The sequence below is a fragment of the Parabacteroides sp. AF14-59 genome (assembly GCF_003479515.1).
GTDB lineage: Bacteria > Bacteroidota > Bacteroidia > Bacteroidales > Tannerellaceae > Parabacteroides > Parabacteroides faecis.
This window is the reverse complement of sequence record NZ_QUHH01000009.1, coordinates 163424-221094: the sequence shown is the minus strand read 5'-3', so window position 1 is coordinate 221094 and position 57671 is coordinate 163424. Positions and strand designations below refer to the sequence as shown.

Annotated in this window: 36 protein-coding genes (2 of these 36 running past the window's edge); 24 read left to right on the top strand and 12 right to left on the bottom strand. The window is 42.1% G+C overall.

The annotated features are described in order from the left end of the window. On the top strand, positions 1–874 hold the final stretch of the coding sequence (locus DWW23_RS12310) for a GH92 family glycosyl hydrolase (protein WP_122353571.1). The gene continues 1277 nt to the left of window position 1, outside the view; 874 of the gene's 2151 nt are visible here — the last part of the coding sequence; the start codon falls outside the window, past its left edge; the stop codon is at positions 872–874. 82 nt (positions 875–956) lie between these two features. Here DWW23_RS12310 and DWW23_RS12305 read toward each other — a convergent pair whose 3' ends face one another. From DWW23_RS12305 to DWW23_RS12295, 3 genes are all read right to left on the bottom strand, one after another. Continuing rightward, a complete protein-coding gene (locus DWW23_RS12305; RefSeq protein ID WP_122353570.1) occupies positions 957–1646 on the bottom strand; it encodes an ATP-binding cassette domain-containing protein in 690 nt (229 codons plus the stop codon). Then, the gene (locus DWW23_RS12300; RefSeq protein ID WP_122353597.1) at positions 1612–2580 is read right to left on the bottom strand and encodes a hypothetical protein; all 969 of its coding nucleotides are present in this window, start codon (positions 2578–2580) and stop codon (positions 1612–1614) included. The genes DWW23_RS12305 and DWW23_RS12300 overlap by 35 nt, the downstream gene beginning before the upstream one ends. A 306-nt stretch (positions 2581–2886) precedes the next feature. Further along, a complete protein-coding gene (locus DWW23_RS12295; protein WP_233564324.1) occupies positions 2887–4014 on the bottom strand; it encodes a winged helix-turn-helix domain-containing protein in 1128 nt (375 codons plus the stop codon). 105 nt (positions 4015–4119) lie between these two features. On the opposite strand from DWW23_RS12295, the gene DWW23_RS12290 reads away from it, so the two are divergent. From DWW23_RS12290 to DWW23_RS12265, 6 genes are all read left to right on the top strand, one after another. After that, entirely contained in the window at positions 4120–4353 is a 234-nt protein-coding gene (locus DWW23_RS12290) for an NVEALA domain-containing protein (protein WP_122353569.1), read from the top strand. A 270-nt stretch (positions 4354–4623) separates the two neighbouring features. After that, positions 4624–4908, top strand: coding sequence for an NVEALA domain-containing protein (locus tag DWW23_RS12285; protein WP_122353568.1), 285 nt, complete (start codon positions 4624–4626; stop codon positions 4906–4908). Further along, the gene (locus DWW23_RS12280) at positions 4881–5921 is read left to right on the top strand and encodes a BF3164 family lipoprotein (protein ID WP_158583179.1); all 1041 of its coding nucleotides are present in this window, start codon (positions 4881–4883) and stop codon (positions 5919–5921) included. The genes DWW23_RS12285 and DWW23_RS12280 overlap by 28 nt, the downstream gene beginning before the upstream one ends. Positions 5922–6119: 198 nt before the next feature. Beyond that, positions 6120–7145, top strand: a complete 1026-nt coding sequence (ruvB, locus tag DWW23_RS12275; RefSeq protein ID WP_122353595.1) for a Holliday junction branch migration DNA helicase RuvB — start codon at positions 6120–6122, stop codon at positions 7143–7145. Positions 7146–7148: 3 nt separating this feature from the next. Next, positions 7149–8897: an ATP-binding protein gene (locus tag DWW23_RS12270; protein WP_122353566.1), complete on the top strand. Its 1749-nt coding sequence runs from the start codon at positions 7149–7151 to the stop codon at positions 8895–8897. A gap of 207 nt (positions 8898–9104) precedes the next feature. Then, a complete protein-coding gene (locus DWW23_RS12265) occupies positions 9105–10610 on the top strand; it encodes a lipopolysaccharide biosynthesis protein (protein ID WP_122353565.1) in 1506 nt (501 codons plus the stop codon). Positions 10611–10620: 10 nt separating this feature from the next. On the opposite strand, the gene DWW23_RS12260 is transcribed toward DWW23_RS12265, so the two are convergent. Further along, the gene (locus tag DWW23_RS12260; protein ID WP_187576537.1) at positions 10621–12690 is read right to left on the bottom strand and encodes a sensor histidine kinase KdpD; all 2070 of its coding nucleotides are present in this window, start codon (positions 12688–12690) and stop codon (positions 10621–10623) included. A 203-nt stretch (positions 12691–12893) separates the two neighbouring features. Between DWW23_RS12260 and DWW23_RS12255 the strand changes: the two genes are divergently transcribed. The 8 genes from DWW23_RS12255 (at position 12894) to DWW23_RS12220 (ending at position 25916) form a co-directional block, all read left to right on the top strand. After that, a complete protein-coding gene (locus tag DWW23_RS12255) occupies positions 12894–14252 on the top strand; it encodes a TIGR00341 family protein (RefSeq protein WP_122353564.1) in 1359 nt (452 codons plus the stop codon). A gap of 17 nt (positions 14253–14269) precedes the next feature. After that, complete coding sequence (locus tag DWW23_RS12250) at positions 14270–16402, top strand: S46 family peptidase (RefSeq protein WP_370449260.1); 2133 nt, start codon at positions 14270–14272, stop codon at positions 16400–16402. A gap of 161 nt (positions 16403–16563) precedes the next feature. Continuing rightward, positions 16564–17748, top strand: a complete 1185-nt coding sequence (locus DWW23_RS12245; RefSeq protein WP_122353562.1) for an acyltransferase — start codon at positions 16564–16566, stop codon at positions 17746–17748. Positions 17749–17883: 135 nt separating this feature from the next. Beyond that, positions 17884–20982 carry a SusC/RagA family TonB-linked outer membrane protein gene (locus tag DWW23_RS12240; protein WP_233564323.1) on the top strand — a complete coding sequence of 1033 codons (3099 nt, stop codon included), beginning with the start codon at positions 17884–17886 and terminating at the stop codon, positions 20980–20982. 15 nt (positions 20983–20997) lie between these two features. Continuing rightward, on the top strand, positions 20998–22509 hold the full coding sequence (locus tag DWW23_RS12235; RefSeq protein WP_122353561.1) for a SusD/RagB family nutrient-binding outer membrane lipoprotein: 1512 nt from the start codon (positions 20998–21000) through the stop codon (positions 22507–22509). Between the two features lie 42 nt (positions 22510–22551). Continuing rightward, positions 22552–24126 (top strand): glycoside hydrolase family 5 protein, encoded by a 1575-nt coding sequence (locus tag DWW23_RS12230; RefSeq protein ID WP_233564322.1) that lies wholly within the window; start codon positions 22552–22554, stop codon positions 24124–24126. Between the two features lie 111 nt (positions 24127–24237). Further along, positions 24238–25104, top strand: coding sequence for a LytTR family DNA-binding domain-containing protein (locus DWW23_RS12225; protein ID WP_158583178.1), 867 nt, complete (start codon positions 24238–24240; stop codon positions 25102–25104). 125 nt (positions 25105–25229) lie between these two features. Then, on the top strand, positions 25230–25916 hold the full coding sequence (locus tag DWW23_RS12220; protein ID WP_122353558.1) for a BACON domain-containing protein: 687 nt from the start codon (positions 25230–25232) through the stop codon (positions 25914–25916). Positions 25917–26054: 138 nt separating this feature from the next. On the opposite strand, the gene galA is transcribed toward DWW23_RS12220, so the two are convergent. The 7 genes from galA to DWW23_RS12185 form a co-directional block, all read right to left on the bottom strand. Continuing rightward, positions 26055–28889 (bottom strand): beta-galactosidase GalA, encoded by a 2835-nt coding sequence (gene galA / locus DWW23_RS12215; protein WP_122353557.1) that lies wholly within the window; start codon positions 28887–28889, stop codon positions 26055–26057. Positions 28890–29117: 228 nt separating this feature from the next. Then, positions 29118–31781, bottom strand: coding sequence for a beta-galactosidase (locus DWW23_RS12210; RefSeq protein WP_122353556.1), 2664 nt, complete (start codon positions 31779–31781; stop codon positions 29118–29120). Between the two features lie 108 nt (positions 31782–31889). Then, entirely contained in the window at positions 31890–32351 is a 462-nt protein-coding gene (locus DWW23_RS12205) for a hypothetical protein (protein ID WP_122353555.1), read from the bottom strand. Between the two features lie 34 nt (positions 32352–32385). Further along, on the bottom strand, positions 32386–34125 hold the full coding sequence (locus tag DWW23_RS12200) for a RagB/SusD family nutrient uptake outer membrane protein (protein WP_122353554.1): 1740 nt from the start codon (positions 34123–34125) through the stop codon (positions 32386–32388). 29 nt (positions 34126–34154) lie between these two features. Then, on the bottom strand, positions 34155–37532 hold the full coding sequence (locus tag DWW23_RS12195) for a TonB-dependent receptor (protein ID WP_122353553.1): 3378 nt from the start codon (positions 37530–37532) through the stop codon (positions 34155–34157). A 169-nt stretch (positions 37533–37701) separates the two neighbouring features. After that, positions 37702–38667 (bottom strand): FecR family protein, encoded by a 966-nt coding sequence (locus tag DWW23_RS12190; RefSeq protein ID WP_122353552.1) that lies wholly within the window; start codon positions 38665–38667, stop codon positions 37702–37704. A gap of 93 nt (positions 38668–38760) precedes the next feature. After that, a complete protein-coding gene (locus DWW23_RS12185; protein WP_122353551.1) occupies positions 38761–39324 on the bottom strand; it encodes an RNA polymerase sigma-70 factor in 564 nt (187 codons plus the stop codon). A gap of 316 nt (positions 39325–39640) precedes the next feature. On the opposite strand from DWW23_RS12185, the gene DWW23_RS12180 reads away from it, so the two are divergent. The 6 genes from DWW23_RS12180 (at position 39641) to DWW23_RS12155 (ending at position 49883) form a co-directional block, all read left to right on the top strand. Then, entirely contained in the window at positions 39641–41005 is a 1365-nt protein-coding gene (locus DWW23_RS12180) for a S41 family peptidase (RefSeq protein WP_122353550.1), read from the top strand. Between the two features lie 260 nt (positions 41006–41265). Next, positions 41266–41799, top strand: a complete 534-nt coding sequence (locus tag DWW23_RS12175; RefSeq protein ID WP_122353549.1) for an RNA polymerase sigma factor — start codon at positions 41266–41268, stop codon at positions 41797–41799. Positions 41800–41877: 78 nt separating this feature from the next. After that, positions 41878–43056, top strand: coding sequence for a FecR family protein (locus DWW23_RS12170; RefSeq protein ID WP_122353548.1), 1179 nt, complete (start codon positions 41878–41880; stop codon positions 43054–43056). Positions 43057–43204: 148 nt separating this feature from the next. Next, a complete protein-coding gene (locus DWW23_RS12165) occupies positions 43205–46597 on the top strand; it encodes a TonB-dependent receptor (protein WP_122353547.1) in 3393 nt (1130 codons plus the stop codon). Positions 46598–46617: 20 nt separating this feature from the next. Further along, a complete protein-coding gene (locus DWW23_RS12160) occupies positions 46618–48504 on the top strand; it encodes a RagB/SusD family nutrient uptake outer membrane protein (RefSeq protein WP_122353546.1) in 1887 nt (628 codons plus the stop codon). A 35-nt stretch (positions 48505–48539) separates the two neighbouring features. Beyond that, positions 48540–49883 carry a BT_3987 domain-containing protein gene (locus DWW23_RS12155; RefSeq protein ID WP_122353592.1) on the top strand — a complete coding sequence of 448 codons (1344 nt, stop codon included), beginning with the start codon at positions 48540–48542 and terminating at the stop codon, positions 49881–49883. A gap of 98 nt (positions 49884–49981) precedes the next feature. Here the strand turns inward: DWW23_RS12155 and DWW23_RS12150 are convergent, their stop codons facing one another. Further along, entirely contained in the window at positions 49982–50869 is an 888-nt protein-coding gene (locus DWW23_RS12150; protein WP_122353545.1) for an AraC family transcriptional regulator, read from the bottom strand. Positions 50870–50998: 129 nt separating this feature from the next. Here DWW23_RS12150 and DWW23_RS12145 point away from each other — a divergent pair, with 129 nt between their 5' ends. The 3 genes from DWW23_RS12145 to DWW23_RS12135 all read left to right on the top strand — a co-directional run. Beyond that, the gene (locus DWW23_RS12145) at positions 50999–52372 is read left to right on the top strand and encodes a sugar porter family MFS transporter (RefSeq protein ID WP_122353544.1); all 1374 of its coding nucleotides are present in this window, start codon (positions 50999–51001) and stop codon (positions 52370–52372) included. 10 nt (positions 52373–52382) lie between these two features. Then, positions 52383–55670: a DUF5107 domain-containing protein gene (locus tag DWW23_RS12140; RefSeq protein ID WP_122353543.1), complete on the top strand. Its 3288-nt coding sequence runs from the start codon at positions 52383–52385 to the stop codon at positions 55668–55670. Between the two features lie 162 nt (positions 55671–55832). Then, positions 55833–57671, top strand: the 5' portion of a protein-coding gene (locus DWW23_RS12135) for a glycoside hydrolase family 2 protein (RefSeq protein WP_122353542.1). The gene runs 945 nt beyond the window's last position; 1839 of the gene's 2784 nt are visible here — the first part of the coding sequence; its start codon is at positions 55833–55835; the stop codon falls past the right edge of the window.

Below are 57671 nucleotides of genomic sequence, written 5' to 3'. Positions count from 1 at the left end.
GGATGAATACATCGAACAGGGATGGATTGCAGAAAAGGATACGACGAATGTTCCGACCTGGGATGAATATAAAGCAGCGGTAACAAAGACTGTCGAGTATGCATACGATGATTATGCGACTGCTTTGTTGGCTAAGGAGTTGGGAGATGAAAGTACTTATAAAACGTTGATGGAACGCTCCGGTAATTATAAGAACCTGTTCGATCCGGGTACAGGTTTCTGGCGCGGAAAGATTGCCGATGGCAGCTGGATCAAGGATTTCGATCCTTATTATCCTTATTATGCTTATATGTATCGTGAAGCCAATGCCTGGCAGTCACTGTTTTTTGCTCCCCACGATCCGAAAGGTATGATTGCCCTTTATCCCAGTGAAAAAGCTGTCGAACAGAAACTGGATTCACTGTTTACAGAACCGTGGAGAAATTATGAAGCTCACAATTTAACCGGTTTCATCGGAAATTATTGCCACGGCAACCAACCCGGACACAGCATTCCTTATACTTATTATTTCATCGATAAACAGGAAAAGGCACAGTGTATGCTGGATAGTATCATGAATCATTATTATGATATGGGTAAGGACAAACTGGCTTATTCCGGAATGGATGATGCTGGTGAGATGTCTTCCTGGTATGTATTCAATGCCATTGGCTTATATACCTATTCTCCGGCTGACCCGGAATATATCGTGACCGTACCTTTGTTCGACCAGGTAAAATTCACCTTAGGCGATAATACTCAGTTCACGATCGTAAAGAAAGGCAACGGGCGGAAGATTACGGATATTTCTTATGACGGTCAGAAAATCGATGGCTGGTTTATCCCGCATGCCCTGTTGAAACAGGGGAAACAATTGACAGTCACTACTGAATAATAAAAGATCAAGTGTTTTCTATTGCGATCGGCCCGGGTTTACTTAAATCCGGGCTGATTTGTATCAGTACGTGAATAAAGGATCAGATAAGCTTCTTTATTTGATCGGAAGCCTGGTCCTCTATAGTTGAATAGAGGAGTTTTTGGAGCATTCCGAACTGTTCTCTGGAGTAACTGTGGCCAATTATCCCGTGATCGATATGATGGATCTGATCGCAACTGGATGTCAATGTCTCGAAAACATGTGAAGTAACCAATACCGTTTTACCTCCTTCCCGGAGTTGTTGCAGGATAAGGGTGAGGATATGGGCACTTTCCAGATCCAGGCCGTTGAACGGTTCATCCAGGACTACGATCGGTTTATCTGGCTTAAGAACGCCCAGCAAGGCTAGTTTCTTTCTCATCCCGGTCGAATAGTTTTCCGTAATATCGTCTAACGGAAGATGAAAAAGTTGTTGCCAGCTATCTGTTTCAAAACCGTTCTTTCCTGCCGGGAAAAGATTCAGGTATTCCCGTCCTGTCATATAAGGGTAAAAGTAATTCTCGGCTTCCAGGTAGGCAATATCCCGTCTTTTCAGAGTTCTTTCATTGTAGCAGATCGAACCTTCGGAAGGGCGGATGAAAGCATACAGCGTATTCAGCAAGGTTGTCTTCCCGGCGCCGTTCAGACCGACCAGGCCGTGTATTTTCCCCGATTCCATCGATAGGTCGATCCCTTTCAGTATGGGAGATCCTTTTTTATATTCTACTTGCAGATTCCGGATTGTAAGCATATAAATAAGTTGTTAGATTCCGGCAGGCGGCCAGATAGTATTTGATCAGAAAAAACAGAACTACCGGCGAAAAAACCGGAAGGAAAATGCTTATTACAGCTGTTGTAATGGGAACTTGCCCTCCCGTAATCTTTGTATTCGGCAGATAATGGGCATATTTGTTTACAATGAATAACGCTATATTCAGGGATACTCCTACCAGAAAGGTAAGGATAAGCCACCAATGCTGCGGATATAAAAGCATGTATATCGCACAAACCGGAATTATCGCGTATATGGATAATTTCAGATAGAGGAGTAGTTTCCTGTGCAGAAACTTGTTGGCAGGTCGTTCCTGCGCGCAAAGTATCTGTACCGGCTCTGAGAATCTGAAAATATCGGACAATACGACCGTGAAGAACCAGAGTGATGCCAGAGAGGCAAAAGGCAGTAACAGGCCGATCCAGGCACTCAGATAGAGAATCAGTAATAAGCCGCCGTATTGCCGGATCCCGGCCCGTAATTCGAAGGCTTCTGCCGGTATCCATCCAGGAGCTTCCATTCCCTTTTTTGTCCGGTGAAAAGGCTGTTTTATGAAACTGATTCCTATGCATCCGGCTATGATTGCCAGCGATATATACCAGAATGAATTTACCAGCAGGATAATAAGGATCGGTAAGGATAATAAGAAATAATCCATGCTGAATACTTTCCAGCCATTCTCTTCCGTAAGAAAGATGAATCTATAGTCTTTCCTTCGCAGCTGGAGTAAAGACAGAAGTGCCAGCAGGATGGCTGCTATGATCAGGCTCCCTTTTAAATCCTTCGTAAATTGATACAGTGCAATTCCGGGTATAAGCAAGAGTCCTACCATCACGACCAGATAGATAACCGGAATTTCACGAATAAACTTTCCCGACTGCCGGAGACGGAAACGTAGGAATGCGCTGTTCATAAATGTTCAATTAACGTTCCCGGCAAATGTAGGGAATTTTATTCATTGATTGTTGTATTCCCCGGGCATTATCCCTATCTTTCGCTCACCAAAAGATCCCTTTTATTATCAATACTCATTCCTGTCTTTTCTATTAAATATACGGTAAATTTTAGCGGCCGATAATTATCAGCCGTATGGTTCATAATTATCAGCCGAACGGTTGACAATTGTCGGCCAATCGGTTGATGGTTATCAACCGCTGATTTCCCGCCGGGGAAATTTGAATTAGTACGGGTAGTAACGGCAAATGCATCAGGTGGAAAATTATGATTGGCAGGGAGCAGGCAGTCCGTTTCCCTTAAAGATAAGTTTGTAGCTATCCTTAAATTCGTATTGGATATGTAGCTCCTGGTTTTTTAATGTGTTATTTAAACGTGATATAGCTTGATGGATTGTATTCTCTTCTACCTTACAATCTTTCCAGACCAGGTTGCATAAGTCATTTATTGAGCAAGTGTTTTCCGGAGCATTGCAAAAAGCAGCTAACAATTGTTGCTGCTGGAGGGTTAATTTTACGATTTTTTCTCGGTATCGTAACGTTTTTGTATCTTTCTCAAAAACAAGATTGGGTGAGATTATGTGAATGTCTGAATCTTTTTTGTACGCTTCTAGTTGTTTGAATATTGCTAATTCATTTTTCTTTTGAGTTAATTCTTCTTGTAGCGTCTTTTCTCTTTTGACGTAGCCCTCGACAAGAACCGGCATTTTTTTTCTGAGATTGTACCAGGCGCATCCTATGGATAATGTGAATAGGAACCAGCCCAATAATGCAATCCAGTATAAAATCGGTATGCGTCTGATTAATGTCACTCGGGGTATTTTTATATAAGCTCTCAAACTTATACCTATGGAGCTAACCAAATAGGGTTCTGTAAATAATGGAATAAAAGAGGCTGTATTGTAATGAGTACAGGTATTGTTCTTTTTATTGATTGTATCGGTCAGACAAATGGCTGTAGCTATGTGTATATTTTCCTCGCTTAGTTTTTGTTGAAAGAGAGTATCCAGTCGGTAGACGTTAATGGGATTTTTGACGGCCAAAACGGATTGGAGGAAATCAGTCATTTTTTCGTCTAATGACAAGTCCTGTTGTCTGGGTGTTTTTATTTCTATCGTTTCCGACTTGAAGATGCAGCTATCTGAATATGTTTTAGCCGATGGCATAGTTACGGCAGTCACTTTTTCAGTTAGTATTTGCGATCTGTTTTGAAAGTCTTCTTTGACTGTTTCTTTAAACAACATAACGGACTTTTCCTGGATATGTCCTTCTTCAATTTGATGGAACGAAGAGATATGCAAAAGGATAAGAATTAGCAAAGCAATAGGAATCGCATAAATAATGCTAGATATTGTAATTGCGGTGAAAAGGTGTTTTTTGTTAGTGTTCTTCATAAATGTCATTGTTTGTCAGTGCCTTTATTTTAAATGTCAGCGAATGTCAGCATGTATTCAAAAATGATTTATTTCATTTGCAAAGTAAACGAAACAAAGTGATATATGAAAAAGAATACTTGGAAAATGTTGCTGATAGCAATTGCTGGAATCGTAATGGTTATATTAGGTTTATCTGGAGTAACTTCGAGTCAGGGAGAACAGATATCCGATTTGATGTTAGAGAATATAGAGGCATTGGCTGGTGGAGAAGATAGTACTACTGTTTTTTGTTATGGTGAGGGTAGCCTGCCTTGCCCGGATGGAACGAAGGTGGAGTTTGTAGAGTATTTGAGATGATCACTAAATACAAAATGACTCTAACTATTTAAAAGCAAATTGTATTTGTGCAATGATGATAAAAAAAGAATATTAATTCGGTTGGAAAAAAAGGAGTTTACCCACCGGCCGGTCAAGCAAGTAAAGGTAAACTCCGGAGCTCCCTCCTAAAAAAGAAAGAGAGGTGTGTATGAAAATTTAGTGTAATCAGGCTTTAAACAAAATATTTGCTGAAATGTTTTCGGTAAAGGTAAGAATTAAATTATTTGTTAACTTAGATTTTAAGGAAAGATGAGAACAAAATTGATTATAGGATTTATTGCTGTAGCTGTAATTGCTTTGGCTGGTTGGAATATCAACAAAAGTCAGAATGAAGTTTTCGTTTCGGAGTTGGCTTTGGCTAATGTTGAGGCATTGGCCGGTGGGGAAATAGTAATAGAATGTGATAATTCAAGTATGGCTATCAGATGTCAAAAAACATGTTTATCTTGCGGGACTGTTTGGACTGCAATAGGAGGATATGGGCTTTCTGGTAAAATGAAAGGAGAATGCAAATGCGGAGCACTTTACTATTAATAAAAGTTACCACCATTATTATGGTGGTTTCTTTCTTATCATGTCAGAATAAGAGAGAAATATATGAGGCACCTGATTTTCCAATTGAAAAAAGGTTGACATCTCATATTATTACTGATAGTGCATTAATTGCTTATTCGTATGGGATGTGTGTAGATGATCAAAATATCTATATACTTTCTTTAGTGGATAATAATTGGATACAGGCTTATGACAAACAGACAGGGATGTTGGCTGGAAGCGGCGTAAGGCAAGGACAAGGACCAGGTGAGGTGGTAATGGGAATTTCTTTTTATTTTGATAGGGAAAGTCATTTATTTAATGTCTATGACCAAAGTCAGATGCGAATGAATACGTATCGTTTTGACAGGGAGAAGCAATCTTTTTTATTTGTAGACAGTAAATCTTTTAGTGACTATAAAGGTGTTGTTCGTCGGGCGTGGCCTTTGGAGAAAGAAGCATATCTCATTGATGGACAATTAGGTAAGGATACTGTAGGGTTGAAGCGATTTCAGCTTTTTTCAAAAGGGGATATTTTGTCAGAATATAACCGTTTCCCTGTTTCAGAAACTGAAAAGAATCCGGTTTTTATAACGGCTTCAGCTTCACTTTCACCAGATAAGAGAAAAATGGCTGTTGGAACTTTATTTGGTGGTATATTGGAGTTTTTTCAATTATCCGATGATATAAATATTTCTTCCACACGTTATTTCTATCCTCTTGAGGTTAATTTTAGTGGTGGTTCATTGCTCCCTACAGATCAAACTGTATATGGATTTTCAGCTTTGTGTGCAACAGATGATTTATTATATAGTGTGTTAATCGCCGATAAGGATCCGAATCAGTTTAATAAGATTTGTTCTTTTGATTGGAAAGGAAATGAAATTGCTAAATATCAGACAGATTGTCTTGTTTTTAATCTTTGTGCATCTGATACCGACACCAATAGATTATATGCAATAGCCATTTCTCAGGAGAAAGGTTTTTATTTAGTTCGTTTTGATTTGGAATAACTAATTTGAAAATCGGAAATAGCTGTCGTAATAACCTTATGCTCTATTCTTGTTTGGTCAGGAAAAATGTTTCTCTATGTTACCAAGTCTTTGAAGTTGATAGCTCTTTCTGAAGATAGACTGTTGTGCGTTATGAACAGGAGCCGGACAGTGTAAAGCAAATATATTTATTATCTTTGCAAGGCAATGAGCAAAGATATGGAAGACGATTTTGATATAAGAGATACACGTGTGCCGGAAAGTGAACGGGAGTACGAAAATGCACTCCGGCCACTTTCTTTTCACGATTTCAGCGGACAGGCCAAGGTGGTCGAGAACCTGAAGATTTTTGTGATGGCGGCCCGTATGCGCAAAGAAGCATTGGATCATGTGTTGCTGCATGGCCCTCCCGGACTTGGTAAAACTACGTTGTCGAATATTATAGCCAATGAGCTGGGAGTCGGTTTTAAAGTGACTTCCGGTCCGGTGTTGGATAAACCCGGCGATTTGGCAGGTGTGCTGACCTCACTGGAAAAGGATGATGTCCTTTTTATAGATGAGATTCACCGTCTGAGTCCGATCGTGGAAGAATATCTGTATTCGGCTATGGAGGATTACCGGATCGATATTATGATTGATAAAGGGCCGAGCGCCCGTTCTATCCAGATAGACCTGGCTCCTTTTACGCTGGTCGGTGCAACCACCCGTAGCGGTTTGCTGACCAGTCCGTTGCGTGCCCGTTTCGGGATCAATATGCACCTGGAATATTATGAGATGGAGACATTGACGAAGATCATACTTCGTAGTGCAGATATCCTGAATGTGAAATGTGAACTGAGCGCAGCGCGTGAGATCGCTTCACGCAGTCGTGGTACTCCCCGTATTGCCAATGCGTTGTTACGCCGTGTACGTGACTTTGCACAGGTGAAAGGTTCCGGCGAAATAGACAAGGCTATATCCTGTTATGCGTTGGAGGCATTAAATATCGACCGTTATGGCCTGGATCAGATCGATAATAAGTTACTGACAACAATTATAGATAAATTCAACGGAGGTCCGGTCGGCCTGACCACTATCGCTACGGCTTTAGGCGAAGATCCCGGAACACTGGAAGAAGTATATGAACCTTTCCTGATCAAAGAAGGATTTATCAAACGTACACCGCGGGGCCGTGAAGTAACGGAACTGGCTTATACCCACCTGGGACGTAAAAGGGGCGAAGAACAAGGGTTTTTATTTGACTGAGTCATGTTTACAATAGAGCAACTGAAACAATTAAAAGAGTCTGAAGATCACGTTGAGTTTAAAAAGGGTGAAGGGGGAAATATTGCTTATAATGGCGGTAGTAGAACAATACCTTCAGAACGGCGGCGTTGTATTTTAGGCTATGTCACGGCTTTATGTAATGAAGGAGGCGGGTCCTTAGTGATAGGAATGCATGATAAATACCCGCATAAGGTAATCGGGACTAAACAGTGCGAGGGTGAACTGGGAGATTTGGAAGCAAAAATTTATCGTGATACATCTATTCGTACGACAGTGTACGAACGTCATGAGGAAGGTAAGCGAGTTTTGGTCATAGATGTCCCTGCGAGACCGGCCGGGAGAGTTTTTAAGTTTGAAGATGTCACGTTAATGCGTGTCGGAGAAGAACTTAAACCGATGTCGGATGAGGTCCTTTTAAAAATTTTGCAAGAACAGGAACCGGATTTCTCTCAACAAATATGTGAAAAACTTACTTTCTCAGATTTGGATTTGAAGGCTTTGGAGGTAATGAAGGAGAAATATGCGTTGAAACAGAAGAATTCTCGATTTCGTACACTTTCTGATCGGCAAATTTTGGTTGATTTGGAGCTATTGAGAGATGGAAAGTTAACAAATGCAGCTCTTATCTTATTGGGGAAGGAAGAGGCTATTAAAAACTATTTACCTCAATGCGCCATTATGTTGGAGTATCGTAATACAGAGTCACAAATTCATTTTGATAATCGTTATTCTTTTCGTAAAGCTTTTTTCCTTTTGATCGATGAACTATGGCAAATAATCGATTTGAGAAATGGAAGTGTACCAATTCAGGAAGGTGCCTACATTTTTAATATTCCTTTTTTCAATGAAGAAGTTATTCGTGAATCTGTAAATAATGCGATAGCTCATCGTGATTATAGGAGAAATGGAGAAATTATAATAAAACAATATCCTAAACGGTTGGATATTGTTAATCCGGGGAGCTTTCCACTAGGGGTAACCATTGATAATTTATTGACAGTGCCGAGTACACCTAGAAATCGTTTATTAGCAGAAGTATTACAAAAAACAGGGATTGTCGAACGATCGGGACAAGGTATCGATAAAATATTTTATAATACACTTGCTGAAGGGAAAACGATTCCTGATTATTCAAAAACAGATTATTTCAATGTTTATTTAAGTATTTCATCTGTTGTTGAAGATCAAGCTTTTGCTTTATTTATTGAATCTGTTCAATCTACTTTGTCTGATGATAAGAAACTCTCGGTTTTTGAAATTGTAACACTTGAACAAATAAGGCGTGGAGTCGATAAAAAAAGACTGGATACTCAGTCCGTACAATCGTTACTCCAGCGAAAACTTATAGAGAAGAAAGGACGTACAAGTGGTATTTACTATCTTTTATCCAAAGAATATTACGTGTTTACTGACCAGCAGGCTGAATATGTAAAGCTTACAGATTGGGATGAGGATCAGGCGTTTAACGTTGTCAGATCTTATTTGGAAAAATATGGAAAGATAAAGATGGGAGATATAGTTTGTTTGTTTGAAGGGAGACTAACAAGAAAACAGACCCGTAAAATAGTGGATAAATTGTTGGAACGTAGATTGTTAAAAGCCGAGGGTAAAGCTAAGGGAGCTTATTACATACTTAGTCCGGCATATGAGGAGAATGTTAAGATTCTGCAGAAAGCGATGAATATCGGGTTAAATGAAATGATAAAGAAAACTCCGTCTTCAAAAAGATAATAATTTGAAAGGGCCAGAAAAGGGCCAGAAAAGGGCCAGAAAAATGGATTCTCAGCTTTTTTCTTGTATAAAGTGGTTTAATAAATGGCTTGATTTTAAGTAGTTGGCTTATTTTTATGTATTGAATATTGAAAGGGCCAGAAATTTTTTCGAATGAGGAAGAATTATTCGATAGATTAGGGCTTGTTTTATAAATAAATATGGATTATGGCTGGAGGAATGAAGCGGCTCGCAGGAGAGACTGCGATTTATGGTGTTAGTAGTATTGTAGGGAAATTCCTGAATTGGATGCTCGTGCCGATGTATACGCGTGTGCTGGCAACGGAAAGTGATTATGGAATCGTAACCAATTTGTATGCTTGGACAGCATTGCTGATGGTTATTCTTACTTATGGAATGGAAACGGGATTTTTCCGTTTTATGAATAAGAAAGAAATTACGCTTCCAATGCGGGTTTACGCTACTACATTATTCAGTATCGCTTTTACTTCTGTGCTGTTTGTTGTTTTGATATTCAGTGCGTTGACTCCGATCAGTAATTCTTTGGGGTATGGTGCGAATCCGGAATTTGTCGGAATGATGTCGGGGATTGTGGCAGTCGATGCTTTTTGTTGCATACCGTTTGCTTTTCTCCGGTATCAGGGAAAAGCGGTTCGCTTTGCTTCTATCAAATTGTTTAATATTTTTCTGAATATTGTTTTAGTACTTTTCTTCCTGATAGCTTGTCCATGGCTTTATACTCATGCCCCTGTATTGGTTGATTGGTTTTATATTCCGGATTATCAGGTGGGATATATTTTTGTTGCGAATGTAATAACGTCTCTTGTCACACTTGTGCTGTTGTTTCCCGATATGATCCCGGGTTTACGGGAAAAAGCGAGTTTCGTTTTACTCAAACGGATGCTTGCTTATTCTTTTCCGATCCTGATTTTGGGAATTGCTGGTATTTTTAATCAGACAGCGGATAAAATATTATTTCCTTTCTTATTCGAAGATAAGGAGATGGCCAATACCCAATTGGGAATATATGGTGCCTGTTTTAAAATAGCAGTTGTATTGGTTATGTTTACACAGGCGTTTCGGTATGCTTACGAGCCATTTATTTTTGCAAAGAATAAGGATGATGACAGTAAAAAGTCATATTCGGAGGCGATGAAGTATTTTATTATATTCGCTCTGCTTATTTTTCTGGCTGTGATGTTTTATATCGATATATTTAAACATATCGTCCCTGTTTCCTATTATCCCGGATTACGTGTTGTGCCTATCGTTATGTTGGGTGAATTGTTCTTCGGAATTTATTTTAATCTTTCATTCTGGTACAAATTGATCGATCAGACACGGTGGGGAGCTTATTTCTCGACGATCGGATGTGCCGCTACAATTCTGATCATTGTATTCTTTGCTCCTGTATACGGATATATGGCTTGTGCATGGGCTTCTTTTGCGAGCAATCTGATAATGATGCTTCTTTCATATCTTATCGGGCAGAAGAAATTCCCGATACAATACGATCTTAAATCTGCAGTTATCTACTCCGTTTTAGCGGCCGTTTTCTATCTGGCAGGCATGTTGCCGACGATCGAATCGGAACTTTTGCGTTTGGGATACCGTACTTTGCTGCTTTGCCTGTTTGTCGGCATCGTAATAAGACGCGATTTACCATTGCAGGAATTGCCTTACGTAGGGCGTTATTTTGCTAAAAAGAAATAATCCCGGTCGCTTATTCCGGTTTGAGAGGAAGTGTCAGGACAATGCGTAAACCGGCTGAATAATCCGGATCGACGTAAATCTTTCCTTTCATGCGGTGTGCTATCTGCCGGCAGAGGTATAAGCCCAATCCGGAACCCGGAACGAAATCGTCTGCTTTGGTGAACCGTTCGAATATCCATTCACGCTTGTCGGAAGAGATACCGCAACCGGTGTCTGTGATATGGATAACCATTTGGTTTTGTTCCTCTTCTGCTTTGTAAGAGAGGATAATATTCCCCTTTTTAGTGAATTTGTTCGCATTATTCAACAGATGGGACAGGATGAGGCTGAAATGGTTCGCATTCGTGTAGGCGATGTCTTTTTCCCGGTCGCCTTCGATCCGGTATTCGATATCCGCTTTCCCGTTGAGCCTTTTCAATTGTTCCATTTCGCAGGAGCACAGCAGGTGGATATTGACCGGCGATAATGATAGCTCTTCTTTGTTGCTATCCAGCTGGGCGATTTCGAGTACGCTGTTCATCATGGAAGTGATGTGATTGCAATTCTCGAAAATAATCTTGCTGAATTCCTGTTTTTCTTCGGCTGTAATATCTTCTTCCGTGATCAGGTCGGCAAATCCGTTGATCGCATTCAAAGGTGTACGGACTTCATGGCACATGTTTTTAATGAAGGCATTTTTCATACGTTCGCTTTCCTGTGCTTTTTCACTGGCAAGGATCACCTGGTGGTTAGATTCCTGTAGTTTTATATATAAAGCGTTGATCTTCCATAAACGGAAAGCGACAAAAATAGCTGAACTGACTGCCAGAATGAATAAAGACAGGAACATATACAACTGATTCCGGCTCTTTTGCAAATCGACCTCCAATGCTTTCTTTTCGATGACTAATTCATCTACCCGTTTTTTGATTTCCAGATCTTCCAGCTTTTCGTTCATATTCTTGAGCCGCGTGGAATCCAGCAATACGGTATACTCCTTTTGAGCCTCGTAAGCATCTTTATAAAGATGGAGGCTATCGAGCATATCTATTTTATCTTTCAGTGTCGATATGATGTGATCGGATAAATCGATTTTAAAGTCGGCCGTGCGGAAATAATGCATGACGGAATCGCAATACTCCGTGGCTTTCAGGAGCCTGTCTGTTGTCCGGTAATAATTGAGAGAAGTGAAGAGACGGTCGTATTCAGCAGAAAAAGCGGCATCTTCGGGATACTTCATATTCAATTCCGTAAAATGCTGGTAATAGGACGTCGCCATATCTCTTCCGAATGTTCTGGCGGAGCAAGCCAGGCTGGAATAGGCGTTGAGTAGATGCCGTTTGGTTACATAAGGACGTTTCTTCATCTCTTTTGTCTCTGCATATTCCTTTTGCATATTCAGATAGCGGAGAGCATATTTGGCCTGGTCTGCCTGATCGAGCGAATAGAGTGTCAGGATATTGAACGAATTCAGGCGGAACAGATACGAGTATTGCAGCGGTATATTTTCAGACAGGCTGATTACTTCTTTAAAGCGTGCACAGATATCGTTATGCTGATTTTCTTCGTTTCCCGGTTCGACACGGTTGCTGTAAGCCATACCTAACAGGTAATTGATGGACATTTTCTCCAGTGGCGACAGGTCTTTATCGGTTTCCAGTTTAAGCTGATACTGTTCTATCAGTTTCTTCCTGTCTTCTCCTTCCGTATAAAATACCACCCGTACATCGATGATCGTTTGCATATAAGTGATCAGAAAATCGCGGGCTTTTCCTGTCAGTTCACGTTTCGCCTCGCCCATGTAGACATCGGTACTGTCTTTGATATCGTTGTTGACATAGAAACGGAGGATTTCGGTGAGGGCTGCTTCCTTATAATAATCGTTATTTTCGGCAATGGCTTCTTTATAAAGTTCTTTTGCATAATCGACCTGCTCCTGCTGGCGGGAAATATCCATGAGGTTTGTCAGTATCTCCAACTTTTCCCTGCCGGAAGTCGCTGATTTTAAGCCAGCACTTAAGACTTCTTTGGTAGCGGGATTGTTGGCTACTGCAAACAAAACATAACCGAACAGATATATAAGAATTAAACAGCGTTTCATTATTTATTTGAACATTTAGGTGGATTCCTGTTGCGGATTCTATTGTTTTCTCGCAAAGTTAATTGAAAATCAACAATTCTTTTAATTTTAAACAACTTATTCTTGTTCACACTTCTTATTTTTTATTTCGATATACAATTTCTATCTTTGCACGATTAAGGTGAGGCTATTAGTCGGAGTATTTATCAATACAAGTTAGTGGGATGGAAAAAGGAGTGTTACACAAGCAAATACGAGACTTCTTTGTTCGTAATTTTGACGTCCGCCAAGAGAAGGAAGATGAACTTGAAACGGTTGAGTCTATAAAGAAAGGTATTGAATTTAAAGGTACTAATCTTTGGGTTTTAATCTTTGCAACATTTGTCGCTTCATTGGGTTTGAATACAAACTCTACAGCGGTGATTATCGGTGCGATGTTGATCTCTCCGCTGATGGGGCCTATTATGGGGTTCGGTCTCGGATTGGGGATCTATGATTTTGATCTGATCAAACGTTCTTTCCGTAATTTTTTGACGGCTACTATCTTCAGTGTGATCACTTCGACCTTGTTCTTTCTCATCTCGCCTATCAGTGAAGCACAAAGTGAATTGTTAGCGCGTACGCAACCGACCGTCTATGATGTTCTGATTGCATTCTTCGGTGGATTGGCGGGAATCGTTGCCAGTTCGACGAAAAGTAAGGGAAATGTAATTCCGGGTGTGGCTATTGCAACGGCTTTGATGCCTCCGCTTTGTACGGCTGGTTTCGGGTTGGCGAGTGGCAATCTGTATTATTTCTTCGGTGCTTTTTATCTTTATTTCATCAATACGGTATTTATCAGTCTGGCTACTTTCATGGTTGTCCGGGTTTTGAAATATCCTAAAAAGGTCTTTCTGGATAAGCAACGTGAGAAAGTGGTGACGCGCTATGTCGGTGTGATCGTATTTTTCACGATCGTTCCCAGCCTTTTCCTGAGTTATAACCTGATCCGTTCCAGTTACTTCAATGACCGGGTTGCCAATTTTGTGTCGGAAGAACTGACGTTTCCGAATACGCAGATATTGAGCAAGACGGTAACGAATACCAGTGAAATGCAAGAGGTGAAGGTCGTATTGATCGGAGAGAATATACCGGATCCGATGATTGAAATAGCACGGAGCAGACTCCGTAAATATGGATTGAAAGACGTTTCGCTGGTTGTCCAGCAAGGTTTTGGTCAGGAGGCTACAGATATTAATCAGCTGAAGAGCATGCTGATGCAGGATTTGTATAAGAATAGCGAAGAGGTTCTCCGTGTGCAATCCATACAGATCGATTCGTTGAAACGGACGGTCGATCGTTATAAAAGTGCTTCACGTATTACATCCGAATTGATTCCGGAAATGAAAGTATTGTTCCCGGCAGTTCTCGAGGCATCCTGTTCAAATACCTATATTATGACTACCGACAGTATGAAACAGGATACCGTCATGTTGGTTTACCTGAAAAGTAAAGAGCGTATCAATGAAAAAGAGCAACAAAAGATCCGTGAATGGTTGGAGGCTCGCGTAAACGAAAAGAATATCAAATTACTAATTGAATAAATAAGAGAATGAATTTTATGAAGAAGGTGTGGGCAGTTTTACTGCTTCTGATTGCTGCAGGCCAGGTATATGCCGATGAAGGTATGTGGGTTCTGAAGGAATTAAACAAACAGAATCTGGCGAGGATCAAGGAACTCGGATTTGTTCCGTCCTACAAGCAGCTCTACAGTGAAACTGACCCGTGTGTGGCCAATGCTGTTGTGATTTTTGGTGGCGGATGTACCGGTATTACCGTATCGGAAGAAGGATTGGTTTTTACCAATCACCATTGCGGTTTCGGTTCGATCCAGCAGTTGAGTAGCGTTGAACATGATTATCTGAAGGATGGTTTTGTATCCCAGAGTAAGGAAGAAGAGTTACCTGTTCCGGGTTTGAGTGTACGTTACCTGCGTGAGACAGTCGACGTAAGTGACCGTATCAACGGTGAAATCGCCAATATCGGGGAAGAATACCTGCGTTTGGCCGCTGCCGATTCTATCGGACAGGTTATCTGCGATTCCATCGGTAATACGGAATTCCAGGCAGCAGATGTGATCCCTTTCTATAATAATAACAAGTATTTCCTGGTTGTTTACGATGTATTCAACGATGTCCGTATGGTATTTGCTCCGCCCAGTTCTGTCGGAAAGTTCGGTGGCGACACGGACAACTGGATGTGGCCGCGTCATACGGGTGACTTTTCCGTATTCCGCGTATATGCCGGAGCCGATAACAAACCGGCGGAATACAGCAAAGACAACAAGCCTTACAGCCCTAAATATGTAGCAGAAGTATCCCTGCAGGGCTATCGGGATAAAGACTATGCGATGACGATCGGTTTCCCGGGTAGCACAGACCGTTATTTGTGTTCATGGGGCGTGAAACAGCGTATTGAAGACAGCAATAAACCCCGTATCGAAGTACGTGGCGTTAAACAGGCTATCTGGAAAGAGGCGATGCAGGCAAGCGATGAAGTCCGTATCAAATATGCTTCCAAATATGCAGGCAGTTCCAACTACTGGAAAAATTCCATCGGTATGAACCGTGGTCTGGCTAACCTGAACGTGATAGAACGTAAAAAGGAAGAAGAAGCCGCTTTTGCAGCCTGGGTCGATCAGACGCCGGAACGCAAAGCCAAGTATGGTGAAGTGTTGCAATTACTGGAAAAAGGCTATACATCCACAGATGAGTATAGAAAAGTTTCTACTTACCTGTCCGAAGCATTCGTGAGCGGTACTGAAATAGTTCGTCTGGCGCGTATGGTTCAGGGTGTGGATATAAACGGTTCTACTCCGGAAGAGATAGACACCATCCTGCAGGATAAGATACAGCCGTTCTTTAAGGATTACGATGCGACACTCGACCAGAAAGTGCTGGCTGCTATGATGAAGGTGGTAAAAGAACGTGTTCCCGCCCAGTATCTGCCGGATATCTATCAGAAGGTAGATAAAAAGTATAAAGGCGATTATACCAAATATGCGGCGGATGTCTTTAAAAAGACTTCTTTATTGTCATACGACAAGATCGAAAAGATGCTGAAGGATCCTAAATTGTATGCGAAGCTGAAAAAAGATCCGGCAGCTGAACTGAGCTTGTCTACTTTGATCTCGTTGTTTGAATTACAGCAGTTTATGGGTGATGCTCATTTCGAAATAGCTAAAGGCGAACGTTTGTATTTTGCCGGTCTGAAAGAGATGTATCCGGAAAAGCCTCTTTCTTCGGATGCCAACTTTACCATGCGTTTGAGCTACGGTTCTATCGGCGGTTACCGTCCGTATGATGCTGCCTGGTATGATTATTATTCAACTGAAAAAGGTATTCTTGAAAAAGAAAATCCGGAAGATGACGAGTTCTGGGTTCAACCGGAAATTCTGGATCTGATCCGCAGTAAAGACTTTGGCCAGTATGCCAATGAGAACGGACAGCTACAGCTTTGTTTCTTAACGAACAACGATATTACCGGCGGAAACTCGGGGAGCCCTGTATTCGATAAGAATGCCCGTCTGATCGGTCTTGCTTTCGACGGTAACTGGGAGGCTATGAGTGGCGATATCGCCTTCGAACCGGATCTGCAACGTTGTATCGCAGTGGATATCCGCTATGTCCTGTATATGATCGACAAATGGGGTAAATGCCCGCGTCTGATCAAGGAATTGCAGTTGGTTAGATAACATTATTTAAGGTCTGCTGATAGAAAAGCGGAAAAACAGCAAAATGGCGCAAATCATCATCGAGTGATTTGCGCCATTTTGCTATAAAGCAAATTTTAGTTCTATCGAATTGCATACTTTTGCCTTCCTGATTTTAAATTATTATTTCGTTCTATTAGATCATGTGTAAAACAAAAATTTCATCTGCGACATTTCCTGTGAGTAATCCGATCGGCAAACAGACCCATATCGTATGGCTTGATGTTGTTCGTACGGTAGCCATGTTGATGGTTATCGGAGTACATTGTATCGATCCGTTTTATATATCACCGACTCTCGGTGCTATTCCGGAATATAAATTCTGGGCATCTGTGTATGGTTCTTTGTTCCGCCCGTCCGTCCCTATCTTTGTCATGATGACGGGACTTTTATTGCTGCCTGTCCGTGAACAGTCTTTGGGAGTATTTTATAAGAAGAGGATATTCCGGGTTCTTTTCCCTTTCCTGATATGGTCCGTATTGTATAATATGTTCCCGTGGTTTACCGGAGTATTGGGTTTGCCTAAGGAGATCATCGGCGATTTCTTCTGTTATGTACAGGGGAATGAGTCGCAAGCCTTGTCGGATGCCTTGAAAGATGTGGCGATGATCCCTTTTAATTTCAGTTTCAAGGAAAACCACATGTGGTATATTTATCTGTTAATAGGCCTGTACCTGTATATGCCTTTCTTCTCCGCCTGGGTAGAGAAGGCTAAACGTTCTACCGAGCAGGTTTTTCTGGGAATATGGTTCATTTCTCTCTTCCTGCCTTATATGTCTGCTTACATAAGCCATTATTTGTATGGTGAAGCGACATGGAATCAATTCGGATTATTTTATTATTTCGCCGGATTTAACGGTTATCTGTTGTTGGGACATTATTTGAAGCAGGGAAATGACTGGAGTATAGGAAAAACGTTGGTAATTTGTATGACGCTGTTTGCTGTAGGCTATGCCATTACTTATAGTGGCTTCAGTGCCGCTGCGGCGAATCCGACGGCGACGGAAACGGATATGGAGTTATTTTTTACTTTTTGTAGCCCGAATGTCGCCATAATGACGATTGCTGTATTCCTCCTGTTACAGAAGGTCCGTGTTCATCATCCGGCTGTGATCCGGTTGCTGGCAAATGTGACCAAATATGGCTTCGGTATTTATATTGTACACTATTTCTGGGTCGGACCAGCCTTTTTGCTGATCGGGCTGTTTGATCTGCCCATTCCTTTGCAGGTGCCTATTATGGCGATATTGATATTTTCAGTCTCCTGGGGATTTACCTGGTTAATGTACCGGTTGTTCGGCCAGAAGGCTAAATGGTTTATGGGATAAACGGGGTAGAATGGTGCCTGCCCGGTTTTTTTGACCATTCATACCAAATAAGTTGCATTTACCCCTTTCGCCGGTTTTAAAATATCGTAGTATACATTTTGCCATATATTTGCCTCAAATCTTAAACAATAAATTATGAAGAGGCATTATTGGAATCATGTATACATGATATTTTTATTGCTGTTGTTTTCTTTATATGCAAAGGCACAACACCTCACTATTTCGGGGCAGGTAGTTGATGAACAACAAGAACCTGTTATCGGAGCCAGTGTCAGTATCAGGAACAGTTCGACCGGAACTATTACGGATATGGATGGCGGATTTACGCTCCAGACACCCATAGATGCCGTTATCCAGTTCTCTTTTATCGGATATGAAACCGTCGAGGTTAAAGCGACCGCCGAACCGATGCGTATTGTATTGAAAGAAAATACGCAGATGGTCGATGAAGTCGTGGTTACGGCTTTAGGTATTAAGAGGGAAAAGAAGGCATTGGCCTATTCGGTCACCGAGCTGAAAGATGATGCTTTCCGGGTGAAGGATTCGAATCTGGCTGCCGGACTTGCCGGAAAAGTAGCCGGAGTCAATGTTGTAAAGCCTGCAACAGGTGCTATGGGGTCGAGCAGGATCACTATACGTGGAAACGGATCTTTCGGATCGAACCAACCGCTTTATGTTGTCGATGGCATACCGCTCGACAACAGTGACTATGGACAACCCGGCTTGTGGGGCGGAACAGATAACGGCGACGGTATCTCTTCTATCAGTAGTGATGATATCGAGAGCATGACCGTGCTGAAAGGTGGGACTGCAGCCGCTTTATACGGTTCGAGAGCGGCAAACGGGGCTATTGTCATTACTACGAAAAAAGGGCAGAAGGGCAAAGTGAAAGTAGAGTTGAACAGTTCGTTCACTCTGGACAAGCCGATCGTAAATACCAGTGATTTCCAGTATGAATACGGGCAGGGTATTTCAGGAGTAGCTCCCAACAGCCAGGAAATGGCATTGCTGAGCGGTCCGGCGAGTTGGGGAACCAAGCTCGACGGTTCGGATGTCCTTCAGTTTGATGGTGTGGCACGCCCTTATTCGGCAGTCGGCAAAAAGAATTTCTCTAACTTTTACGACAATGCCTGGTCGTTGAATAACAATCTATCGCTTTCCGGCGGTTCGGAATCTACACAATATCGTCTTTCTGTGGGTGACCAGCGTTATCATGATCTTTTCCCGAATTCCAAACTGAACCGCAATAACGTCTCTTTAAATCTTACAACGGATATAACCAAACGTATTACCCTTCAAGCTAGCGTGATGTATATGCGCGAACGGGTAAAGAACAGACAAAATGTAAATGATTATTCCAGTAACGGAAATGTATTGCTCTGGACATTACCTCCCAATATAGATATTCGTAGTTTATCACCGGCCGTAAAAGAGAACGGAGATGAACTGCTACTATCCGATATGTATGTATATTTCGCAAATCCTTATTTTATTGCCAATAAGAGGGCCCAACAGGATGCTAAAGACAGGATGCTCGGTTCTTTGCAGCTTCAGTATAATATCACCGACAACTGGTATATACGGGGAAAAGCAGGGGGAGATATGATCTATCGCCGTGCGGAGAGCACTACTCCAATGGGGACAGGCTACCTGAAAGAGGGAAATATCAGTGCCAGTTCCACCTATAACGGAGAATTTAATGCGGAAGCTATCCTTGGATATACCAATCGTTTTTCTGAAGCATGGACAGTAAGTGCTTTTGCCGGATGGAACAGCATGATTGCCTGGAGCGAAACAGTCAGTGCTTACGGCTCACGCTTTATCCAACCCAATTTCAATGTAATCGGCAATACCGAAGTCACGAGCGGAGGGAAAAACAGGTGGGAAAACTATATCAATTCCATTATGGGGCAGGCAGAGGTTTCTTATAAAAACTTGCTTTTTCTTACTTTGTCGGGAAGGAACGACTGGTTTTCTGCTTTATCGTTACGGGATAAATCGACACCGAATAATATTTTTTATCCATCCGTAGGAGCAGGACTTATCGTAAGCGAAATGGTAACTCTTCCATCCTGGTTTTCGTTTCTGAAAGCGAGAGGATCGTGGGCGCAGTCGGGTGGGGCGGTTTCGCCCTATAATCTGGCTTTAACTTATAGTTATGGCGAAGCGATTAATGGGTATCCAACAGGTTCGATCAATACATCTACCATTCCGAATCTGGATCTGAAACCACTGACTTCTACGGCTTATGAGGCAGGAGTCGATGTTCGTTTCTTTGAAAATCGTCTGGGACTCGATCTGACTTATTATATACGAAACACCAGTGACGATATTGTCACGGCGCAAATATCTTCCGGTTCCGGATATAATAATGTATTGATCAATGCCGGAAAGATCAATAACCAGGGTATCGAACTGTTGCTTACAGGAACACCCGTCAGAACCAAAAATTTCGAGTGGAACAGTTCTTTCAATTTCTCATACAATAAGAGTGAAATAAAGAAGATTACGGATAATGTGAACAGCTTCATCATGGCCACTGCCCGGGCAGGTGCAGCCGGAGACCAGGGAAGTCCGGCATTCATCTATCAGGAGGTCGGTGAACCTTACGGTATAATAAAAGGATACTCGTATCAGAGAGACGAGAACAACAATATCATTTATGATTCGGCAGGGCTTCCACAGCGGGGAGAGATAAAGAAACTGGGCGAAAGTATTCATCCGTATACTCTGGGATTCAGCAACCGGTTCAACTATCGTGATTTCAATCTGAACGTTTTGATCGATGGTAAATTCGGTGGAAGTGTTTTCTCCGGGACAAACAATATGACCTGTTATCTGGGAACAAGTAAAATGACTTTGGATGGACGCGAAGGCGGAGTTGTCGGAAAAGGCGTAAAAAGGGACGGTTCTGTCAACGACAAAGCAGTACCGGCGATGGATTATTATATGCATCTGGCAAATAACATTACGGAGGAGTTTGTATACGATGCTTCGTTTGTAAAGCTGCGCGAAATATCCGTTGGATATTCACTCCCTAAAAAACTGATCAGAAATGCCGGTTTCTCGAATGTAATGATCTCGCTGGTAGGAAGAAATCTCTGGACACTATATAGTAAAGTGCCTTTGGTAGACCCGGAATCGAGTTATACGAGCGGGAATGCACAGGGCCTGGAACAATTCGGACTTCCGGCAACCCGTAGCTGGGGATTTAATGTAAATATTCAATTTTAAAAAGGAATCAAGGTTATGAGACGATATATATTAAAAATAACGGCACTGTTGTCTGCGTTGGCATTCATTACTTCGTGTGATTTTGAAGAGAAGAACATCGATCCCAATAACAGTCCGACGATCGAGCCGGGGCCATTACTTACTTATACACAGTTGAACACAAGCAATGAAGGACTCGCTAAAAGGACGCAGGTCGGTTATTGCATGATGATGGTACAGCAGACCGCTTCCCTCGACCTCAATGAGATGGCGGGAGACAAATACCTGGAAACAGAGACATTGGGAATCTTCTTCACCACGATGTATGCCACAGTAATTAAGAATATTGAGGAACTCATCAATCTTACCGAAGATGACGGGACGAATGTGAATACATACGCTGTTGCACTGATATGGAAATCCTATCTTTTCCACCGGATTACCGATCTGTATGGTGATGTTCCCTATTCGGAAGCGGGTAATGGATACCGTACACAGAACTTCTATCCGAGCTATGACAGGCAAAGCGATATTTACGCAGGGATGGTCAGTGATATTGAAAAGGGCCTTTCCTTACTTAATGAGACAAAGGAGCCTATCGAGGGTGATATTTTATATGGCGGTGACATAAATAAGTGGAAACGTTTCGGCAATTCGCTGTTGCTTCGCCTGGGTATGCGTATGGAGAAAGCGGACCCGGCTCAGGCCAGAGCGCTGATTGCAAAAGCGATTCAGGGTGGAGTGATGCAATCGGCGGATGATATCTGTATGGTTCAGCATGTAGAAGGTAAAGCCTCGACGGAAAATCAACTGGGTTATGTATTTAAGAGTCATAGTCTACTGGTGAGCGGAGCTATAAAAATAAGCAAGACATTTATGGACCGGTTGAAGGCTACCAACGATCCCCGGATGCAGGTCTATTGTGCACTGCCGGATGGCAATACGGATCGGGACATGCAAAAAGGGTTACCCAACGGATATGATGCTCTTACCATACGTACGGGCGATCCGACTTATACCTCTTTGGCAAATTATTCCACATTTAATCCGGCAACGCTTCTTTTACTGGATGCGCCTACTATTTATATGACACATGCCGAGGTTGAATTACTACAGGCTGAAGCGATCGTGAAAGGGTATATTTCAGGTGATGCGAAAGCGCATTATGAAAATGCAGTCCGTTCGTCCATGCAACAACAGGCTATTTACGGTAATGCAGGGGGCATTTCGGGGCAACAGATGGAAGATTATCTTTCACAAGGGTTATTCGACGAGGCAGTCACTGCCAGTGATAAACTGAATGTGATCGGGACCGAGTTCTGGATTGCCACTTTCCTGAACGGCTATGAAAGTTATGCCAACTGGAGACGTACAGGTTATCCCAGGTTAACGCCTACAAACTACCAGAGCAGTCCGAATAAGGGAAAAATACCGCTCCGGTTCAAGTATCCGACGGAAGAATATAGTATAAACCTGGATAACGTGACGGAAGCTGTAAATAACCAGGGAGAAGATAAAATGACAACGGCTGTCTGGTGGAATAAATAATTTCAGCAACTTATTTTAATCACTTAAAGAGTAAAAATGTATATGAACAGTAAACAGAAGCAAATCTTCTTATTGGTTATTCTTGTGCTTATCACAGGTTGCCAGATAAATAAACCGGAAAAGATCGGTTTTTTATCGACCGATGGTACGAGCTTTATCGATAATCAGGGAAGAACCGTGGTTTTAAACGGTTTGAACCATGTGACCAAAGTTCCGGAAAATAATTTTCTGTATGACGGAGATAAAGAATTATTCCGCCAGTTTAAAGAATGGGGATTTAATTGTATACGGTATGGGCTTTATTGGGATGTTCTGGAGCCGGAACCGGGGAAAATTAATGAAGCTTATCTGAAAGAGATCGATAAGCGTGTGAAATGGGCGGAAGAAAATAATCTTTGGCTGATACTCGATATGCATCAGGATTTGTATGGGAGAAAATTTGGGAATGGTGCTCCGCTTTGGGCAACACTTGACGAAGGTCTTCCGCATGTAAAAGGAGATGTTTGGAGTGATGCCTATATCATGAGTCCGGCCGTACAGAGATCGTTTGATAATTTCTGGAGTAATAAGCCGGCAGAAGACGGTATAGGACTACAGGACCATTATATCAATGCCTGGAAAACTGTTGCCGGACGGTATGCCAATGCGCCTTCGGTTGTCGGATTCGACATCATGAATGAGCCGTTTATGGGTTCTTCCGGATTGGTAATATTCCAGGAGTTACTGAAAGGATTTGCAGAAGTCCATGCCTCGGTAACCGGTGAAATATTGACCGAAGAAGCTGTCATGTCAATGTGGAATACGGAAGATTCCCGTTTGGAGGCCTATGGATTACTGAATGATGGGGAAATTTTTTCATACGTGGTTGGCAAGATTACGCCTATTGTTAATGAATTCGAGCAAGGAGCATTGAGTGATTTTTATCAGAGGGTACGAGATGCGATCAGAGAGGTGAACACAAAACACATTCTTTTCCTCGAACATAATTTCTTTTGCAATATGGGTGTTTCCAGTAGTTTTAGCATTCCAAAGGATAAAGACGGCCACAACGATTTGCTGTGTGCTTATGCTCCTCATGGGTATGATCTGGTGACCGACTCCAAGGCCTCTATGTCACAGGGGTACGGGCGTCTGGACTTCTTATTCCATAGTATGTTTGAAAGAGGTCGCGAATTGGGCATTCCCACACTCGTTGGCGAATGGGGGGCCTTTTATATGGGCGGAAAATATAAAGAACCTGCCACCCATATTATTAATCTGATCGAAAAAAACGATGCCGGACAAACCTACTGGGCATTTTGGGAAGGAATCGATACGCAAGATTATTTTCAATATGCTTTAAGTCGTTATTATCCGATGGTTACCAATGGAAAGTCATTGGGTTATTATAACGATTATCAGAAAAACAGATTCACTTATCAATGGGTTGAGATGGATAAAAAGGCGCTTACACGTATTTATATTCCTGATATATCGATACTCGGGGATACGAAAAAAATAGTATTGAACCCTTCGTCGTCTTATTCGATTATTCCGATAGGCAAGAGCAACGCAGGATATATGGAAATACAGCCGGCAGGAGGAGAAAGACAATTAATTCTTCCGGTTGCTGAATGATTTGAAAAAACGATGGTGTCGCCCGTGTCCGTTAAGAACAATTGCGACACCATCGTCTTTGTTTCTGTCATTTTTAGTATATTTGCCTGTCATTTGATCAGCATTTCTTTTATGGAGCAAGCATATACAAAAATAAAACAGTCTCTCACCACTCCTTTTGTTTATCTGAAGACATTTAAAGACAGAGTTTTTTTCGCTGTCGGGATGTTCGTTTATCTTAATCTTTTCCTTATCCTTTTTAATCCGTTCAATATCTACAATTGGCTGGGGTATTTAATCAACTTATCACCGTTAAAAAGATTGTCGCTGATCGGTTTCGTATTGGTCTGTGCTATCTTGATCGGGGTTTCCCAATATCTTCAATACAGGTACTTCAAAAACCGTGAAATGAAAGTTTACCATCTTTTGGTTGGCTTTGGTTTTGATGTTTTGCTGGGCACATTGATCCTGGGATCATTATATACTACTCCATCCGATTTCTTTATCGGGGAATTTTTAGAGTCGTTCCGGATCATATTCTTATCCCTCGCTTTGTGGTATCTTATCAGTCTGACCGTATTGACTCTGTATAATGTATCGAAAGAGAAGAATGTGATTCCTGTTATACAGGAGAACATGCCTGTTATTCAATATGAATGTATTAATATATGCGATGAAAACGATCAGCTCCGTCTTTCTATCAAACCTAAAGATTTGCTCTATTTCGAATCGTCCGATAATTATATTGTTGTTTACTATCATAAGGATAACCGGATAAAGAAAGAGCTGGTAAGAAATTCGTTGAAAAATATTGAACAGGATATGCAAAAGTACAATTGCATCCGTTGTCACCGTTCCTATATAATAAACTTGTTGAACGTTTCTTCTATAAAAAAGAACGGCCGGTCCTACGAAATTAACATGGAAGGTAACAATGTTCCTATCCCCATTTCACGCGGTTATGTAGAAACTGTCAAAGAGTTGCTTGTCCGCAAATAAGCGATTGCCCGTTTATACCAGAATAGTTGTATCTACCCCTGAAACCAGCCCTGAATCTCTCTATTTCATATCTTCGACCCCAGATTAACTAATCGAATGTTTCACATTATAAATTTAAGAAGTATATGAAAAAAGTATTATTTTTAGGAGTATTGCTGGCATTGTTAACCGCATGTGGAAGTGATGATGATGATCCGACACCAGCATTGAATGTCTCGACCGGTGAGGTTATATTAGAGGCGGAAAACGCTGAGACAACCATCGATGTAAAATCGAATGTAGCATGGAGTGCTGTTTCGGCAGCTACCGATTGGTGTACGGTAAGTCCGGCTTCGGGCTCCAATGACGGGAAGTTGACAATTAAGGCTACAACAAATCCTGATATGAAGGAAAGATCGACCACGGTAACGGTTAAATCATCTACCTTGGAAAAGGTGATAACGGTTAAACAGGATCCGGCTTCTCTTGAGTCGCTACTGAAAGGTAAATGGATATTGGACGACCAGACCAGTAATGAACCGGCTTTTGATGTAATGGAAGGGTTGACACTTGAATTGAAGGACGATAAGAGCGCAGTTGCAGTTATAAACAAATATGTTACTCCCGAGTTGGAAATCAAGACACTGGAAGGGACATGGAGCGTTTCCGGACAAACTCTGACACTTTCTTCTACTTTGATGGAGTTACCGGTAAATATTACTTTTGAAATAGGACAGGTTACTGCTGATTCATTCCAGTCTGCCATGAAAATAAATTTACCGGGGTTGTTACCGGCCGATGGTCTTCCGGTTATTATTAACAGGGTGAAATAAAGAGATTGGTATATTATTGATGGAATGAAAAATAAGATGTTGCAAAAGTATTAGATGGGACACAGATGACGGATGTTTTCTATTTGACTGTGTACGATAATACTTTTGCAACATTATTTTTACTATTAAACAGTGATTTTATTTTATATCCCGTTTAGTACGGACTGTTACATTTCCTTTTAAACCTACAGCTTCTCCTGCCGTACCATTTAACAGTACCCGCAGGTCGCATCTTTCTTTTACGGCAGGAAATTCAACAGTGAAATCTTCTTCCTTATCTGTCGTTTTGGAACCTATCAGTTGTCCGTTCAACCAGATTTCAGCTTTTCCTGCCAATTGTTTAAAGAGGATACTTCCACCTTCTTCCCGGTGAGCCTGGAAAGGATTGAATGTCGCACGTAAAATAACGAAGTTGGCATTCTCCAGTTTGATCAGATCACCGTCTGATACAGGTTGCCAGCTATTCATATCGTTATCAGCTATCTGGCGGGTTGCATCAGGTTTGTCGCTGGAAAGGGGAGAGGCTACCCATTTATTCAGCAACATCGGCGGAAATTCTGCAGCGATGAATGGGACAGGAGCAACCTGATTGGCATCGATTGTGATTGTTGCCGGTTTTAATCCCGGAGTAGTAGCGGTTAATGTGATTGTTCCTGCCCCTTCTTTACTTTGGATGATCACCTGTGCAAGACCATAGAACAGGCTGCGTTTATTTCCTTTCTCCGGTTCGTGACAGTTCGGATCACCATTTCCTACACCGATGATTTCAGCAGGACCTGTTACGGTGAATTCGATCATATTATTGGCTGTCGGTACATGACGGCCTTTGGAATCGACGACTTCTACGGTTACGGGCATAGCATCCCTTCCGTCACCGGCCAGACTGTTACGGTCCGGAATCAGGCGGACCTGGACAGGTTCTTTGGTTGTCTCCACTTTGGTTCGTGAAACGATCTTTCCGTTTTTATAACCGATAGCTTCCAGTTTGCCCGGTTTATAAGGGACGGACCAGGTATTCATTTCGTACGGGTCTACCTGTTGTTCGGATATTTCTTTGCTGTTCAGTAACAGTTTGACTTTGTCTGCATTGCTTAAAGCCATAACTTTGATCGGTTTCCCGATAGAATCGGCAGGCCAGTTCCAATGCGGTACCAGTTCAAGGACCGGTTTGTCTTTTACCCATTGTGCCTGATGCAGGTAATAAGCCATTTTAGGGAAGCCGCATAAGTCCATGATACCGAAGAAGGAACTGACTGTAGGCCAGCGATGCGGAGTCGGTTCACCATGATAATCGAATCCGGTCCAGTAGAAGCAACCGGCCATCCAGGGACGTTCAGCCACGGCTTTCCACGCTCTGCGGTGAGTGGCACCCCAGTCGGCACATTGTGTATCATATGAATCCATCAGGTTCCTTGACCGGTCTGTTACGTATTCACCTCTTGTCATAAATGCCGAGCCATCTTCCGAGCTGGTTAAAGGCAGTTCCGGATTTTCTTCATGGAAACGGTCGTAACTTTCGATCTGGTAATTGAATCCGCCGACATCCACGGCTTGCGATACGTTGTGTTTAGAGAAGAATCCTCCGTTCATAGCTGCTGTTATGGGGCGCGTCGGATCCATCTTTTTAACGACATCATACATACGACGAACCATTTCAACCCCGTTTTCCGTACCCTGCATCGGTTCTTCGTTGAAAACAGACCAAAGGATTACGCTCGGACAGTTACGGTCGCGGCGTACTTGCCACTCCAGTTGGCGAACATATTCGGGTGAAGTGTTGAATAATCTGTTTTCATCTAAAATCATGATACCCATGCTGTCGCAAGCGGCCATAAACTCTTTGGCAACCGGATTATGAGCTACACGATAGGCATTGACTCCCATCTCTTTCAGTTTGCGGAGGCGGAATTCCCAAAGCGCATCGGGAACGGCAACACCGACTCCGGCATGATCCTGGTGGTTACAAACACCTTTTATCTTGATGTTCTCTCCATTCAGCCAAAAACCAGTATTGTTATCGAAACGGATTGTACGGAAACCACATTTGGTTTCGACCTCGTCGGTTACGGTACCGTTTTGTTTCACCGTAGTCTTTACCTTATAGAGGGCAGGACTGTCGGGCGACCAAAGTTGCGGGTCTGACACGGTCAGTGGGAGATTGGCAATGCCTTCTCTTAATGCTGTGACGGAGACTGCTTTTGACTGTGTTGTTATTTGCTTGCCATCAGGAGCGAACAGGGTGACTTCGACTTCTCCGTCAGCCGATAACTTTCCCGAGTTATACAAAGAAACTTCCACGGGTATTTCCCATTGGTTGTCGTTCTTCTTTACCGGATGAGCAAATACACCGTCGGTAATGATATGCAGCGGCGAACGTTTAACCAGCCAGGTATGACGGTAGATTCCTGCCCCTTCATACCACCAGCCTTCCTGTGCTTCTGCATCCACGCGTACGGCGATCGTATTGATGTTATCACCGTAAGTAGCATAGGGAGTTATATCGATATACATGGAAGTATACCCGCACCAGTTCCGGTGCAGAACGGTTCCGTTTACCCAGATCGTAGCATGGGTTGAAATACCGTCGAACTGTATTTCGAGATGTTTCCCGTTATCTTCGGGATCGAGTTTGAATTTCCGTCGATACCAGCCAAAACCACGGTCACGGTATCCTTGGGATAAATTGGCGTCCGGATTTACGGTTCCTTCGATAGCCCAGTCATGGGGTAAATCGAGTACGCGCCAGGAAGAATCGTCATAATTGGGAGATGCTGCTCCGCTCACATAGCCGGCTTTGGCGTTCCGGTAAGTTGCGTTATGGCCTTTGATGACCGGATAGGGGATGTCTCCCTTGTGGAAACTCCATCCTTTATCGAGCGACAGGACTTCCCGGGTAGTTACTTTTTCCTGTGCATGTGCCTGTAACGAAAAGCTTATGCACAAGAGAAGCAAAAGAGTTTTGAGTGTTGTCATAGTGTTTTATTATAGAATTATTTGAATGTCGATTCTATTACCTTTAAATCCTTTTTAATTTTCAAAAATAGTGAAATATATCGTTTGTCCCTGATTTCAATGGGAAAAAAGCTATGCAAAGGTTTGTGTAATGCTGGATTTAGTTTTTGTAAGAACCCTTACTCTCGCATATAAGACACAGAGAGTAAGGGTTCATTGATAATTTGTTAAATTAGTAATTTCCGGTCGTTATTCATCTTTCAAATCGAAACGGTATTCTTGTTTAATCCGAATATCGGAAATTGTCGGAATTACACAATCTGCCGGTACGACATTTTTTTCAAAGTAGATCGGGGCATCAGCCGATTTCAGACCGTCAATGCGGATAACCATCGGGTTGATTTCGATAGATTCTTTGAGACGGCTCAAGCTAAGGATCCAGTCGGTTCCGTCGTAGAAAGAGTCGCCCGTCAGATGTCCGTTCAGGTATGCGTTGGCAACATCTCCTTTGTAGGAAATGTACATGCGTGTTTCTTCTTCACCGCAAACTGCCGTCGGGGCTTTTACCTCATATACCGCCAAGTGTTCTTCCGGAGCAAAAGCCGAAGGAGTGTTCCCACCTGAAACAGTTATAACCGGTTGGTTATTTTCCGAAGATAACCAGGTCGCATCGGTATTCCAAACAATACGCTCTCCATTCTTCAGTAAGATTTCGACCTCTGCGATTACATCTTCGCCGTCAGGTAAAATAAATTCAACCGTATTATTTTCTTTTTGGAGCAGATCTGTTATGTCTGCGCGGGAATAATCCTTCATTTTTGTGGATTCCGCATCTTTGCTGTTGAGCCTGCAACGAACCGGGTTGATAGAAGCGTAACGTAGATAAGCGCGTTCTATCGTTGAAAATGTTTTCAGCGAGAATAAACGTGTTACCGCATTCCCTTTCGCCGGACGGATCCACTGGCTTTTTTCCATAGGGGCTACCTGATGAACTGTAGCCTGTAAATTCCGTGGAGTGGCCCGGTTTGTTTGCCACTTGAAGTTTCCGTTTTTATATATCCAGGCTTCTGTCGACGGTCGCTCGTCGATTAGCGTGATCTTGTCATTATCATATATCAATGAAGAGTTGCTGATAACTACAAACTCTTTTCCTTTTATCGTACCTTTCCAGATATGATCCGACTCTTCTTCTGTCAAAGTGACGAAACGAACTATTGCACCGTTGTTTTTTGTAACTTCTATGGTACATTCTTTTCCCGGTGTCAGTTGATCAATAAAATAGCCGTTCTTTTCTTTTCTGAATGTACCGTTCTTTACTTTAAGATCCTGAATGTCTTTGTTGTCAATAAAATATTCACCTGGAATGAGGTCGTCTTCAAAGAAGAAATAAGTATTGTTGTTTCCTTCTGCCAGGGAACAGATCGGCTGTGTTGTTGAGTATTTCAACAATACACCGCTTAATGATTGGTTGAATGGCCACAGGAAATAAGTTCCGCCTTTGACGGTTACTTTTTTGCGCGGTATACGAAGGGTCTCATTTTTCAGTTTTACGGTAAACTGAACATTTTTATAATCCTTCCGGGTGCGTTTATATAGATAATTGGAGCAAAACAGGTATCCAGCCGATTCATTCAGACGTACGGCCCATTGCAAATTATTCCTGTCCTGATTGCTGGTAGGAAGATAAGCCACAGCCGGAGCGAGTGCCGTACCGAAATCGTTCATGAAATAATTATATTTCTTTGTCTCCTGCATGACCGTCCCCAAAGTGCCAAATTCGCGAATGGGGGCCTGATAGTCATAGCTGACACGAGGGCCGGATGATTGGTATGTACTCGATTTCCCGACCGGGTTAGTGCCTCCGGTATACATATAATATCCCATCATATTGGCTCCGCATCCCAAACGCAGGTTAATATTTTCACCAGCCATATCTTCGGGAACGACAGCACGGCGATGATAGAATGCGGTCGTTCCTACACCTATTTCACATGTGAAGAAAGGGGAGTCGTTATTTTCTCCGCTTAGAGACTCTACTTCTCCTTCTATTTTTATGATATCGGTACCTATATTATCCGACAGACGGTTGTAGGTGAAAAATTCGAAATTGGAAGTTGGTATTTCATTCTTTCCCGAAGCTGTCCACGGAGCTTCAATATAGAAACCGGCGTAAGGAACGATTTCTCCTTTCGGATATTCGCTGTCCATCCAGTGGGTCATGGAATAAATAGGAACGTCAAATCCTATTTGTACAGCCATCTTTTTTAGATTGAGTAAATGTGAAACGATCATTCCTTCTTTTACATATTCGTTCTCTAACTGGAGAGCCACGATAGGACCTCCATCTTTCCATAATAAACCTTTTACCTGATCATATACAGCTTGGTACCACCGGCGTGTATATTCCAGATACAACGGATCGTTCGAGCGGGTTTTAAGATTTTTATTTTCTACAATCCAATCAGGTAATCCTCCGTTTTTTATTTCGGCATTGCAGTAAGGTCCGAAACGTAGATGCACTTTCAGATCCAATTCTTTGCATAATTCGACAAAACGCCGGAGGTTGAGGTGTCCTTCCCAAGAAAGTTCACCTTCGAATTCTTCGTGTAAAGACCAGATGCAGTAAGTTGCTACAATGTCGATGCCTGATGCTTTCATTTTTAATAAAGCATCGCGCCAATACCTTTGATCCATCCGGTTGTAATGAATTTCCCCCATGACGGGAAGTTGCGGGATACCGCTTTCTTCCATGTATAGATTGTTTATACGAATCTCTTTTCCGGCAGGACCGGAGTGCCCCATTTGCAGGTAGTTGACGGCAGGAGGGGAGACTTTACTCAAGTCTATTGTATGTTGGGCGGAGATTACTCCCACGATAAGAGAAAATGCGGATAATAAGCGTATTTTATTCATTCCCGATAATATTGAATTTAGTTAAGAGGCTGGGTTAAGGAAGTGTTTTTCTCCTCCTTAACCCAACTTTCAGAAAAAAGTTAAAAGAGTATGTTTTACGAAATTTCCTTATTTTACGAAATTCGTAATCCTGATTGTCCAGTTTGCATTATCCCCGTTTCCGGCTGTAACTTTATATACAAATTCTTTTGCTGAAAAGTCGGAGGGGAATGTTCCCATGGCCGGGGCGCCACCAACCGGGCTGATACGGGCAGAGGAGGATGCATCTACATTGATTGCCAAGGTACTTAATGAAACCTGATTTCTGATTTCGGTTGTAAAAGTTTGTGTGGCATCAGGTACTTTGATCGAACAGACTATTTCTTTTGCATTATTGTCGATTGTCTTCTCCGTACCCATTTCTATCACCCGGAGTCTTTTACCACTCTCATCCCACCATCTGTATTCAAAACGAATATTTGTAATATCATTCTGATTGTACGTTTCCAGGTCGTCCAAACCGGCCTTCAGACAAGATGTGTTTATGACGATCAATAAAAGTAGAACTAAATAATTATACAGTGCTTTCATTTTTCTTGTTGTTTTATAAGATGTTTATAATTGGTTACCATCCTTCGTTTTGATCGAGAGACGGGTTGTTTACTCTTTCACCTTCAGGAACCGGGAACAAATATCTTTTCTTTGTAAAGACACGTTCGTTGAAAGAGGTTTGATAGGGTAAAGGGATAATTTCAAAATTCTTTCCATCTTCGGAAATACTGATAGCGTGATGAACTTTTGTCAATTCTTCCACTTTATCTTTTTTATCGGCTTTTCCCCATCGCAATAGACTCCAATATCTGTCACCTTCATGTACCAACTCGATGCGTCGTTCACGTTTATAGGCTTTCCAGGCAAGTTCTGAAGATAAGTTCAGAGGTAGTTCCGGCATTGCGCCATGTACTGTACGGGTTTTGTTAATATATTCAATTGCCGTAGAGATGTTGCCCTGGCGTAACATTACCTCCGCATAGTTCAGATAAGAGCGTCCCAATCGCAGAACTACATAATGGTAGTAAGTCGGGTCCGAATTCAATAACGGTTTTGCCGTATATATGCCTTTGCGATAAACATATCCGTTCAGAGCCATTCCCCAATCACCTCCGGCTTTACTGTCCCAATGCATGTTACCTTTTGCACGCATCGTTACGAGGCTGTTGAAAAAACGGCTTGAGTCTTGTACGACAGTTGCATAGAAACGATTGTCCCGGTTCTTATAAATAGCGTCCGAAACATATCCGCCATTTTGTTGCCAGCTTTTGTAGAAACTACTTTGATTCCAGTCCTTGGCTGTTCCGTCCGTGTCTCTGACTTCGTATTCGTTTACCAGGTCGACTGAAGGGAACATTCCGATCCAGCCTTCAAAGCTGTCGTTCAGTTTGGGGTTGGCGAATTCTTTTAGTTTGTCGTTGTTAACATTCGGAACCAATGTCTGCATCCAGGTATCTGCAAACTTTGTGTTATTCTCATGTCTGAATTGGGCCAGAATAATTTCTTTCGAACCTAGTGCATAATCGAATTCGTTGAACATTTTTTCGTAATCGGTATCCAGATCATACTGTCCGAGGGCGAAAAGATCTTCGCTGGCTTTCTTTGCAATGTTGTAGTATTCATCTTGACCGGATTCGATATAGGCTGCGCCGTGAAGTGCTACTTCCGCCATTAATGCATAGGCTGCACCTCGGGTAAGTATGCCTGTCTCGGAGCTTTTAATGGAGGCGGGCAGTTCGGCAGCTGCATCCTGCAAATCTTTCAGTATGAAGTCATACGTATCCTTGATCGTTTCCGTTCTGGGCAGTTCCATCTTTTCTTCCGGGTCGAGTACGCGGTCTACGATCATCAGTTTTCCGAACAAACGGGCACGGCTGAAGTAGATCATGGCACGTTGCATCTTAGCCTGTGCAATCAGGTGATTTTTATCTTGCTCCAGGAAGGTCGTGTTTTCTTCCATTTTTTGGAGCATGAGATTACACTTGCGGATGTTTGCATAAATATCCCCGGCTTTATCTTTATTCCCGCCTGGATTCCAACCGGCATCGTAATAGCGGTCGATCTGTTCTTTATTTACGTTCGAAGCGTCTCCGTCATCCTGGATGACATCATTGTCCGTCCATTTATCATTCCATACCAACTGTCCGGTGGCATAATTTAGTGAGGGGTACAAGAAGGCTTGTGCCAATTCCGCACTTTCCCATACATCGTTTTCCGAGAATTTATCTAATGGGCCTTTATCCAGAATGTCACTACAAGCCGTACATCCTATTAGTAAGGCCACTGATATTGTTTTAATATTCATATTTTTCATATTATTAAAATTCAATTGTTATACCTTTATTAAAATCCGACTGTTACACCGACAGAATAAACACGCTGTACCGGATAACCTCCGTTTGTGGAAGTCGTTTCCGGATCGAAATAGTCTGAAACTCCGGAAATAGTAAAGAGGTTACTTCCTGTCAGGTTTACCCTGCACATGCTGAGCCAGTTTGCATTCTTCAGCAGCTTGTATTTGAAATCATAAGATAGTGACAAGTTTTTCAAACGAAGGAATGAAGCATTTTTCACCCAGAAGCTCGATTCTACCTGATTGTTTCCTCCGTTGACACCTGAAGATAACGACTTTCTCGGGAAAAGTGCGTCTCTGTTATCTTCTCTCCAATAATCCAGTTGATATTCGTTTTTCACATGGACGGATTCGTCTTTTTTGGTATTGACACCGAATTCCATATTACGTTTACCTGTTCCGTAGAGCAGGCCGGATAGAGAAAATCCTTTGTAAGAGAATACAAAATCTACACCATAGGTAAAATGAGGAGCAGTGGGCATACCGTAACGGATCTGGTCTTCAGCATCTATCTTTCCGTCACCGTTGAGATCCTGATAAACGATATCTCCTAATTTTGTTTCGGAAGATGCTAACCTGCGCGGTACACCTAATATCTGTTCCGGCGACTGATACAAACCGTTGTCAATAAGTATGACTTTGTAATAATCTGTCTGATGTGTACTGCGTTTATACGGATTCATCAGTGTGGACAACGCCTCTTCCTGTTTTACCACATACAAATTGTTGTAATAGGTCATGTTTGTTCCGATCTCATAATGGAAATCCGAACCGATATTATCATTCCATCTCATAGATAACTCAAAGCCTTCACGACGGTGTTCATTGTTCGACTTGATCTGTGGCAATTTGGTTCCCAGCGGAGTCGTGTAACGGTCTTCCGGACTAACCAATCCCCCCTTGGTTACATAAAAGAAATAATCGGCGGAACCTTTTAACCGATAGTTGAAGAAGGCTGCATCGATACCATAGTTTAAAGAATTACGTGTATACCAGCTTAATAGTTCTGGAGATGTCAGTCCTCCTTCGTTAAATCCGGATACTAATTGTCCACCGATACAGATTGCGTTTTCAACCATATTGTAAGTCGACAGATAACCGAATCGGTTCACACCTGTTTCGGTACCCATTTGTCCATAAGAACCACGTAGTTTTAAGAGGTCGATATTTCTTGGGGTAAGATTTTTGAAGAAAGGTTCTTCCGTAATATCCCATCCCAAAGCAACCGACGGGAAGAATCCCCAACGGTGTCCCGGGGCGAAATTATCCGAACCGTCGTAGCGGAAACTTCCTTCTATATAATAACGGTTCGCGAAGTCATATTTCAAACGTCCGACCAATCCCATTCGTCCGCCTTCTTCCGAGTTTCCTGCATTTTGCATGGTTGTGCTGGAGCCGGCAAATAACTGATCGACGGTGGTTGATAGATAGTCTCTGCGGGAAGCCCAGAAATTATGTCCGGTATTTTCTGCTACTGTAAATACGGCTTTGGCATCGATTGAATGTACACTGGCGAAGGTACGCTGGAAAGCTGCGCTTAGCTCGAATTGGTAAGATTCACCGAAATAAGCTTCTTCCTTTAGTGATGGTTTTGTCACTTCCAACTGCGTTCCATCTTTACCGTATTGGGGAGCACGGGCCGAAAGTTTTTTTAAGTGGCTTGAATTTACACGGTAATAAAACATAGAACCGAGTGATAATCCTTTCACCCAGGGTACTGCCCAGTCTGCAACAAATTGTGTGTTCAGGTACATCCCGTTGTTCTTATCATATCCGGAACGTTCATCCATTTCCATCAATGGGTTGTCAGATACTGTACTTAAAGTTCCGTCTTCATTGTAGGCGAGGTCTAACGGAGATTTGGCATTCAGGTGATCCCAGATCTCATTGGCGGCAAATGAAGGATATTTTTTCTTTTCCATGGCTGCATTAATGTTGAAAGCAACTTTCAGTCCGATTTCTTCAAAGGTTGTATTCACATTACTGCGGAGATTGTATCTTGAATAATTCAGGGCATCAGAGGTATACAAACTACCTTGGTCGAAGAGACCTAATGAGAGGTAGTAATTAACATCCTTTTGATTTCCTGTCATAGATAAAGAATGTCTGTATTCCGGAGCAAAGTTTTTCAATCCTAACGAGTACCAGTCTGTATTCGGATACAGGTAAGGATCGGACTGGTTTCTGATAACATCCATTTCATCTTTACTGAATTGATGATATTCTCCGTATCCGTCTGCTATTGCTGCCTGGTTCTGAACATCTGCATATGTGTAAGCATCCAGTTTCTTTGGTAAAACAGTTGGCTGGCTGTACTGTGCATTGAAAGAGTAGACTATTGACCGTTTGCCTTTTCTACCTTCTTTGGTTTTAACCAGAACAATACCGTCTGCTGCGCGTGAACCGTAAACAGCCAGTGATGCAGCATCTTTTAAGATGGAGATGCTTTCAATGTCTTCTGAGTTCAATGTTTTGAACTCCCAATCTGTGGTAATGATACCATCGATAACATATAATGGATCACCACCGCCACGAATGGATATTTTAGGTTCACTACCCGGTTCCCCGCCTTGGTTCTGGATGATTACACCGGAAGCCCGTCCCTGCAGGGTGGATGCGACGTTCGGAAAAGGTAAGTCCTGTAATGTTTCTCCTTTTACGGATGTGACGGCAGAAACTATTTTTTTAGCAGAAGTGGTACCATAACCGATAATGATAATTTCATCCAATGTTTCGCTATCCTCTTTTAACAGGATAGAGAAATCCGATTTGTTTCCGACCGCGATTTCCTGTGCCAGATAGCCTATATAAGAAATAGTAAGGGTTGCGTTTGCCGGAACATCCAGTGTGAAACGACCGTCTATATCTGTGACACTACCAATAGTAGTCCCTTTCACTACGACATTAGCTCCGATAATAGGAGTACCGGTTGTTTCTTTAACAATACCGGATATTTTTCGTTTTTCCTGATTAATAGATCCTTTTTCTGCTTTTCGCAGGGAAATATATCCTTCATTGAAGTTATATTTGATTTGGCTGTCGGCAAATGCCTCTTCCAGTACTACTGAAACAGGTTTGTTTTTTGCTTTGACTTGTACCTGTTCCTGCAGATCGATCTCTTTTTCGCTGTACATGAAAAGATAATCGGTCTGTTTCTCTATCTCATGGATAAATTCCTTGAGTGGCAGATTATTCTTGCTGATGCTCACTTTGGCATTTTGGGAATGCAAAGCAGTGGCACTTAGCTGGAAAATTGCAATTAATGTGAGAACTGTCGTTATTTTCATAATACGAATTGTATGCTTTAATTCAATATAATTGACACGATTGAACAATAGCAATAAGTTTTTTTTCATAACTTTGCTCATAGCTTTAAAAGTTAATACTGTTTTTAAATGTTTGTGGAATACATGAAAAAAGGAAGGTATTGACTTAGGGGTAGGTGCTGGTAACACTTGCCCCTTTTTATACCATTCCTGTAGAATGATTTGATTTTTTATTTCATAGGCATTATATTTAGAAGTGAATACTTATGTATTAGAATATATCTATCTCTTCATTGTTGACTATTTTGTATTGGAAATGATGCACTCCTTGCAGGGCTTTCAATATCCTTTCTATTTCATCGCTCTGACGGAATTTTCCGGATATGTACTGGTCGATCCGGGCTGATTCTTTGATCGTGAATTTTACGTTGTACCACAAAGTAAGATAATCCAGTATTTCAGAGAATTTCTTATTACTGAAGTAAAATATTCCGCTTTTCAGGTATTCTTCATTGTCGAATGAAGCGATGGATTTTATCAGGTTGCCATTGGAAAGAGAAACCATTTCATTGGGCTTCAGGATGATGCTTTCCTGTGGCCTGTCATTATTGATAACCTGCACACGGCCTTCTACCAGGTTGGTTTCAAACCGGTTGCTTTCCGAATAGGCAAATACATTGAATTTGGTACCAAGTACTTTTATATCATATTGTCTGGTTTTGACAATAAAAGGACGTTCAGCGTCTTTTGTAACTGAGAAAAAGCCTTCGCCGTCCAGTTCCACAGAGCGTTCTTCGTTGCTGAACTCATTCGGGATTTTGATAACCGACCGGGGACTTAGCCATGCTTCCGTCCCATCCTGGAAAGTCATATAGATGCGTTGCCCTTTAGGGACTTCTATTTTAGTATAAAGGACGGCTTTCTCTTCCGGCATGAATTTATCGGCGAGCAGCCAGATATTGATGAAAAGAATAGCCACGACTGCTGCATATTTTGCCAGATTAAGATAAAGTTTGCGAATTTGCCGGCGGTTGATTCGGTTCCCCAGCTCTTCCATTTTCTGTGAGGCCCATTCATTGTCTCCCTTTTGTTCTCCCAGCTTTGAGATAGTGACTGTATTTTGCATACGGATGAATTCAGCTTTATGACCAGAGTCGGATTCTATCTGATCAAGAAGTTCTTTCTTTTCTGTGTCAGAAAGTTCTCCGAGGAAATATTTATCTAGTTGTTCATTCATGCTATTTAGTGCTTGTTCTATTAATATGACGGATAAGTTCCGACCATCTACTAGTCGAAAACAGAAAAAAATAAATTTTTTTTGAGAAAGATTTTAGATGATGAAAATGAACAGGGGGAGGTAGTCTTTCAATTCTACTTTCAATTTACGGATAGCGGTTACAATATGGTTTTGCACGGTATGTACGGATATATCCAGTTGTGTGGCTATCTCCTCATGCTTTAATCCATTCATTCTGCTCAGAATGAACACCTGCCGGCATTTTTCCGGCAGGTGTTCTATGGCTTTAGCCAATAGATCTTCTATTTCTTTTTCTGTAAAAATGTTTTCATCGAATTGCATCAACGCTTCCATTTTTAATTTTAATTCTCTTTCCTGCAGATTATCCAGTGATTCTTTTTTACTATCTATGAATGTTTTGTGGCGGTAAAAGTCGATACATCTGTTTTTAGCCAGTGTAAACAGGAAGGCGTTGAGGTTTGTCAGGGAATCCAGCATGTCCCGGTGTTCCCACAAATACATGAAAATATCCTGTACGATGTTTTCGGCATCTTCGGTTGAAATGACATATTCCCGTGCAAAACGTACGAGTTTTGGGAAATACACTAAGTATATTTTCGAGAATGTATTTTTCTCTGTTCCTGAAAAGTTACTCATATTTCTTCCTTTCTGTTACGGGTACATATAATAGAGTATTCCCATTCCTTATGGGCATTAGGGTTTCGTATAACGTGTATTTAGCTCCCATAATAATTTCAAATTAAAGGTTATTTTCTCGATCCCGTATTGAATATCATTACTGTAATCTTTTCATTCCCCAGTTGTGAGATGGAAAAAAGATTTGTACAAATATACAGCATATCCATTGTAAAGCACCATATCAGACAGGTAATTTTTTGTTTCAGGAAGGTCATTGAGATAAATATCCATATCTTTGGGGAGATTAAGTGCTTTGTTGTAATCCGAAGTCATTATGAAAAACTTAATAACTGGTATTTTAATATTATTCTTTTTTATTGGTTGTGCCGACAGAAGTGATAAAGATTGGTTAAGTCCGGGAGATATGAAAGAAGATATCCGGTACTTTTTTCATATGATCAGGGATATACATCCGGACCCGTATCAACGTTATGATTCGATGACTTTTGTTACGTTAGAGAAAAAGATGATCGAATCGTGTTCTGTGCCTATGGCACGGGAAGATTTTGGGTGGCGGTTGATGAAGGTCAGGAAATTTCTGGATGGACATGTCGCTGTGTTCGGGTTTTTCTCCGATTTGGGGCGTTATCGCTTCCCGGCTGTTGAGTTTCGGGGGGATCAGATGTTGTTGGGAAGTGATACTCTGTTGGCTGTAAGAGACTCTTTTGCGTCTTATACGGCTTTGGATATAGATTCTATGATTCCGTGGGATCAGCCTTCGAGGTTTCGGAATGAAAATATGAATTTGTTATTGAATTTATTACTATCTCCTGCCAACAAAAGTACAATGACATATACAGGTGTCGTAAAAACATCAAACGGATCTCGTGATACGACCATTTGCGTTGATACTCACAGGATAATAAATGATTCTGTGTATTCCAAGCCGTATGCTTCTGCTTTTCATCCGGAAGATTCTATTGCGGTTCTTTATTATAATACTTGCATGATCTATGGGGAGGATAATGTGAAGCAATACCGGGGATTTGTGGATGCCTTTTTTAGTGAATTGAAAAGCAAGCATATAAAATATTTGTTTATCGATGTAACACATAATGGCGGAGGATCGGATGGTAATAATTCTGTCATCATAAACCATTTGAGAACGGATGAGAGCATTACCAAAGTGAGGATGACGGGAAAGAAAGCAGGTGTGGAGAAATATCTTAAATCAGATTTGGTTAAAAAGTTCTTTGGTGAAAATGAAGCAGAAAAGAATTATTGGATGGAGAGATTTGGAAATCCTATAATGGAAAAGGGTATCGCATTTATGGAAGAATCTACACCAGCCAACAAATCTGGCTATGATGGAAATGTTTTTGTTATTATGGGAAATAAGACCTATTCAGCAGGAGCTAATTTTTGTCTGGCAATAAAACAGTCGCATGCTGCGGTATTGGTAGGAGAAGAGGCAGGACAGTATTATCCTATTTGCGGAAATGTCATTCGAAGTGCTTTGCCTAATTCAAAGATACAGTACCAGATACCGGCAACGGAGACTTTTTATGAGCCTTCGGCATTGTTTGAGGAAGGGTATATACAACCAGATATTTATTATTCTATAGAAGAATTCTTAAATGTGAATAACTATAAAGAAATAGTGAAACGTTGCTGTAAAACAGCGTGTTATGTTCGCTGAAAATCCGGTTAAATTACTTAGTTCATACAGAACTAAGTTCAAAATGATCACAAAAATAGAAATAAAACCTATTATTCTCTTTAATAAGTGAGAATTATTCCTACAGAAGGTGAATTTATACAGTAGGAACATGGTGTTGTTCTGCTTTTTAATGATTTCAGCTCTACTTTTTTACTTATCATACTTGTTTTTTTTACACATAGATAATAGTTCTGTATGAACTAAGTATCCACTATCTATCGTATAAAAACAAGGAAGTGATGCTGAAAAACAAACAGAGCAATTACAAAGTGCTATATGAGAAATACATTGACCAAATGTATTCATACGGTAGGGCACTAGGTGTGGATGAGGATACATTGTATGATCTTATTCATGATGTCTTTCTTCATTTTTTTGATCATCAGAACGAAATATCGGAGGGTGAACATGAAAAGAATTATCTTTTGCGCTGCTTAAAAAATCGATTTATCTCTCAAAAAAGAAAAGAAGTTGGTTGTGAGGAACTAATAGAAACAGAGGATTATTTTTTTCAGATTTCTGTTTCCGGATTAGATCGTATCGAAGAAGAAGAGGAACGAAAAGAGTTAACCGAGCAAATAGAAAATATGTTGCAATGCCTTACAGGACGTCAGCGGGAAGCTATTTATTTACGTTATATGCAGGAATTGGAATATGATGAAATTGCGGTTTTACTTGGATTGACAACGAAAGGCTCCCGCAAATTGATTTATCGTGCGATTAATCGTATTCGTGAAAATTATCTCCCATTATTATTTTATTTATTTTATTGAAGCCTTTTTTTATTTTTAATGGGGTCATTTAGCCTTTTCATGCGTATGTATAAGAAATGACGCATAAAAGGTTCATAAATGAGCGATAAGAAAATATCAGAAATAACACATAGATTGGTGCATGATCGGAGTTTCATCATGTGGTGTCTGACTCCTACCGAAGAGTTGAATGCGATTTGGTTTTCCTGGCTGGAGGAACATCCGGAAGAACAATTGGCTGCAGACCAGGCACGTGCCATTTTGAAATCAGTTCGTTTGAATGATTTTTCTGTTCCGGCAGATAAGTCGGAACAACTTTGGGCTGGTTTACAGATTACTATGCAGAAGAGACATGTCGGGAAACGAGTGAGATTGATACGCTATGCTGCCGCTTGCGTTGCTGTGTTATTGCTGGGTATTACCGGTTTTGGATTTTGGGGTGAAAGTTGGTTCTCCCAAAATCAGGTAGCGGATACCGGACTGATAGTTGACAGTACCCGGACTGAAGTGACATTGATTCTGGATACCCGCGAAACTGTTCAGGTAGAAGATAATGCTTTGATCGCTTATGATTCGGAAATTACGGTAAAAGCAAAAGAAAAAGAGCGGACTATTGCAAAGAAGGTCACAGAGGATGATCCTGAAAAGATCGTTATGAATACATTGGTCGTCCCCAAAGGACGCCGTTCTTCGCTTTTGCTGGAAGACGGATCGAAAGTTTGGGTGAATTCAGGTAGCATATTGCATTTTCCTTCCAGTTTTGAGCCATCTCAACGCTCAATAGAAGTGGAAGGAGAGATTTATATTGAAGTAGCCAGGAAAGAAATTCCTTTTTATGTGAAAACAAAAGGTTTTGTTGTTAATGTGCTGGGAACCAAATTTAATATTTCAGCTTATGAAGAGGAGCAGGAAAGCTCTGTTGTGCTGGTGGAAGGTCATGTAGCGGTTGAAACTACAAATAACGAAACAATTCAGTTACTTCCTAACCGGAAATTAACTATTCAGGAGGGTAGAAACGAGATAGATGAGGTGGATGTTTATGATTATATATCCTGGAAAGACGGTTTACTTCAGTTTCGGGGAGAGACGATGGATAATATCTTAATGCGATTAAGCCGGTATTATAATATTCCGATACGATGTAAATCCGGAATCGGAGATAGAAGGTCCTCCGGAAAACTCGTTCTGTTTGACGATATCCATCAGGTTATGGAAACTTTCTCTATTCTTTATAATACGCAATATCATTTTGAATCAGATACTTTGATAATAGAATAATAACCTTAAAAACAGAATGCCTATGAGATAAGATTATGAAGGAACATTACCGATAAAAAAGAAGTCCGGACGATGGGCAAGATCATCCGGACTTGTCAGAGATTAAATTTTCCAATTAAAAATGAAAAACCTAAAGACATACAAATGTATGAAAAAAATCAGACATATAATTGTATTACTGCTGAGTATGAGTATCACTTATGCTTATGCAAATAATGATTCGTCTATTTCGATAGAACAAATCCTGGAGCAAAAACAGTCTACTATGCTGGACGTTTTTAAATTCATAGAGACCGAAACCGGTTATGTATTTTTTTATTCCGATGAGATAAAAAGCGAATTGAATAGAAAAGTAAAAACTGAAGTAGTAAAGGGTTCCATACAAGAGATACTTAATCCGTTGTTTGAAAAAACGGGATTAACTTATCAGGTAAATGGAAATCAGGTAGTAGTAAAAAGAAAAGCGACTTCCGGTCCGGTTTCTTTGCCTTCTGTTTCGCAAAAAAAGAGTGTTACGGTAACAGGCGTTGTCGTGGATGCGGCCGGAGAACCTCTGATCGGTGCAAATATTTGGTTGAAAAACAGTTCTGTCGGAGCTGTAACCGATATCAATGGTAAATATGCGATTAAAGTGGAAGGCATAGGAGGAGTTCTTACTTTTTCTTATATGGGAATGAAGAGTGTGGATATCGCTGTCAGTAATCAATCGATAATAAATGTAACGCTGGAAGCTGATGATGAAGTGTTGGACGAGGTTGTTGTTGTTGGCTACGGGCGTCAGAAAAAGGAGAGTGTAGTAGGAGCTATTTCTACTGTAGATGTCTCAAATTTGAAAGTTCCGGGAGCTTCTATTTCCAATGTGCTGGCCGGTCAACTAGCTGGAGTTGTAGCGATGAGCCGGTCGGGTGAACCCGGTAAAAACAGTGCTGCAGACTTTTATATTCGCGGTGTCTCTTCTTTTAAAGGGAATTCAACCCCTTTGGTATTGGTCGATGGCATTGAACGTGAGTTGGATTTGGTCGATACGGATGATATTGCCTCTTTTTCCATTCTTAAGGATGCTTCAGCCTCTGCTGTGTATGGCGTACGCGGAGCAAACGGAGTTATTCTTATCACAACTAAAAAAGGAAATATCGGGAAACCTTCGATCAATGTACGGACAGAAGCAGGTATTACCAGCCCGACCAAGATGCCTAAAATGGTGAACTCTGCACAGTGGGCAGATTTGTATAATGATATCCAACCAGGCTATTATACGCCGGAAGTCCTGGAAATGTATCGTAGCGGAGCCGATCCGGATCTTTATCCGAATGTAGACTGGATCGATGCATTGTATAATGATCTGGCTTCCAATCAACGAGTGAACCTGAGTATCACGGGTGGAACGGAGATTGTAAAATACTATATCTCCGGGTCATTCTATAATGAAAGCTCTATTTTTAAAAGTGCAGGGGATATATATGACTATAATTCGTCTATTAATTACAATAAGTTTAATTTCAGGGCGAATGTCGATTTATCTTTGACTAAAAGTACCACTCTGAATTTAAACCTGGCGAATATATATGAAAAGTCTTTTGGTCCGGGGTTTGGAGATAATGATGATACGATTTGGCAATATACTTATCTGGTTTCTCCTAATGCTTTTCCCGTTCAATATTCAGACGGGACAATTGCCGCTCCTTCAAGTGACTCAGGCTATAATCCCTGGAATATGCTTGTACATTCCGGTTATCGCCAGCAATTCTGGAATTCTTCGCAGTCGCTGGTCGGATTGACTCAGGATTTTGGAGCGATCTGGGAACCATTGAAAGGTTTGACCGGTAATTTTAAGTTCTCCTGGGATGCCTGGAATACAACGATTCAGCGTCGTAGTAAAGAGCCTACTCAGTACCATGCTACCGGTAGAGATGAGGAAGGGAATCTCATCTTCGGTACTCCGATCCGTACCGGTAGTGGCGAATTGTCGTATGCTATCGGTCGTGACGGTACAATGACGACTTATATGGAAGCCTCTCTTAATTATGAACGTCTATTTGATAAAAAACACCGTTTGGGAGCCCTTTTCTTATATAATCACAAAATTCACACCCGTACTCAGGAAGGAGATAAGTTTAAATCTTTGCCATATAAAAACCAGGGTATTGCAGGACGTATGACGTATGCATTTAATGATACTTATTTTGCAGAAGTAAATATTGGTTATAACGGCTCGGAAAACTTTGCACGCGGACATCGTTTCGGCTTTTTTCCGGCAGGTGCTATCGGGTGGATGGTTTCTAATGAGAAATGGTTCCAACCGTTGACTAAAGTGGTGGATATGTTTAAGTTGAAAGGTTCGTATGGTATAGTCGGGAATGACGATATCGGAGGACAACGGCGTTGGGTGTATGAATCGACTATCCTTGTCGGCAATGATGCCGGGGCAGGAAACTGGAATTATGGCTCTGCCGGTGGTAATGGTGGCGGAGGTATCCGTGTCGGTGATGTAGAAAATTTAACTGCATCATGGGAAGAGGCACATAAGCTCAATGTAGGTGCCGAATTTTCTTTATTCAATAAGCTGCGTATTCAGGCCGATTATTTTTCGGAAAAACGTACCGGTATTTTTCTGCAACGTGCCGGTTTACCAGCTATTACCGGTTTATCTGTAATTCCTTATACCAATATCGGTGAAACAAAGAATCAGGGGTTTGACGGAACAGTGGAATATTCACAGAAGGTTGGTGAAATTTTTCTGACTGGCCGTGCCAATTTTACCTACAATAGAAATGAGTTGCTTAATAATGATGAGCCGGATTGGGAATATAAGTATCAGAACAGGATAGGGAAACCATTCGGTTCGGGTGGAGCTATGCAACCCTTCGGATTGGTTGCACTGGGACTGTTTGAGAGTCAGGAAGAAATAGATAATAGTCCTAAACAAACATTTGGTGAATATCGCATCGGTGATATTAAATATCAGGATATCAATGGCGATGGAGTGATCAACTCGCAAGACCAGGTGGCGATGGGATATACCAATCTTCCAGAAATGATCTATGGTTTTGGTGCCACTGCACAATGGAAGAATTGGGATGTGAATGTATTTTTCCAGGGGGTCGGACATGTCAATTTCTTTTTAAGCGGATCGACTATAAAAACTCCTTTCGGCTCCGGAAATATGGAACGTGCAGCAATCAATGAGGATGTTTATAATAAGGTATGGAGACCGGGTAATACGCCGGAACAAAATGCAGGGGTTATATATCCCCGTCTGAGCTGGAGCGGATCATCGGGTTCGTCCAATAATGCACAGACTTCCGATTGGTGGATGCGGGATGGCAGTTTCCTGCGTCTGAAAAACTTTGAAGTTGGATATACGATGCCTAAAAGTTTGATGAGTAAGACTTTTATCAAGTCATTGCGTTTCTATTTATCCGGAAATAACTTGCTTACGTTTAGTAAGTTTAAGTTGTGGGACCCTGAAAAAGGAAATGGAGATGGCTCGGGATATCCTCCGAACCGAGTCGTAACAATTGGTTTCAATGCTAATTTTTAATCCTCTAAAAAATTATAAATATGAAAATATCGATAATACAATCTTTTCAAATTATTTGTCTTTTGATAGGGTCTTCCTTTTTTTCATCTTGTGATGATTTTCTGGATAGGCAGGAAGACGAAAAACTGACGTTTGATAAAATCTGGGAAACCCGTGGCAATACCCGGAGTTATTGGCTTAATTCAATGAGTTTTTTACCGAATGATGCTGAAGATTTTAATTATTCACCCTGGTTAGGCGCATCTGATGAAGCTTCGGTGACTTATGACCGCGATACACGTTGGATCAATTTCGGTTCCTGGAATGCCAGTAGCGTACCTTATTACAAAATGGATTTCTATTATAAGGGAATACGTGAATGTAACATTTTTATGCAAAATGTAGACCGATGTTCCGACCCGATCGTCACAAAAGAAGAACTGGCGCAATGGAAGGTGCAAAGCCGGTTTGCACGTGCCTATTATTATTTTATGATGATGCGCATTTATGGACCTGTCTTTTTACTGGGGGACGAATTGCTGGATTTCACGGCATCGACGGAAGATCTTTATCGTCCGCGTAATACATGGGATGAGTGTGTGAACTATGTAGTAAGCGAAATGGAAGCATGTATCAACGATCCGGCAATGGCTGAAAATTATTCGGATGCGGAGAAAGGATTAGCTACAAAAGGAGCTTGTCAGGCTGTTATTGCCCGCTTGAAGCTTTATTCGGCCCGTGATCTGTTTAATGGAAATAAATTGTACGGTTCGGTTGTCAATCCGGTAACCGATAGATTCCCAGAATTATCGGGAGTCCATTTGTTCCCTCAGGAGTATGATGCAAATAAATGGCTGGAAGCAGCTAAGGCGGCTAAAGTTTTGATCGATGATCCGCTGTATAAATTATATCGTGCAGGTGACGGCTCTGACCCATATGCAAATTATTATGGGATAACTCAGGAACATTGGAATTCGGAATTGATTTGGTCAACCGGATATAAGGGCCGATATACAATGGGAGTACACACGGTTCCGACCGGAATTTCCGGAACGGCTTATGGTGGTGTAGGTCCGACACAACAACAGGTGGATGCATATGCTATGAATAACGGGCGTTATCCGATTACCGGATATAACGGAACAAATCCTGTGATCGATAAGCGATCGGGATATAGTGAAAATGAACTGGATAAAACAACATGGGAATATCCTGCGTGGGGAGGTGCTGCTGCCTACGATTTAACAGCTCCGAATATGTATAAAGATCGTGAGCCTCGTTTTTATATTTCTGTATTTTTCGGAGGAAACAAATGGCATCACGGTAGTGGTATGACGTTGATTTCTTTTGCAAAAGGTGCTAACGGAAATAAGTCGCATGATTATCCTAAATCCGGTTATGTGATCAATCGTTTTTACGATCATACGCTCAACTCTGCCAGTGGTCAATGGGGGAATATTGTTTTTCCGACATTCAGGTTGGCTGAAATGTATCTTAATTTTATTGAATCCGTGCTTGAATGTAAGAAACGTAATGTGAACTTACCTGCCGGTTATGAAACACAGGCAATGGAACTTTGGGCCGATTTACGCGACCGCGCCGGTTTGGTTCCGGTTACGGAGGTCTATCCGAATGCTTCGACCGAAGAGTTGATAAAACTTTGCCGCAATGAACGCCGGGTTGAGCTTGCATTTGAAAATCATCGTTATTTCGATACGCGCACCTGGATGATCGCTAAAGAAGTGGACGGCGGTCCTATGTTCGGCATGAATACACAATATCCCGGAAGTGGAGATGATACTCCCGATGGTTTTTGGGAAAGAGTTACTTTTGAAACACGGGTATTTGAAGATAATCATTATCTCTATCCTTTCTCACAGCGTGAATTGGACAGAAATAAGTTATTGACTCAAAATTATGGTTGGTAATAGAAATATCTTACGAATCCAAAAAGAAATTACATATGAAAAATAGATTAATCATATCGCTTTTATTTGCTTTGGGACTTTCGTTCACGGCTTGTGAAGACAACAAAGGTGAATATTTAAGCGAATATAGTACAGTCCTTTATTTTAAGAATAGCGGCGAGGTGCCTCTGACGCTCTATAAGACAGGAGAAGATACCGAATATCAACAGGTGGTAAATAAAGCCGGTTCTGACCTGGGGAGTATCGCGGAGGTCGGAATAGAAGTTTGGAGTGACGAAGCATTAACCGCTTATAATACGCAATCTGGTACTCGGTATGTGAAGTTACCCGCTAACTGTTATCAGATCCTTGATGACCGGCTGAACTTTGATGCCAAAGATCAATATAAAATGGTAAATATCGTATTCCGGACAGATCTTATTTACGATTTGTCGGCTGATGTTGATTATGTATTGCCGATTTCTTTGGCCGACTCGAAAGATTCGATCAATGCAGAAAAGAATAGTATGCTGTTGATTCCTTCTGTTATGATCCCTTCAATCTATTTTGATCAGACAGGTTTTGTTTCCAATATTTTTACGGATGAGGGAGAAGAGCAGGCCAGGTTTACTTTGCCTGTCACTATGCCGATGGTAAATAAATGGACATTCGATTGTACAGTTGAAGTTGACCCTTCGCTGTTGGATGAGTATAATACCGGAAATGAAACGGATCATGCCTTATTGCCGGAAAATGCATATACCTTGAGTGGGGATGGCATCGTTCCGTTTACCCCGGAATATAGCCTGAAAGATATGGAAATAAATGTAGACCGTACGAAATTGGTTTATGGCAATTATGTTTTACCCTTGCGTTTGACCGGTTGTACACAACAAGGCTTTGTTATCGATGCGGAGAAAAATACTTGTTTGTATGGTATTTCGTATGTTCCGGATAAAAGTAAACTTAAAGATGTGGCTTTGACGGTAAATATGCTTTCTTCCAATGCTGTTGAACCGTCGGAAGGTTCATTGGCAAATCTTTTGGACGGAGACGTGGAAACTTACTTCCATTCGGCGTGGAGTGTGGCTGTAGAAGGCTATCATTATGTTGAGGTTGCATTGCCTGCCGAAAGTAGCGCTCTTAGCTTTACTTATACGACTCGTTCGTCTAATGGAAATGCAGCTCCTGCAGAAATCATAATAGAAGGAAGTATGGATGGTGTTTCTTTCAGTAAAATAGGAACATTGGATAGTGGTTTGCCTACAGGCGGCAAAGAAACGTATGAATCACAGGTAATGGTTGGCAAACCCTTTAAAATCGTTCGCTTTACTGTCACTAAAAATGCTACTGGAGCTAACTATTTTGTATGGAGTGAATTTAGCATGAAAGTATTTTAACGAAGAATACTAACTGAACAATTAACACATTTACTCAGAGGGAGCAGCATGTTTGTTGCTCCCTTTTTTTGAGGGTATACGGATGATTTTTTGTGTAATTATCCTTTCTTTTGCTTTTTGTAATCCCTCGGCGACATCCCCATTATCTTGCTGAACAGCCGGGAGAAATAATAGGTGTCTTCTATTCCTATCTTATAGCATATCTGATTGACCTTCATATCCGTAAAGTCCAGGAGCTGGCAGGCTTGCTGTATCTTGAGTTGGTTGAAGTAAGTCAACGGGGCATAACCGGTACGTTTACTGAACAGAACGGAGAAATGAGAGGGGGAGTAGCCGATATGGGTTGCCAGATCTGCTAATGTCAGTTTCTTTTCCAGATTCTCTTTCATATAATGGATAGCGGCTGTTACGATATCGTTTGTGTCGGATTCGGTACGGACGGCTTCGCGATATTGTTGCAGGTAACGTAAAGAACCCAGATAATAATGAAATGCAGAACAAGCATAAAGAAGGTTTTCATGGCTATATCCCATTTCCAGCGTGCGGAATATCTCCTCGAAAAGATCGTTCCGGTTACTGATACGCGACTGGACACTCGGTTTAATTTCTATCGGGCGGGCAGCCTGTCCGGCGAAGTAGGAGGCCAGTTTCCCTTTGAAATGTATCCAGTAAATTGTCCAGGGATTGTTTTCGTCCGAACCGTAAGCGTGCGGAGCTCCGGCAGGCAGTATGAAATATTGATTGGCTTTTACCGCATATTCCTGTTCCCCGACACGGAACCATCCGGCTCCCTCTATACAATAGATAAAGACAAACTGACTGATAGGCTCCGTACGTTCCCGGAAATGGTGCAGAGCTTTCGGATAATAACCGATATCCGTAATATGCAGGATCGAGGAAAGTGCATCCTTTTCCATCTCCTGTACGACTGACAAAGGGAGCACAAGTGCCCGTTCACCGCTAAAACCGTCTTTTCGTTTGATCATGGTATCAGATAGATTAATGTTGCAAAGATATAATTAAATCGTAAAATTGTCCATCTTTAAGTCTGTTTTATCTATTTCACTATTTACGGAAAGACTGTTTCTTTGCACCATAACTTTAATTCTATTGTCATGAAGCGAACAACTGCTTATTTATTACTTATCTGTCTTGTCTCAGCCATGGGAGGATTGCTGTTCGGTTACGACTGGGTGGTGATCGGTGGCGCAAAGATATTCTATGAACCGTTCTTTGGATTGGAAGGCTCTGCTGCTCTTCGCGGGTGGGCTATGAGCAGTGCTTTGATCGGTTGCCTGACCGGAGCATTACTGTCCGGTGAATGGAGTGATAAGTATGGAAGGAAAAAGATGTTGATCATCGCTTCTTTTCTTTTTGTATGGTCTGCTTATGGGACAGGAGCGGTCGATAGTTTTACCTGGTTTATCATTTACCGTATAATAGGCGGGTTCGGTATCGGGATTGCTTCGAATGTTTCGCCGGTATATATTGCAGAGGTCGCTCCGGCTTCTGTCCGGGGAAAATTCGTTTCCCTGAATCAGCTGACAATCGTTTTAGGTATCCTGATGGCGCAGTTGGCAAACTGGCAGATTGGTGAATATTTTACACAGGGCGGTGAAACGTTGACAGATAATAGTATCGAATGGGCATGGCGGTGGATGTTCTGGGCGGAATTGATTCCGGCAGGATTATTCTTTGTCCTTTCGTTTATTATTCCGGAGAGTCCGCGCTGGCTGGCTACCGTACAGAAGACGGCGCAGGCACGAACCATCCTGTCGCGTATCGGTGGTGAGCAATATGCTGATCAGACGCTGAATGAACTGGCTCAACTGACCGGTAAAAAAGAAGAAAAGGCGAACTGGGGTGCCCTGTTGCAACCGGGTGTCCGTAATGTGCTGGTGATCGGGATCGTTCTGGCGATCTTCCAGCAATGGTGTGGTATTAATGTGATCTTTAACTATGCACATGAGATCTTCTCGGAAGCCGGTTATGCCGTTTCCGATGTGCTGATGAATATTGTAGTGACAGGAGTGACCAATGTGATCTTTACTTTCGTAGCCATTTACACTGTGGATAAATGGGGTAGACGTACCCTGATGTTTGTCGGTTCGGCGGGGCTGGCTATCATCTATGCCATATTGGGAACCTGCTACTTCCTGGAAATGAGCGGTTGGCCGATGCTTCTGCTGGTAGTGATGGCGATAGCCTGCTATGCGATGTCGCTGGCGCCGGTTGTTTGGGTGGTTCTTTCCGAAATATTCCCGGTGAGGATACGCGGAATGGCCATGGCGATCTCTACTTTCTTCCTTTGGGTGGCCTGTTTCCTGCTGACATATACCTTCCCGATACTGAATGAGGTGGTGGGTGCTTCGGGTACTTTCTGGCTGTATGGCCTTATCTGTCTGGGCGGATTTCTGTTTATCCGTGCAAAACTTCCTGAAACGAAAGGAAAAACTCTGGAAGAACTGGAAAAAGAATTAACAAAATAAATATACTGAAATGACTGAAAATGTGAAAGTTTGGGAAGAAGATATCCTTCTTCCTACCTACGGTATTGGCAAAGCCGAAAAGAATCCGATGTTCCTGGAGAAGCGTGTCTACCAGGGAAGCAGCGGAGTGGTTTATCCTTATCCGGTAGTGGAAAAGATAGAAGATACCTGTGAGGAGAAAAGTTATCATGCGGTTTATCTGGAGAATGAATATATAAAGGTGATGATCCTGCCTGAGTTGGGAGGACGGGTACAAATGGCATACGACAAGATCAAAAACCGCCATTTCATCTATTATAACCATGTCATCAAACCGGCTTTGGTCGGACTGACCGGACCGTGGATCTCAGGCGGTATCGAGTTCAACTGGCCGCAGCATCACCGGCCGAGTACGTTCCTGCCGATCGACTATACAATTGAACGGTGTGCCGACGGCAGTGCTATTGTTTGGGTGAGCGAGCGTGAACGGATGTTCCATCAGAAAGGAATGGCAGGTTTTACCTTGCGTCCGGGACGTGCAGTGTTGGAAATTCAGGGAAAATTGTACAATCCGACACCCATCCCACAGACTTTTCTCTGGTGGGCGAATCCGGCTGTTGCTGTGAATGATGCCTATCAATCTGTGTTTCCTGCCGATGTGAATGCTGTATTCGATCATGGCAAACGGGATGTTTCCCGTTATCCGATTGCAACGGGCACTTATTATAAGATGGATTATTCCGCAGGTGTGGATATTTCCCGTTATAAGAATATACCTGTCCCGACTTCCTATATGGCGATCCGTTCCAAATATAACTTTGTTGGCGGTTATGAAAATGATACCCGTGCCGGTGTCCTGCATGTGGCAAACCATCACATTTCACCGGGAAAAAAGCAGTGGACCTGGGGTAACGGTGATTTCGGACAGGCGTGGGACCGTAACCTGACGGATGCTGACGGACCTTATATCGAATTGATGACAGGTGTTTATACTGACAACCAACCTGATTTCACCTGGTTGCAACCTTATGAAGAGAAGACTTTTACCCAGTATTTCATGCCTTATCGCGAACTGGGTGTCGTAAAGAACGCTTCTTCCGATCTTTTGATGAACATAGAACCCGATGGAAAGGGGGCTTTATTAAAAATTTTTGCCACATCAATACAGAAAAGTCTGCATATTACCGTCGAAAAAGCCGGGGAGATTTGTCTTGATATAACCCGCGATATAACCCCGGAAAACGTACTGGAGGAGTTTGTCCCTGTCGATAGCTTATGTGATGTAAAGGTTTCTATCTGTAATGCGAAAGGAAAACAGGTACTGACGTGGGAGCCGGAGCCGGACGTTATCAAAGAAGTCCCCGAACCTGCAAAAGCTGCGCTCGACCCGGAAGATGTACGGACAACCGAACAACTCTATCTGACCGGTTTGCATCTGGAACAGTATCGTCATGCCACTTATTCGGCTACGGATTATTATCAGGAAGCCATCCGCCGCGATCCGATCGATGTACGTAATAATAATGCGATGGGTCTGTGGTTGATCCGCAAAGGGCAGTTTGCCAAAGCAGAACCTTATCTGCGTCAGGCGGTAAAGACATTGACAGAACGGAATCCGAATCCGTACGACGGCGAACCGCTGTATAATCTGGGACTCTCTCTGAAATATCAGGGAAAGAATGAAGAGGCTTATGATCATTTCTATAAAGCCTGTTGGAATGCAGCCTGGCAGGATGCCGGTTATTATTCACTGGCTCAATTGTCGGCTGCCCGTGAAGATTGGGAAGAGGCGCTTTCTGAAGTAGATAAATCTCTGCTCCGTAACTGGCATAACTTGCGGGGACGCCATCTGAAGGCGGCTATCCTTCGTCATCTGGGACGGAACGATGAGGCAATCGCTCTGATTGATGATTCGTTACGTATCGATCGTTTCAACTTTGGCTGTGGTTTTGAAAAGTATCTGATAACCGGAGAGGATTCCGATCTGAAAGCATTGATCTCTTTGATGCGTCCGGAAGGACATAATTATGAAGAACTGGCGCTCGATTATGCATCGGCGGGTTGTTGGGAAGAGGCGTTGAAGGTGGCTGATACGGCTATCGGACAACCTGTTTCCGATCAGACGATGTTGCATTATTATAAGAGTTGGTTCCTGATCCGTCTGGACAGGAAAGAAAAGGCTTTGGCGGCAATACGTGAGGCGGAAAAACAACAGCCTGATTGTTGTTTCCCGAATACGCTGGAAGCTATTCAAGCTCTTCAGGCTGTTATCGATTTTGCAGCCGAGACTCCGAAGGCTCTTTATTACCTGGGTAATCTGTGGTATGACAAACGCCAGTATCCGGAAGCGATTGCTTGCTGGGAAGCTTCTAAAAAACAGGATGAAACTTTCCCGACCGTGTTGCGTAACCTTTCATTGGCTTATTTCAATAAACTGGGTAAACAAGAAGAGGCGGTTGTCTTGTTGGAGAAGGCTTTTGCTCTCGATACGACAGATGCGCGTATCCTGATGGAGCTCGATCAATTGTACAAGCGTCTTAACCGTTCGCATGCCGACCGGCTTGCATTCCTCGACAAACATAAAGAGGTCGCTTTCCTGCGTGACGATCTGTATCTGGAATATATAACCTTGCTCAACCAGTTGGGACGATATGAAGAAGCGATCCGTATGATCGATGCCCGCCAGTTCCATCCCTGGGAAGGGGGGGAAGGAAAGGTTCCTGCACAGTATCAGCTTGCCCGTGTAGAGTTGGTAAAGAGGTTGCTGTCTGAAGGGAAATATCCGGAGGCTTTGAATCTGATCGAAGAATGTTTCACTTATCCGCATAATATGGGTGAAGGAAAGTTGTACGGTGCACAGGAGAACGATTTCAATTATTATAAGGCATGTGCTTTGCAAGGTTTGGGTAAAGATCAGGAAGCGGAAACTCTGTTCCTTCAGGCAAGTGTCGGGAACAGCCAGCCTGCAGCTGCTATGTATTACAACGACCAAAAGCCGGATAAGATCTTTTATCAGGGGCTGGCATTGCGTAAGTTGGGGCGCGAAGATGAAGCACGGGGGCGTTTCAATAACCTGATCTCTTATGGTGAAAAGCATGTTTACGATGTTTTCAAGATGGATTATTTCGCTGTTTCCCTGCCTGATTTGCAGATTTGGGAAGACGATATGAATAAAAAGAACCGTATTCATTGCAATTACCTGATGGCATTAGGCCACCTGGGATTAGGAAATAACGAAAAGGCAATGAAGTATTTCGATATTGCCGCCGAAATGGATAATAACCATCAGGGAGTACAGATACATCGGGAGATGATTTGATTTTTCCGATAATCTGAACAGTACTGTTCATGATGTCTGAACAACACGGTTCGGATACTATGAACAGCACTGTTCAGATAGTATGAATAACGTTGTTCATAGTCAATGAACAAACAATATTCGTTTCTTAACAGCTAATTTGCACATCAATAATTAATAGATATGTTGAAGAATTTTTTATCTATATGTTTTGTATTGATGATGTTTACCTCTTGCAAGGAGGCATCGTCGGTGATCTCTTTGGCCGGAGAATGGCAATTTGCGATGGATAGTACCGATGTCGGTGTATCGGAGAAATGGTTCGACCGTTCGTTTGCCGATAAAATCCGATTGCCGGGAACGACCGACGAAGCAGGATATGGTGTTCCGAACACTTTGCCGCCTTCTATCAGTAAACCACAGATATTTCATCTTACCCGTAAAAACAGTTATGTCGGTCCGGCCTGGTATTCTCGTGAAGTAACGATTCCATCGGGGTGGAAAGAGAAATCTATCGAACTAAAGCTGGAGCGTGTTATCTGGCAGACAAGGGTGTGGGTAGATGGGAAGCCGGTATCAGGTCGTTGTGAGAGCCTGATCAGTCCGCATATTTTTGATCTGACGGAATACCTGACACCGGGGAAACATAAGTTGACAGTCCGTGTCGATAACCGGAAACAACATGATATTTCTATCGATGATAAGGCGCATGCCTATACGAATGAAACACAGATCATGTGGAACGGTATTATCGGTGAAATATCTCTTACGGCTAAAAATGCCCTTTCCATCGAAGATTTGCAAGTGTATCCGGACGTTTCCGGCCGACAAGTGCATGTGAAAGGTAGGATCAATAATCGTGGTGAGGCCACAAAAGGTTCTTTGCAGGCTGTAGTACAAAAACAGAAGAATACCCCGATTACAACCGTGACGCGTGATATGGAATTTCCATCGGGAGAATCGTTGCTGGACATCACCTGCCCGATGGGTGACTCGATGCAGGTATGGAATGAATTTACTCCGACATTGTATCAATTGGATCTGAAGGTCGAAGCCGGTTCGGTGAGAGCCGGGCGGAGTACGAAGTTCGGTATGCGCGAATTCCGGCATAACCAATCGGACCTGCTGTTGAATGGAAATAAAGCTTTCTTGCGGGGAACGCTCGAATGTTGTGTTTTCCCGCTCACCGGGCGTCCTCCAATGGAACCCGAGGGATGGAAGAAAGTCTTTCTGACTGCCCGTGAATGGGGATTGAACCATTTGCGTTTCCATTCCTGGTGTCCGCCGGAAGCGGCTTTTCAGGTTGCTGACTCTTTAGGTTTTTATCTACAGGTAGAGCTTCCTCTCTGGTCGTTAAGCGTGGGACAAGATCAGAAAACAAACGAATATTTGTATGCTGAAGCTGACCGTATCCTGTCTGAATACGGTAATCATCCCTCTTTTTGTTTCCTGAGTCTGGGGAATGAGTTGCAACCGGACTTTAATTTCCTTTCCCGGTTACTGAGTTATGTAAAGGCTAAAGATCCGCGTCATCTATATACAACCACTTCTTTCACCTTCGAAGGTGGACATGGTGACTGGCCTGAACCGGACGATGATTTCTTTATTACGCAATGGACTAAAAAAGGTTGGGTACGCGGTCAGGGAGTCTTCGATACCCAGTCTCCTTCGTTCGATAAAGATTATACAGCTTCTGTGGAAGGAATGACAGTTCCGTTGATTACGCATGAGGTCGGACAATATTCGGTATACCCGAACCTGAAAGAGATCGAAAAATATACCGGTGTACTCGACCCTCTGAACTTTAAAGGAGTAAAACAGGAACTGGAAAAGAAAGGTTTGTTGGATAAAGCCGACGATTACCTGAAAGCTTCCGGTTATCTGGCTGCCCTTTTATATAAAGAAGAGATTGAACGCGCGATGAAAACGGCCGGATGTAGCGGTTTCCAGCTTCTCGACTTGCATGATTTTCCGGGGCAAAGCACTGCTTTGGTAGGTCTGTTGGACGCATTTTGGGACAGT

Coding starts and splice junctions, on each gene's coding strand:
- DWW23_RS12140 (WP_122353543.1), top strand. CDS start 52,383: ATGACTGAAAATGTGAAAGTTTGGGAAGAAGATATCCTTCTTCCTACC.
- DWW23_RS12195 (WP_122353553.1), bottom strand. CDS start 37,532: ATGAGCAAAGTTATGAAAAAAAACTTATTGCTATTGTTCAATCGTGTC.
- DWW23_RS12210 (WP_122353556.1), bottom strand. CDS start 31,781: ATGAATAAAATACGCTTATTATCCGCATTTTCTCTTATCGTGGGAGTA.
- DWW23_RS12270 (WP_122353566.1), top strand. CDS start 7,149: ATGTTTACAATAGAGCAACTGAAACAATTAAAAGAGTCTGAAGATCAC.
- DWW23_RS12260 (WP_187576537.1), bottom strand. CDS start 12,690: ATGAAACGCTGTTTAATTCTTATATATCTGTTCGGTTATGTTTTGTTT.
- DWW23_RS12205 (WP_122353555.1), bottom strand. CDS start 32,351: ATGAAAGCACTGTATAATTATTTAGTTCTACTTTTATTGATCGTCATA.
- DWW23_RS12280 (WP_158583179.1), top strand. CDS start 4,881: ATGCAAATGCGGAGCACTTTACTATTAATAAAAGTTACCACCATTATT.
- DWW23_RS12200 (WP_122353554.1), bottom strand. CDS start 34,125: ATGAAAAATATGAATATTAAAACAATATCAGTGGCCTTACTAATAGGA.
- DWW23_RS12225 (WP_158583178.1), top strand. CDS start 24,238: ATGGAGCAAGCATATACAAAAATAAAACAGTCTCTCACCACTCCTTTT.
- DWW23_RS12250 (WP_370449260.1), top strand. CDS start 14,270: ATGAAGAAGGTGTGGGCAGTTTTACTGCTTCTGATTGCTGCAGGCCAG.
- DWW23_RS12150 (WP_122353545.1), bottom strand. CDS start 50,869: ATGATCAAACGAAAAGACGGTTTTAGCGGTGAACGGGCACTTGTGCTC.
- DWW23_RS12155 (WP_122353592.1), top strand. CDS start 48,540: ATGAAAAATAGATTAATCATATCGCTTTTATTTGCTTTGGGACTTTCG.
- DWW23_RS12175 (WP_122353549.1), top strand. CDS start 41,266: ATGCTGAAAAACAAACAGAGCAATTACAAAGTGCTATATGAGAAATAC.
- DWW23_RS12290 (WP_122353569.1), top strand. CDS start 4,120: ATGAAAAAGAATACTTGGAAAATGTTGCTGATAGCAATTGCTGGAATC.
- DWW23_RS12230 (WP_233564322.1), top strand. CDS start 22,552: ATGAACAGTAAACAGAAGCAAATCTTCTTATTGGTTATTCTTGTGCTT.
- DWW23_RS12180 (WP_122353550.1), top strand. CDS start 39,641: ATGAAAAACTTAATAACTGGTATTTTAATATTATTCTTTTTTATTGGT.
- ruvB (WP_122353595.1), top strand. CDS start 6,120: ATGGAAGACGATTTTGATATAAGAGATACACGTGTGCCGGAAAGTGAA.
- DWW23_RS12220 (WP_122353558.1), top strand. CDS start 25,230: ATGAAAAAAGTATTATTTTTAGGAGTATTGCTGGCATTGTTAACCGCA.
- galA (WP_122353557.1), bottom strand. CDS start 28,889: ATGACAACACTCAAAACTCTTTTGCTTCTCTTGTGCATAAGCTTTTCG.
- DWW23_RS12300 (WP_122353597.1), bottom strand. CDS start 2,580: ATGAACAGCGCATTCCTACGTTTCCGTCTCCGGCAGTCGGGAAAGTTT.
- DWW23_RS12235 (WP_122353561.1), top strand. CDS start 20,998: ATGAGACGATATATATTAAAAATAACGGCACTGTTGTCTGCGTTGGCA.
- DWW23_RS12255 (WP_122353564.1), top strand. CDS start 12,894: ATGGAAAAAGGAGTGTTACACAAGCAAATACGAGACTTCTTTGTTCGT.
- DWW23_RS12245 (WP_122353562.1), top strand. CDS start 16,564: ATGTGTAAAACAAAAATTTCATCTGCGACATTTCCTGTGAGTAATCCG.
- DWW23_RS12170 (WP_122353548.1), top strand. CDS start 41,878: ATGAGCGATAAGAAAATATCAGAAATAACACATAGATTGGTGCATGAT.
- DWW23_RS12185 (WP_122353551.1), bottom strand. CDS start 39,324: ATGAGTAACTTTTCAGGAACAGAGAAAAATACATTCTCGAAAATATAC.
- DWW23_RS12305 (WP_122353570.1), bottom strand. CDS start 1,646: ATGCTTACAATCCGGAATCTGCAAGTAGAATATAAAAAAGGATCTCCC.
- DWW23_RS12145 (WP_122353544.1), top strand. CDS start 50,999: ATGAAGCGAACAACTGCTTATTTATTACTTATCTGTCTTGTCTCAGCC.
- DWW23_RS12165 (WP_122353547.1), top strand. CDS start 43,205: ATGAAAAAAATCAGACATATAATTGTATTACTGCTGAGTATGAGTATC.
- DWW23_RS12190 (WP_122353552.1), bottom strand. CDS start 38,667: ATGAATGAACAACTAGATAAATATTTCCTCGGAGAACTTTCTGACACA.
- DWW23_RS12160 (WP_122353546.1), top strand. CDS start 46,618: ATGAAAATATCGATAATACAATCTTTTCAAATTATTTGTCTTTTGATA.
- DWW23_RS12265 (WP_122353565.1), top strand. CDS start 9,105: ATGGCTGGAGGAATGAAGCGGCTCGCAGGAGAGACTGCGATTTATGGT.
- DWW23_RS12240 (WP_233564323.1), top strand. CDS start 17,884: ATGAAGAGGCATTATTGGAATCATGTATACATGATATTTTTATTGCTG.
- DWW23_RS12285 (WP_122353568.1), top strand. CDS start 4,624: ATGAGAACAAAATTGATTATAGGATTTATTGCTGTAGCTGTAATTGCT.
- DWW23_RS12295 (WP_233564324.1), bottom strand. CDS start 4,014: ATGAAGAACACTAACAAAAAACACCTTTTCACCGCAATTACAATATCT.